The sequence below is a fragment of the Haemophilus sp. THUN1690 genome, from assembly GCF_059704375.1.
Genome location: NZ_AP046582.1, coordinates 1,268,772 through 1,326,442, shown reverse-complemented (window position 1 = coordinate 1,326,442; position 57,671 = coordinate 1,268,772). Strand labels below are relative to the sequence as shown.

General features: G+C 41.4%; 53 protein-coding genes and 1 CRISPR repeat array (2 of these 54 cut by a window edge). Of the genes, 45 read left to right on the top strand and 8 right to left on the bottom strand.

The window, feature by feature from the left end; all coding sequences use genetic code 11:
- The 10 genes from epmB to AC6H22_RS06180 form a co-directional block, all read left to right on the top strand.
- Positions 1-578, top strand: the 3' portion of a protein-coding gene (gene epmB / locus AC6H22_RS06225; protein ID WP_005627047.1) for an EF-P beta-lysylation protein EpmB. It extends 439 nt beyond the left edge of the window; the window shows 578 of its 1,017 coding nt (coding positions 440-1,017); the start codon falls outside the window, past its left edge; its stop codon occupies positions 576-578.
- An 84-nt stretch (positions 579-662) separates the two neighbouring features.
- Positions 663-2,030: an opacity-associated protein OapA gene (gene oapA / locus AC6H22_RS06220; RefSeq protein WP_005627046.1), complete on the top strand. Its 1,368-nt coding sequence runs from the start codon at positions 663-665 to the stop codon at positions 2,028-2,030.
- A 47-nt stretch (positions 2,031-2,077) separates the two neighbouring features.
- Positions 2,078-2,482 (top strand): Opacity-associated protein OapB, encoded by a 405-nt coding sequence (locus AC6H22_RS06215; protein ID WP_118817202.1) that lies wholly within the window; start codon positions 2,078-2,080, stop codon positions 2,480-2,482.
- A gap of 2 nt (positions 2,483-2,484) precedes the next feature.
- Positions 2,485-3,195 carry a DNA repair protein RecO gene (recO, locus tag AC6H22_RS06210; protein ID WP_005627045.1) on the top strand — a complete coding sequence of 237 codons (711 nt, stop codon included), beginning with the start codon at positions 2,485-2,487 and terminating at the stop codon, positions 3,193-3,195.
- Positions 3,195-4,511 carry a 23S rRNA (uracil(1939)-C(5))-methyltransferase RlmD gene (gene rlmD / locus AC6H22_RS06205; protein ID WP_118817201.1) on the top strand — a complete coding sequence of 439 codons (1,317 nt, stop codon included), beginning with the start codon at positions 3,195-3,197 and terminating at the stop codon, positions 4,509-4,511. Before recO ends, rlmD begins: the two co-directional genes overlap by 1 nt.
- Positions 4,512-4,588: 77 nt before the next feature.
- Positions 4,589-6,820: a GTP diphosphokinase gene (gene relA / locus AC6H22_RS06200; RefSeq protein WP_118817200.1), complete on the top strand. Its 2,232-nt coding sequence runs from the start codon at positions 4,589-4,591 to the stop codon at positions 6,818-6,820.
- Between the two features lie 14 nt (positions 6,821-6,834).
- Positions 6,835-7,191 carry a diacylglycerol kinase gene (locus tag AC6H22_RS06195; RefSeq protein WP_118817199.1) on the top strand — a complete coding sequence of 119 codons (357 nt, stop codon included), beginning with the start codon at positions 6,835-6,837 and terminating at the stop codon, positions 7,189-7,191.
- A gap of 82 nt (positions 7,192-7,273) precedes the next feature.
- A complete protein-coding gene (gene mog, locus AC6H22_RS06190) occupies positions 7,274-7,867 on the top strand; it encodes a molybdopterin adenylyltransferase (RefSeq protein ID WP_118817198.1) in 594 nt (197 codons plus the stop codon).
- Position 7,868: 1 nt separating this feature from the next.
- Entirely contained in the window at positions 7,869-8,207 is a 339-nt protein-coding gene (gene glnB, locus AC6H22_RS06185) for a nitrogen regulatory protein P-II (protein ID WP_005627040.1), read from the top strand.
- Positions 8,207-9,253 (top strand): AI-2E family transporter, encoded by a 1,047-nt coding sequence (locus AC6H22_RS06180; protein WP_118817197.1) that lies wholly within the window; start codon positions 8,207-8,209, stop codon positions 9,251-9,253. Before glnB ends, AC6H22_RS06180 begins: the two co-directional genes overlap by 1 nt.
- 38 nt (positions 9,254-9,291) lie before the next feature.
- Here the strand turns inward: AC6H22_RS06180 and priA are convergent, their stop codons facing one another.
- Positions 9,292-11,484: a primosomal protein N' gene (priA, locus tag AC6H22_RS06175; protein ID WP_118817196.1), complete on the bottom strand. Its 2,193-nt coding sequence runs from the start codon at positions 11,482-11,484 to the stop codon at positions 9,292-9,294.
- A gap of 84 nt (positions 11,485-11,568) precedes the next feature.
- Between priA and trmB the strand changes: the two genes are divergently transcribed.
- The 10 genes from trmB (at position 11,569) to ftsN (ending at position 20,216) form a co-directional block, all read left to right on the top strand.
- On the top strand, positions 11,569-12,309 hold the full coding sequence (gene trmB, locus AC6H22_RS06170; protein WP_005627037.1) for a tRNA (guanosine(46)-N7)-methyltransferase TrmB: 741 nt from the start codon (positions 11,569-11,571) through the stop codon (positions 12,307-12,309).
- A gap of 117 nt (positions 12,310-12,426) precedes the next feature.
- Positions 12,427-12,771 (top strand): YggL family protein, encoded by a 345-nt coding sequence (locus AC6H22_RS06165; protein WP_005632159.1) that lies wholly within the window; start codon positions 12,427-12,429, stop codon positions 12,769-12,771.
- Between the two features lie 214 nt (positions 12,772-12,985).
- Positions 12,986-13,516, top strand: a complete 531-nt coding sequence (gene napF, locus AC6H22_RS06160; RefSeq protein ID WP_046952773.1) for a ferredoxin-type protein NapF — start codon at positions 12,986-12,988, stop codon at positions 13,514-13,516.
- Positions 13,509-13,790 carry a chaperone NapD gene (locus AC6H22_RS06155; RefSeq protein ID WP_046952772.1) on the top strand — a complete coding sequence of 94 codons (282 nt, stop codon included), beginning with the start codon at positions 13,509-13,511 and terminating at the stop codon, positions 13,788-13,790. The genes napF and AC6H22_RS06155 overlap by 8 nt, the downstream gene beginning before the upstream one ends.
- A gap of 155 nt (positions 13,791-13,945) precedes the next feature.
- Complete coding sequence (gene napA / locus AC6H22_RS06150) at positions 13,946-16,429, top strand: nitrate reductase catalytic subunit NapA (RefSeq protein WP_118817195.1); 2,484 nt, start codon at positions 13,946-13,948, stop codon at positions 16,427-16,429.
- Between the two features lie 54 nt (positions 16,430-16,483).
- Complete coding sequence (napG, locus tag AC6H22_RS06145; RefSeq protein WP_118817194.1) at positions 16,484-17,323, top strand: ferredoxin-type protein NapG; 840 nt, start codon at positions 16,484-16,486, stop codon at positions 17,321-17,323.
- Complete coding sequence (gene napH, locus AC6H22_RS06140) at positions 17,323-18,186, top strand: quinol dehydrogenase ferredoxin subunit NapH (protein WP_118817193.1); 864 nt, start codon at positions 17,323-17,325, stop codon at positions 18,184-18,186. Before napG ends, napH begins: the two co-directional genes overlap by 1 nt.
- Positions 18,187-18,191: 5 nt before the next feature.
- Complete coding sequence (locus AC6H22_RS06135) at positions 18,192-18,635, top strand: nitrate reductase cytochrome c-type subunit (RefSeq protein WP_005636511.1); 444 nt, start codon at positions 18,192-18,194, stop codon at positions 18,633-18,635.
- Positions 18,636-18,649: 14 nt separating this feature from the next.
- On the top strand, positions 18,650-19,252 hold the full coding sequence (locus AC6H22_RS06130) for a cytochrome c3 family protein (RefSeq protein ID WP_005632140.1): 603 nt from the start codon (positions 18,650-18,652) through the stop codon (positions 19,250-19,252).
- 175 nt (positions 19,253-19,427) lie between these two features.
- On the top strand, positions 19,428-20,216 hold the full coding sequence (ftsN, locus tag AC6H22_RS06125; protein WP_118817192.1) for a cell division protein FtsN: 789 nt from the start codon (positions 19,428-19,430) through the stop codon (positions 20,214-20,216).
- Between the two features lie 113 nt (positions 20,217-20,329).
- On the opposite strand, the gene proB is transcribed toward ftsN, so the two are convergent.
- Positions 20,330-21,433, bottom strand: a complete 1,104-nt coding sequence (gene proB, locus AC6H22_RS06120) for a glutamate 5-kinase (protein ID WP_118817191.1) — start codon at positions 21,431-21,433, stop codon at positions 20,330-20,332.
- Between the two features lie 101 nt (positions 21,434-21,534).
- Here proB and folA point away from each other — a divergent pair, with 101 nt between their 5' ends.
- The 12 genes from folA (at position 21,535) to cas2 (ending at position 36,286) form a co-directional block, all read left to right on the top strand.
- Positions 21,535-22,017, top strand: a complete 483-nt coding sequence (gene folA, locus AC6H22_RS06115) for a type 3 dihydrofolate reductase (RefSeq protein ID WP_118817190.1) — start codon at positions 21,535-21,537, stop codon at positions 22,015-22,017.
- Between the two features lie 182 nt (positions 22,018-22,199).
- On the top strand, positions 22,200-23,372 hold the full coding sequence (locus AC6H22_RS06110) for an EmrA/EmrK family multidrug efflux transporter periplasmic adaptor subunit (protein WP_118817189.1): 1,173 nt from the start codon (positions 22,200-22,202) through the stop codon (positions 23,370-23,372).
- A 9-nt stretch (positions 23,373-23,381) separates the two neighbouring features.
- The gene (locus AC6H22_RS06105) at positions 23,382-24,914 is read left to right on the top strand and encodes a DHA2 family efflux MFS transporter permease subunit (RefSeq protein WP_118817188.1); all 1,533 of its coding nucleotides are present in this window, start codon (positions 23,382-23,384) and stop codon (positions 24,912-24,914) included.
- Positions 24,915-25,039: 125 nt separating this feature from the next.
- Positions 25,040-26,974, top strand: a complete 1,935-nt coding sequence (cas3, locus tag AC6H22_RS06100; protein WP_239994371.1) for a CRISPR-associated helicase Cas3' — start codon at positions 25,040-25,042, stop codon at positions 26,972-26,974.
- Positions 26,971-29,475: a CRISPR-associated helicase Cas3' gene (gene cas3, locus AC6H22_RS06095; protein ID WP_497515515.1), complete on the top strand. Its 2,505-nt coding sequence runs from the start codon at positions 26,971-26,973 to the stop codon at positions 29,473-29,475. Before cas3 (AC6H22_RS06100) ends, cas3 (AC6H22_RS06095) begins: the two co-directional genes overlap by 4 nt.
- Positions 29,476-29,498: 23 nt before the next feature.
- Positions 29,499-30,143, top strand: a complete 645-nt coding sequence (gene cas5c / locus AC6H22_RS06090; RefSeq protein WP_315094314.1) for a type I-C CRISPR-associated protein Cas5c — start codon at positions 29,499-29,501, stop codon at positions 30,141-30,143.
- Complete coding sequence (gene cas8c / locus AC6H22_RS06085) at positions 30,140-31,897, top strand: type I-C CRISPR-associated protein Cas8c/Csd1 (RefSeq protein ID WP_315094316.1); 1,758 nt, start codon at positions 30,140-30,142, stop codon at positions 31,895-31,897. Before cas5c ends, cas8c begins: the two co-directional genes overlap by 4 nt.
- 12 nt (positions 31,898-31,909) lie before the next feature.
- Positions 31,910-32,791 (top strand): type I-C CRISPR-associated protein Cas7/Csd2, encoded by an 882-nt coding sequence (gene cas7c, locus AC6H22_RS06080; RefSeq protein ID WP_315094318.1) that lies wholly within the window; start codon positions 31,910-31,912, stop codon positions 32,789-32,791.
- Positions 32,792-32,793: 2 nt separating this feature from the next.
- Positions 32,794-33,450: a CRISPR-associated protein Cas4 gene (gene cas4 / locus AC6H22_RS06075; protein WP_497515514.1), complete on the top strand. Its 657-nt coding sequence runs from the start codon at positions 32,794-32,796 to the stop codon at positions 33,448-33,450.
- A gap of 34 nt (positions 33,451-33,484) precedes the next feature.
- The gene (locus AC6H22_RS06070) at positions 33,485-34,873 is read left to right on the top strand and encodes an ATP-dependent nuclease (RefSeq protein WP_118817182.1); all 1,389 of its coding nucleotides are present in this window, start codon (positions 33,485-33,487) and stop codon (positions 34,871-34,873) included.
- Between the two features lie 102 nt (positions 34,874-34,975).
- On the top strand, positions 34,976-35,989 hold the full coding sequence (gene cas1c / locus AC6H22_RS06065; RefSeq protein ID WP_118817181.1) for a type I-C CRISPR-associated endonuclease Cas1c: 1,014 nt from the start codon (positions 34,976-34,978) through the stop codon (positions 35,987-35,989).
- A 3-nt stretch (positions 35,990-35,992) separates the two neighbouring features.
- Positions 35,993-36,286 (top strand): CRISPR-associated endonuclease Cas2, encoded by a 294-nt coding sequence (gene cas2 / locus AC6H22_RS06060; protein WP_118817180.1) that lies wholly within the window; start codon positions 35,993-35,995, stop codon positions 36,284-36,286.
- A 191-nt stretch (positions 36,287-36,477) separates the two neighbouring features.
- Positions 36,478-38,893: a CRISPR direct-repeat array (repeat unit 32 nt; unit sequence GCAGCCGCCTTCGTGCGGCTGTGTGTTGAAAC).
- Positions 38,894-39,064: 171 nt separating this feature from the next.
- On the opposite strand, the gene ligA is transcribed toward cas2, so the two are convergent.
- Both ligA and zipA read right to left on the bottom strand, forming a co-directional pair.
- On the bottom strand, positions 39,065-41,083 hold the full coding sequence (ligA, locus tag AC6H22_RS06055) for an NAD-dependent DNA ligase LigA (RefSeq protein ID WP_118817179.1): 2,019 nt from the start codon (positions 41,081-41,083) through the stop codon (positions 39,065-39,067).
- A 110-nt stretch (positions 41,084-41,193) separates the two neighbouring features.
- Positions 41,194-42,180, bottom strand: a complete 987-nt coding sequence (gene zipA, locus AC6H22_RS06050) for a cell division protein ZipA (protein WP_118817178.1) — start codon at positions 42,178-42,180, stop codon at positions 41,194-41,196.
- A gap of 152 nt (positions 42,181-42,332) precedes the next feature.
- Here zipA and cysZ point away from each other — a divergent pair, with 152 nt between their 5' ends.
- Positions 42,333-43,151, top strand: a complete 819-nt coding sequence (cysZ, locus tag AC6H22_RS06045; RefSeq protein WP_118817177.1) for a sulfate transporter CysZ — start codon at positions 42,333-42,335, stop codon at positions 43,149-43,151.
- Between the two features lie 99 nt (positions 43,152-43,250).
- Positions 43,251-44,201 (top strand): cysteine synthase A, encoded by a 951-nt coding sequence (gene cysK / locus AC6H22_RS06040; RefSeq protein WP_118817176.1) that lies wholly within the window; start codon positions 43,251-43,253, stop codon positions 44,199-44,201.
- 100 nt (positions 44,202-44,301) lie between these two features.
- Here cysK and sodA read toward each other — a convergent pair whose 3' ends face one another.
- Positions 44,302-44,949, bottom strand: coding sequence for a superoxide dismutase [Mn] (gene sodA / locus AC6H22_RS06035; protein ID WP_118817175.1), 648 nt, complete (start codon positions 44,947-44,949; stop codon positions 44,302-44,304).
- 264 nt (positions 44,950-45,213) lie between these two features.
- Between sodA and ccmA the strand changes: the two genes are divergently transcribed.
- From ccmA to AC6H22_RS05980, 11 genes are all read left to right on the top strand, one after another.
- Positions 45,214-45,852 carry a cytochrome c biogenesis heme-transporting ATPase CcmA gene (gene ccmA / locus AC6H22_RS06030; protein WP_005637212.1) on the top strand — a complete coding sequence of 213 codons (639 nt, stop codon included), beginning with the start codon at positions 45,214-45,216 and terminating at the stop codon, positions 45,850-45,852.
- 4 nt (positions 45,853-45,856) lie between these two features.
- The gene (ccmB, locus tag AC6H22_RS06025; RefSeq protein ID WP_118800717.1) at positions 45,857-46,522 is read left to right on the top strand and encodes a heme exporter protein CcmB; all 666 of its coding nucleotides are present in this window, start codon (positions 45,857-45,859) and stop codon (positions 46,520-46,522) included.
- 58 nt (positions 46,523-46,580) lie between these two features.
- Positions 46,581-47,321, top strand: a complete 741-nt coding sequence (locus AC6H22_RS06020) for a heme ABC transporter permease (RefSeq protein WP_497515512.1) — start codon at positions 46,581-46,583, stop codon at positions 47,319-47,321.
- Between the two features lie 42 nt (positions 47,322-47,363).
- A complete protein-coding gene (gene ccmD / locus AC6H22_RS06015; RefSeq protein WP_046952747.1) occupies positions 47,364-47,567 on the top strand; it encodes a heme exporter protein CcmD in 204 nt (67 codons plus the stop codon).
- Positions 47,564-48,085 (top strand): cytochrome c maturation protein CcmE, encoded by a 522-nt coding sequence (gene ccmE, locus AC6H22_RS06010; RefSeq protein WP_118817173.1) that lies wholly within the window; start codon positions 47,564-47,566, stop codon positions 48,083-48,085. The genes ccmD and ccmE overlap by 4 nt, the downstream gene beginning before the upstream one ends.
- Complete coding sequence (locus AC6H22_RS06005) at positions 48,082-50,028, top strand: heme lyase CcmF/NrfE family subunit (RefSeq protein WP_118817172.1); 1,947 nt, start codon at positions 48,082-48,084, stop codon at positions 50,026-50,028. Before ccmE ends, AC6H22_RS06005 begins: the two co-directional genes overlap by 4 nt.
- Positions 50,029-50,140: 112 nt before the next feature.
- Positions 50,141-50,686: a DsbE family thiol:disulfide interchange protein gene (locus AC6H22_RS06000; RefSeq protein ID WP_118817171.1), complete on the top strand. Its 546-nt coding sequence runs from the start codon at positions 50,141-50,143 to the stop codon at positions 50,684-50,686.
- The gene (locus AC6H22_RS05995) at positions 50,686-51,147 is read left to right on the top strand and encodes a cytochrome c-type biogenesis protein (protein ID WP_118817170.1); all 462 of its coding nucleotides are present in this window, start codon (positions 50,686-50,688) and stop codon (positions 51,145-51,147) included. Before AC6H22_RS06000 ends, AC6H22_RS05995 begins: the two co-directional genes overlap by 1 nt.
- Positions 51,148-52,065 carry a c-type cytochrome biogenesis protein CcmI gene (gene ccmI, locus AC6H22_RS05990; protein WP_118817169.1) on the top strand — a complete coding sequence of 306 codons (918 nt, stop codon included), beginning with the start codon at positions 51,148-51,150 and terminating at the stop codon, positions 52,063-52,065. It begins immediately after the preceding gene.
- Between the two features lie 114 nt (positions 52,066-52,179).
- Positions 52,180-52,710, top strand: coding sequence for a DUF8095 domain-containing protein (locus AC6H22_RS05985; protein ID WP_118817168.1), 531 nt, complete (start codon positions 52,180-52,182; stop codon positions 52,708-52,710).
- 10 nt (positions 52,711-52,720) lie between these two features.
- Positions 52,721-53,014: a hypothetical protein gene (locus AC6H22_RS05980; protein ID WP_118817167.1), complete on the top strand. Its 294-nt coding sequence runs from the start codon at positions 52,721-52,723 to the stop codon at positions 53,012-53,014.
- A gap of 71 nt (positions 53,015-53,085) precedes the next feature.
- Here the strand turns inward: AC6H22_RS05980 and AC6H22_RS05975 are convergent, their stop codons facing one another.
- From AC6H22_RS05975 to AC6H22_RS05965, 3 genes are all read right to left on the bottom strand, one after another.
- Entirely contained in the window at positions 53,086-54,453 is a 1,368-nt protein-coding gene (locus AC6H22_RS05975) for an L-serine ammonia-lyase (protein ID WP_118817166.1), read from the bottom strand.
- Between the two features lie 35 nt (positions 54,454-54,488).
- The gene (locus AC6H22_RS05970) at positions 54,489-55,727 is read right to left on the bottom strand and encodes an HAAAP family serine/threonine permease (RefSeq protein ID WP_118817165.1); all 1,239 of its coding nucleotides are present in this window, start codon (positions 55,725-55,727) and stop codon (positions 54,489-54,491) included.
- Positions 55,728-55,948: 221 nt separating this feature from the next.
- Positions 55,949-57,671, bottom strand: partial view of a heavy metal translocating P-type ATPase gene (locus tag AC6H22_RS05965; RefSeq protein ID WP_118817164.1) — the 3' portion only. 449 nt of this gene lie beyond the right edge of the window; the window shows 1,723 of its 2,172 coding nt (coding positions 450-2,172); its start codon lies off the right edge, out of view; the stop codon is at positions 55,949-55,951.

Here is a 57,671-nt window from a genome sequence, read left to right as displayed (position 1 = left end):
TGGCATTAGATTACATTGCGGTGCATCCTGAAATTGAAGAAGTGATTTTTTCAGGTGGCGATCCTTTAATGGCGAAAGATCATGAGTTAGCGTGGTTAATAAAACATTTGGAAAACATACCGCACTTACAGCGTTTGCGTATTCATACTCGTTTGCCTGTCGTGATTCCGCAACGGATTACTGATGAATTTTGTACCTTATTAGCAGAAACTCGTTTGCAAACTGTTATGGTGACACACATTAATCACCCAAATGAAATTGACCAAGTTTTTGCTCATGCGATGCAAAAATTAAAAGCCGTGAATGTCACGCTTTTGAATCAATCCGTTTTGCTAAAAGGTGTGAATGATGATGCACAAATTCTAAAAATATTGAGCGATAAACTTTTTCAAACAGGAATTTTGCCTTATTACTTGCATTTGCTAGATAAAGTGCAAGGAGCGAGCCATTTTCTGATTAGTGATATCGAGGCTATGCAAATTTATAAAACTTTGCAATCTCTTACATCTGGCTATCTTGTTCCCAAACTCGCACGAGAAATTGCCGGCGAACCAAATAAAACTTTATACGCGGAATAAGATCCGATAAAATATCGCGTAATTTTTTCGCCGCACTTCCGCGGCTAATTAACATGAATAACAACAAGTATCAGGAGTAATCCAGTGGATTCTATGAATAAAAATCAAAATGAACAATCATCTCAAGATGAATTAGATTTAGGTCTTAATCAAGTTGAACCAATTACACCAAAGAAAGTGGTGCAACCTAGCGAGTCAATTTTTGATAAAGCAAAAGGTTTATTTGCTAAAAAAGATCATGTAGAAACAAATTTTCATGAGCGTAAAGAACCCACTTTTGGGCATACTTCTGCTCAAGAAAGCGCGCCTTTTATTTCTAGCGAAACATTGAGAACAGAACAAGAGCCTGTTATTCAGATTGTATCTGCAGAAGAGACAATATCTGCTGTTGAAGAGGAAATTAAAACTGAAACTATTGCCGAAGAAACTGTTGAGCAAGCGGAAAAACGTACTTTAAGCCAACCAGAAAAATGGAAAGTGTTGCAAGTATTACCAACAAAACATCGCCGTTTATTTATGGCTATTTTGGCGTTGGTCATTTTATTAATTATTTTCTTTGCATTAAAACCAAGTTCTGACACCGTTGAGTCTTTCACTCAATCTAACAGCAATGAAATCCCAGTGCAGTTCCAATCTTTAGATCAAAATCAACCAGTTGAAACCACGATTTTAGATAATCCTCCTGCACAAAATCAGATGGCGGCAGAGCAAGCTAACCAACCTGAAAATGCGCCAAAAGCAGATGAATCGGCTAATAGTGCGACCGCTCAAAATCAACCTGCAGAAAACGTAGCTGAGCCACAAAACATGGTTGCGTCACAAAATATGGCTCAAGCTCCAGTTCAAACCTCAAATACAATGGATTCAGCTTCAGCTAAACCTATGCAAGCAGCTCAACCTGAGCAATCACAAACTCAAGCTCAACAAGCTCAAGTGGAACAGCCAAAAGCGCCAACTGTTGTAGCACCAGTTCCACCGGTGAAAAAAGTAGTAGAACAACAAGTTGCGCATAAAGATATCGCAAAAAAAGAAGTGAAGGTTGCTGAAAAAGCACATGTACCAGCAAAAGCAACTGAACAAACCGTCGCTAAAACAGCAGGAAAAGCACCAATTGTTGAAGCCAAACCGGTTCAAGTTAAAAAAGAAGCTAAAGTTCAAATTGTTGATGCAAAACCTGCAACAAAATCCGCTGCACCAACTACATCGGCGAAAACATTAACTGTGCCTAAAGGCGTTTCTCTTATGCAAGTATTCCGTGACAATCAACTTAATATTTCGGATGTTAATGCAATGAGTAAAGCAGCTGGAACGGGCAATGTTTTAAGTAGCTTTAAACCGGGTGATAAAGTTGCGGTATCCGTAAACAGTCAAGGGCGAGTAAATGAAATGCGTTTATCTAACGGTACGCGATTTGTTCGTCAGTCTGATGGTTCTTATGAATATAAAAAATAATTTTTAGGGCGAGCAATCGCCCATTTTTCTTTTGCAAGTAGGATTCTATGTTTAAAAAAATGTTTCTAATTTTAACCGCACTTTGCTTGAGCGGTTGTGCTCAAAATGGTTTACCAAAGAAGCCAGAGCCGCAAAAGATGCAGGTGGAAAAAGTAGATAAAGCTTTGCAAAAAGGTGAGGCTAAAGTTTATTTGTGTAAAGATGATAAGCAAGTTCGTGTGGTTCATTCCACCCAAAAAAAACGTAAAAAATCATTGCATCACATTACGGTGACTTTCAATTCTATGTCAGAAAAATTGACATTAATGATTTCTGAGCGCGGTAAAAATTACGGCAATATTCGTTGGGCGTGGCAAGAGCGCGATGATTTCAGTGTGCTAAAAACTAATTTAGGTGAAGTTTTAGCAGAACAATGTGTATTACAACCCGTAGAGCGTTTATCCGGTAATTAATTGTGCAAACCGAACTCCAGCGAGGCTTTATTCTTCATCGTCGCCCTTATAGTGAAACGAGTCTTTTAGTCGATTTGTTTACTGAAGAAAGTGGTCGCCTAACCGTGATCGCCAAGGGCGCACGAGCAAAGCGTTCATCTTGGAAGTCGGTTTTGCAACCTTTCACACCTTTATTGTTGCGTTGGACGGGAAAAAGTTCATTGAAAACCCTTACTAAAGCTGAACCCGCCGCAATTACACTTCCTTTACAACAAACCGCACTTTATAGCGGTTTTTATGTGAATGAGTTATTGACTCGTGTCATTGAGCCTGAAACGCCGAATCTTTCGCTGTTTCAACATTATTTAAAATGCTTAACGGGCTTAGCAACAGAAACCAACGTTGAGCCAACTTTACGTCTTTTTGAATTTCAACTTTTACAAATTCTCGGTTACGGCGTGGATTTTCTGCATTGTGCAGGATCTGGCGAGCCAGTGGATTTCTCAATGACATATCGTTATCGTGAGGAAAAAGGTTTCATTGCATCCTTAGTGAAAGATAATCTCACCTTTTATGGAAGAGATTTGTTAGCCTTTGAAGCCCTTGATTTTTCCGATGAGGCGGTACGTCAAGCGGCAAAACGTTTTACTCGTATTGCACTGAAACCTTATCTTGGCGATAAACCGCTAAAAAGCCGAGAATTATTCACTCAAAATATTTTACTTCTAAAATAATGGTTCTTCTTTATACCCCAAAGCAAAAAACAAAAAATGTTCAAACCATTACGGCTGATATTCTTGATTTAGATTATCAAGGTTTAGGCGTAGCGAAAATTAATGGTAAAACTTGGTTTATTGAAAATGCACTTCCGCACGAAAAAGTGGAATGTCGTATTCTGGAGGATAAATGCCAATATGGGCATGCTACGGCAAAAAAATGGCTAATAAAAAGTCCTGAACGTTTAGCACCAAAATGTGTTCATTTTATGCGTTGTGGTGGTTGCCAAGGGCAACATATTCCTATTGAAATGCAGAGAAAAGCGAAAGAATCTGCATTGTTTAAACGATTAAGTAAATTACAGTCAGAGCCGATTTCATTTCAACCTATGATTTGTGGCGATGCTTGGGCATATCGTCGTCGTGTGCGTTTGAGTTTATGGTTTAACCCAAACACAAAACAAATCGACATGGGCTTTCGTCAGAAAAATACCAATGATTTAGTTACCGTTCAATCTTGTGAAGTGGCAGAACCTGCAATTAATTATTTACTGCCTAAATTAACCGCACTTTTAGAACAATTCTCTGCACCAAAACAGCTTGGGCATATTGAACTTGTGGCGGCCGATAATGGCGTCGCAATGTTGTTACGTTATACCAAAAACCTTTCGGAAATTGACCGCACTTTATTGCTTAAATTTGCTGAACAAGAAAAGTTAATGCTGTTTTTACAAAGTGATGAAGGCATTGAACAAAACTATGGCGATGCACCTTATTATCAATTTTCTGATGGCATAAAATTACATTTTGATATTCGTGATTTTATCCAAGTAAATCGTTCATTAAATGAACGCATGGTCAATACAGCCTTGGATTGGCTTGAATTGAACCAACAGGATTGCGTGTTAGATTTATTTTGCGGCATGGGAAATTTTACGCTTCCTCTCGCCAAACGCGTGAAAAGTGCGGTAGGAATTGAAGGCGTTTTTGATATGGTACAAAAAGCGGCGCAAAATGCCGCAAGAAACCAAATCAAGAATATTGAATTTTTCCAAGCGGATCTTGACCAATCCTTTATTGAACAACCTTGGGCTCGTCAGTCGTTCAATAAAATTTTGCTTGATCCTCCACGCAGTGGTGCAGCTTTCGCGTTAAATGCGTTGTGCGAGTTGAAAGCAGAGAAAATTTTATATGTGTCTTGTAATCCCGCAACATTAGTACGTGATGCGGAAATTTTACGTGATTTTGGCTACAAGATTGAAAAAAGTGCGGTGATAGATATGTTCCCTCATACGGGGCATTTGGAATCGATAACGTTATTCACTACAAAATAACTCGGTTATTCGGTACAATATCCACCCAAAATAAAAGCGACAGGAAGTTGCTTGCTCTTCATCAACAAGGGGGTGTTATGGTTGCTGTTCGTGGTTCTCATTTGTTAAATCCGCAGGATTTTGTGATTGAACAATGGTGTGCAGGCTTAAAACTGGCAGAACAAACAGAAAAAAGTTTGATCGATGCGTGGTATTACGCACATGACTTAATGAGCACCCATCCCGATGAAATGAAGAATGCTACCTTGATGCTCCAATCTGGCGTGGAAATGGTAGAAATTTTGCACGAACTTAATATGGATGCGGAAACATTACTGACTGCAATGTTGTTTCCTATCGTTGCAAATAAATTAACCGATTGGGAAAGCCTAAAAGAAAAATTTGGTGCGAAAATCACTAAATTACTTAAAGGTGTGTTGGAGATGGATAACATCCGTCAACTTAATGCTAGTCACTCAGCTAATGCCTTACAAGTAGATAATGTTCGCCGTATGTTGTTGGCGATGGTGGACGATTTCCGCTGTGTAATCATTAAACTTGCCGAACGTATTACTTTCTTGCGTGATGCAGAGCATCGTTGCGCAGAGGAAGACAAAGTCCTTGCTGCCAAAGAATGTTCTAATATTTATGCTCCTCTTGCCAATCGTCTTGGGATTGGTCAGTTGAAATGGGAGTTAGAGGATTACTGCTTCCGTTATCTCCATCCTGAACAATATCGCGCTATTGCTAAATTATTGCAGGAACGTCGTCTTGATCGTGAACATTACATTGCTGATTTCGTAACTGAGTTGAGCGGTTATTTACGTGAAAATATCGAGCAAGTGGAAGTCTATGGTCGTCCGAAACATATTTATAGCATTTGGCGCAAAATGCAGAAAAAGCATCTTGAGTTTAGCGGTTTATATGATGTAAGAGCGGTCAGAATTATCGTGCAAAAATTACAAGATTGTTATACCGCACTAGGGATTGTTCATACTCAATTTAAACACTTACCCAAAGAATTTGACGATTATGTTGCGAACCCGAAACCGAACGGTTATCAATCTATTCATACTGTTGTTTTAGGTAAAGGCGGCAAGCCAATTGAAGTGCAAATTCGAACCCAACAAATGCATGATGATGCAGAGTTAGGTGTGGCGGCTCACTGGAAATATAAAGAAGGCAATACAGGCAGCATGTCTGCTTACGAAGAAAAAATTGCATGGTTGCGCAAATTGTTAGCTTGGCAAGATGATATTACGGATTCTGGCGAGGTGATGGCAGAGTTGCGTAGCCAAGTGTTTGACGATCGTGTATATGTGTTTACGCCAAAAGGAGAAGTGGTGGATTTGCCAACAGGCTCAACACCATTAGATTTTGCTTATGCAATTCATAGTGAAATTGGTCATCGCTGCATCGGAGCAAAAGTAGCTGGACGTATTGTGCCATTCACCTATCAGCTACAAATGGGTGATCAAATCGATATTATTACTCAGAAAAATCCGAACCCGAGCCGTGACTGGCTAAACCCAAATTTAGGATTTACTCACACTGCAAAATCTCGAGCCAAAATTCAAGCGTGGTTTAAAAAACAAGATCGTGATAAAAATATTCCAGCGGGTAAAGAATTACTCGATAATGAATTAGCGCGTTTAAATTTAAATATTAAGCAAGTGGAACCTTATGCGTTACCACGCTATAACTTGAAAAATTTGGACGATCTTTATGCGGGCATTGGCAGCGGAGATATTCGTTTAAATAACTTAATCAATTTCTTGCAAAGTAAATTGATTAAAGTGACTGCTGAAGAGGCTGACCAAGAAATTTTACGCCATGTTGCGAACAAAAGTGCGGTAAATTCTCAGCAGAAATCTGAGAAAAAAAATGGCTATGTGATTGTGGAAGGTGTGGGCAATCTTATGCATCATATTGCACGTTGCTGCCAGCCTATTCCTGGTGATGCGATTGTTGGTTATATCACAATGGGGCGTGGTATTTCTATTCACCGAGCGGATTGTGAACAATTCTTAGATTTGCAAGCGGCCCATCCAGAACGCGTGGTGGAATCAATTTGGGGCGAAAATTACGCAAGTGGTTTCCATATTAATATCCGTATTGTGGCAGGCGATCGCAATGGTTTATTGCGGGATATTACGACGGTTCTGGCAAATGAAAAAATTAGCGTGTTAGGAGTGTCAAGCCGTGCTGATACCAAAAAACAGCTTGCTACCATTGATATGGAAATTGAACTCCATAATGTTGAAAGTTTAAGTAAAATATTGGCTCGATTAGCAAAATTAGATGATGTTATCGAAGCGAAACGTTTATAAAAATAGGAAAATTTATGTATAAAACGACGGGGCTAACCCATTTAATCAATTCCACTAAATATTCATTACAAGGCTTAAAAAGTGCGTTTAAAAATGAAACGGCCTTTCGCCACGAATGTTTTTTAGCCTGCATTTTAATTCCTCTTGCTTTCTTTTTAGGAGAAACAAAAATTGAAATTATCTTGATGATTTCTTCTGTTTTGTTTGTGATGGCGTTAGAACTTTTAAACAGTGCGGTGGAAGCTGTAGTTGATCGCATTGGTACAGAGCGCCATGAACTTTCAGGGCGTGCGAAAGATCAAGGTTCTGCATCTGTATTTATTGCCCTTTGTATTGTCGGTATCGTTTGGGGCGGGATTTTATTCTTCTAGTCCTCCAAAAGTGCGGTAAGTTTTTACCGCATTTTTGATTTATTCAATCACATCAAAATCATTTATAAAAATAAGGAAAAATATGACCGCACTTTTAAAAATTGGTCTGGTGTCTGTTTCAGATCGCGCATCAGCAGGCGTATATCAAGATCAAGGTATTCCAGAATTACAGGCTTGGTTAGAACAAGCGCTTGTCTATCCTTTCCATTTGGAAACAAGATTAATCCCCGATGAGCAGCCAGTTATTGAACAAACATTAAAAGAGCTGGTGGATGAACAAGGTTGCCATTTAGTGCTGACAACCGGTGGGACAGGGCCAGCAAAACGCGATGTAACGCCTGATGCTACTCTTGCAGTCTCTGATCGAGAAATGCCAGGTTTTGGCGAACAAATGCGCCAAGTTAGTTTGCATTTTGTGCCTACCGCAATTTTATCGCGCCAAGTGGGGGTGATTCGTAAGGAAAGCCTGATTTTAAATCTTCCGGGACAGCCTAAAGCGATTAAAGAAACCTTGGAAGGCGTGAAAGATAAAGAGGGAAATGTGCTTGTAAAAGGCATTTTCAGCGCGGTGCCTTATTGTTTGCAACTGATTAACGGCTTATATATTGATACCAAGCCTGAAATCATTGAAAGTTTCCGTCCTAAATCTGCAAGACGTGAAAATCTGGAGAAATAGCATGAAAAAAATCGAAGCAATGATTAAACCGTTTAAATTAGACGATGTGCGCGAAAGTCTTTCAGATATTGGTATTTCAGGTATGACAATCACGGAAGTACGCGGATTTGGTCGCCAAAAAGGTCATACAGAACTTTATCGTGGTGCGGAATATATGGTGGATTTTCTGCCGAAAGTGAAATTGGAAGTGGTAGTTCCCGATGAGCTTGTGGATCAATGTATTGAAGCTATTATTGAAACGGCACAAACAGGCAAAATCGGTGACGGAAAAATTTTTGTTTATAATGTTGAGCGAGCGATCCGCATTCGCACGGGCGAAGAAAACGAGGATGCGATTTAGTGCAAAATAATTTAAATTTACACCGCACTTTGCTTGGCATTGCTTCGGTGATTATTATCTTAGCTGGCGTAAAATTGGCGGCAGAAATCGTGGTGCCATTCTTACTATCGCTATTTATCGCGATAATTTGCTCGCCGATGATTAAGGCAATGACGCAACGCCGAATTCCTCATTGGTTAGCCATTACTTTGCTTTTCGTCTTGATTTCTTTGGTGTTTTTCTTCTTAGTCGGGCTGATTAACAGCACTGCAAGAGAATTTACTCAATCCATTCCACAATATAAAGTTTTGCTTTCACAACGCGTGAGTGATTTAACTGGATTGTTGCAACGTTTCAATCTGCCTTTTACGCTTTCACGTGAAACCATCCAAGAAAATTTTGACCCAAGCATCATTATGAATTTTGTGAGCCGAGTATTGCTGAATTTTTCTGGTGTGGTGAGTAATATGTTTGTTTTGGTATTAGTCGTGATTTTTATGCTTGCTGAAGCACCAACGATGAAACATAAATTTGCTATGGTGATTAGTTCCACCCCTCATGATGCAGCCAAAGAAGAACGCCATATTGATCGCGTTTTACAAGGCGTAATTGGTTATCTCGGCATCAAAAGTATCACCAGCTTACTTACTGGCATTGGTATTTTTATTTTATTGGAAGCCTGTGGGGTTCAATATGCCATTTTGTGGGCAACCTTAAGTTTCTTGCTGAATTATATTCCCAATATTGGTTCTATCATTGCGGCTATTCCGATTATTGTTCAAGCCTTATTACTGAACGGTTTTGGAATTGGCTTTGGCGTGGCAATCGGTGTTATTGCAATCAATATGGTTGTCGGTAACATTATTGAGCCTAAAATGATGGGCGAGCGATTAGGGCTTTCAACCTTAGTGGTGTTCCTTTCATTATTGTTTTGGGGATGGTTACTGGGAACAGTGGGAATGCTGCTGTCTGTTCCTCTGACGATGGCATTAAAAATTGCCTTGGAGTCCAGTCACAATACGGCGAAATATGCCTGTCTATTGGGTGATGTCGAAGATTTCAAATAGATTTTATAGAGAAAGTGCGGTGAAATTCACCGCATTTTTTATGATAAGTCTTGCGGATCAACATCCAAAATTAACCGCACTTGGCTGTTTTTTTCAAGTTCGGCTTGTTGATATTCTCTCAATGCTTTTTGCAACGTCATTCTTGACGGATGTTGCAATAATAACTGCCAGCGATATTGCCCCGCTTTTTTGCTGAACGGCGCAGGCATTGGACCAAGCATTTGTAATCCTGTAATTTGCTTTGATTGAAAAAAATCTGCAATCTGGCTTAAGCAATTTTCTGCAAGATCAGAATGTCGAGCCTGTGCTTTGAATAACGCCTGAAAAGTGAAAGGCGGCAATCCTATTGAATGACGTAATTGTAAGGTTTCTTTTGCAAAAGCTTGGTAGCCATTCGCTAATAACGTGGTAAGCAAAGGGTGATCAGGATAATGTGTTTGTAGCACCACCTCACCTTGTTTATCGGCACGTCCAGCTCGACCAGCAACTTGAATATAAAGTTGAGCTAAACGTTCTTCTGCACGAAAATCCAGTGAAAATAATGCACTATCTACATTCACTAAGGCAACGAGAGTAACATTCGGAAAATGATGTCCTTTCGCCAGCATTTGTGTGCCAATCAAAATTTGGCTTTTGCCTTGTTGAATATCTTCTAAATAACCTTCCAATTTCCCTTTACGCGCAGTGCTATCGCGGTCGATTCGAGCCACAGAATAATTAGGAAATAGCGTTTTCAAGGTTTCTTCTAATTGTTCTGTGCCGAGACCTGTAGTGACTAAATGAGTCGAGCCACAATCACCACATTGTCGAGGAATTGTTTTTTGAGCACCACAATGATGACAACGCAATACATTTTGATGCTGATGATAGGTATAAGGTTTTTCACAATGCGGGCATTGTGCGATCCAACCACATTCATGGCAAAGCAATACGGGCGCAAAGCCACGACGATTTAAGAAAAGCAACACTTGATTGCCTTTTTCGAGGTGAGCTTTCATCCGTTCTAATAAGGGTTTTGAAAGCCCGTTTTGTATGTTTTGATTTTTCAAATCAACAACGAAATGACGAAGTGCGGTAGAATTCCCCGCTCTTTTTGATAAAACTAAATGTTGGTATTTGCCGTTTTGTACATTATTAATACTTTCTAAACTTGGCGTGGCGGAGCCCATTAATACGGCAATATTTAGTTTTTGAGCCAGTACAATCGCCAAGTCTCGCGCGTGATAACGCCAACTGTCTTGCTGTTTGTAAGACGCGTCGTGTTCTTCGTCCAAAATAATTGCACCAAGATTAGAAAATTGCGTGAACAATGCCGATCTCGTGCCAATCACAATGGCACTTTGTCCAGAGCGGGCGCGATCCCATACATAAAGCCGTTGCGTATCGGTTAAATTAGAATGAAGAACATCAATTTCTACGTTGAAACGCGCTTTGAAACGTTGCACCGTTTGTGGTGTTAACCCGATTTCGGGTACAAGCACTAATACTTGCTTACCCGATTTTAAAATTTCTTCAATATACTGCAGATAAATTTCTGTTTTTCCAGAACCAGTCACTCCATCGAGCAGCCATACGTTGAAACCAGAATGAAAGATCAATTGACTAAATGCCAAGGCTTGCTGCTTATTTAAGGTTAAACGATTTTCAGCATTGACAATTGGGTTATCGCCTAAGCTTTGTTGCCAGCTTAGGGGCTTTGTTTGGACAGTAATTTCCTCAATAAACCCTTTGGCTTTTAAGGCTGACCAAATCGCAGAGGAAAAATCATTATTGCCTTTTTCAAGATCGGTTTCAGATAAGCATTGTAGGGCTTCAACTTGCTTTTTCGAGCGTTTTAACAGGCCTTGTTCAAGCGCATTTTTCCCCGCATCCGTAATTCGCCAAAAAGTGCGGTCATTTTTCACCGCACTTTCGCCGTTACGCAATTTCACAGGCAAGGCTTGAAATAACACATCGCCTAATCCCGCTTGATAATAATTTGCTGCCCAATGCAGCCAATCCCAATAAACGGGGGTAAAGAGTGGTGCTAAATCCAATGGTTGAAGAATGGCTTTGAGCTTATCCTCAGGCACGTCCGATTTTGTCGGAAAACCAGCCACAATCGCTACGCGTTTTTGCGTACCAAAAGGCACAAGAACGCGCATGCCGATTTGTAATAAAACATCATCGGGGACGAGATAATCAAATAAGTGAAGAAGCGGCACAGCCAGTGCCACTCGAACAATTTTCATAATCAACCTTGGGAAAAAATTTGCCCTATTATACGAGAAAAACGTGTATAATCGCCGCCAATTTTTTTCACGAATAAGATTTTTATGACACAAACTTTTGCTGATCAAAAACGTAAAACCGTTGAAACCGCAGAATTTACCGAAGATGGCCGCTATAAACGCAAAGTCCGTAGTTTTGTGCTCCGCACAGGTCGTTTGAGCGAATTTCAGAAAAACATGATGAATGATAACTGGGGAACACTTGGTTTAGATTATCAAACGGAACCTTTTGATTTTGCGAAGATTTATGGTAACGATAATCCAGTTGTATTAGAAATTGGCTTTGGAATGGGAAAATCGCTTGTGGATATGGCTTTTGCTAATCCTGACAAAAATTACCTTGGCATTGAAGTTCATACTCCTGGCGTTGGTGCTTGTATTGCTTATGCAGTGGAAAAAGGCGTAACGAATTTACGTGTGATTTGTCATGATGCCACGGAAATTTTACGTGACAGTATCGCAGATGGTGCGCTTGGCGGTTTGCAGCTATTTTTCCCAGATCCTTGGCATAAAGCAAAACATCATAAACGTCGTATTGTTCAACCACACTTTGTGGCACAAGTTGTGCAAAAATTAGCTGAAAATGGTTTTATCCATATGGCGACAGACTGGGAAAATTATGCTGAGCAAATGCTAGAAGTATTAAGTGCAAACACAGATTTAGTGAACACTTCGAAAAATGGTGATTATATTCCAAGACCAGATTTTAGACCTTTAACTAAATTTGAAGCCAGAGGTCACAGACTTGGTCATGGTGTTTGGGATTTATACTTTGTGAAGAAATAAGCCTATTTTGGGCAAATTAACTTTTGGGTGAAGATTGATGTTGGAGAAATCCGATGCCAAATTCACGAATTTAATATAGAATACTGATATGAATACGACCTTAATAGGAGAAATACCATGTCTAAATCTTACAATCAACGTCAACGCAAAAAACTTCACCTTGCTGAATTCCAAGAACTTGGTTTTCTTGTAAATTTCCAGTTTGCAGAAGGTACTGCGATTGAAACTGTAGATGAAATCGTTGATCGTTTTATTAACGAAGTGATTCAACCAAATGGTCTAGCTTACGAAGGTAGCGGGTATTTACATTGGGAAGGTTTAGTTTGCCTAGAAAAAATTGGTAAATGTGATGAAAGCCACCGTGAAACTGTGAAAAAATGGTTAGAAACAAATGGTTTGCAACAAATTGAAGTAAGCGAATTATTTGATATTTGGTGGGAATATCCAGCAAAAGCAGAGTAATTTGATTTAAAAACAGCATGGCATAAATCGCGGTGCTGTTTTATTAAAAATATTAGCGAAATTCACCACGCTTTAGATTTTTTGATCTATCACAAATAAAGCTCAATAATTTAACGATCTACCCATTTTAGGTAGTTTATATTGTAGCTGTTGCGTCGCATAATTCTACACCTTAAAAAAGCATTTGTTTATTTATTCACAAAAGGCACGCTCGATGACCGTTGAAAACTTACCCCGCAGACAGTTTTTACGAGGTAAATTCTTAACGTCTTTACATTCAGAAAATGAGCAAAAACAAGGCTTTGATGGAATTCGCCCACCTTGGGCTATGGAAAATTCTATTTTTGTGGAGCAATGTACTCGCTGTGGCGATTGTCTTTCTGTTTGTGAAACCAATATTTTGGTGAAAGGCGATGGAGGCTTTCCAGAAGTTCGTTTTGATAATGGCGAATGTACTTTTTGTGGAAAATGCGTAGATGTGTGTAAACAACCTATTTTTCATTCTCGTGATGAAAAACCTTGGTTACACAAAATCGAAATTGGCATGGCTTGTTTAAGCCAACATCGCATTGAGTGCCGTTCTTGCCAAGACAGTTGCCCGATGAGAGCAATTAGTTTTCGTCTGCAAATGGGTGGAGTGGCGCAGCCTTTAGTGAATACGGATGTTTGTAACGGCTGTGGGGCTTGTTTACAGGGGTGTCTGGTGAATGCGATTAAAATTAGTTATCTAAAACAAAATGAGTAATACAAATTTATCTCTGGAAAGCGCAAAAGATTGGCATGTTGTTGGGCTAATTGTTCAAGGTAATCCGGAAAAATTTGCGGCAATTCGAACCGCACTTTTAGCGATTGAGCATACTGAAATTCCAACTTTTGATGAAAAATTTGGAAAGATGGTCGTAGTGATGCAATCGCATGATCAACATATTCTGCTAGATAATATGGAAAGCGTGAAAGACATTGATGGTGTTATTAATGTGTCATTGGTGTATCACGAGCAAGACGAGCAGAAGAAATAAATTACTATAACAATACCTTTATTCTCTTGTAAGCAAGGGAAATACTTAAAAGATAAAGGAAAAGTTTTTTCTCTTATCGTAAGGCTAATGCCTTATAGGTGTGTAAAAAAGTTTACATTTAATAATAAATCAGTGTTTAACGTGGGGGAAACGCGATGAGTTTAAGTCGTCGAGACTTTATGAAAGCCAACGCAGCTGTAGCTGCGGCAACGGCTGCGGGGCTAACCATCCCAGTCAAAAATGTGGTTGCGGCTGAATCCGAAATTAAATGGGACAAAGCAGTATGTCGTTTCTGTGGTACCGGTTGTGCAGTATTAGTGGGTACTAAAGATGGACGTGTTGTGGCATCTCAAGGCGATCCAGATGCAGAAGTAAACCGTGGTTTAAACTGTATTAAAGGTTACTTCTTACCGAAAATTATGTACGGTAAAGACCGTGTAACTCAGCCACTTTTACGTATGACAAACGGAAAATTTGATAAGAACGGCGATTTTACGCCTGTTTCTTGGGATTTTGCGTTCAAAACAATGGCTGAAAAATTCAAAGAAGCTTTCAAAAAGAACGGTCAAAATGCAGTAGGTATGTTCAGTTCTGGTCAGTCTACCATTTGGGAAGGCTACGCGAAGAACAAACTTTGGAAAGCAGGTTTCCGTTCTAACAACGTAGACCCGAATGCACGTCACTGTATGGCATCGGCGGCAGTTGCGTTTATGCGTACCTTCGGTATGGATGAACCTATGGGTTGTTATAACGACATTGAACATGCAGATGCTTTCGTTCTTTGGGGCTCAAATATGGCGGAAATGCACCCAATTTTGTGGTCTCGTATTACTGATCGCCGTATTTCTAATCCTGATGTTCGTGTAACTGTACTTTCTACTTACGAGCATCGTAGTTTCGAACTTGCTGATCACGGTTTGGTATTTACACCACAAACCGATTTGGCGATCATGAACTACATCATCAATTATTTAATTCAGAACAATGCTGTAAACCACGATTTTGTGAACAAACACACTAAATTCAAACGTGGTGAAACCAATATTGGTTACGGTTTACGTCCTGAAAATCCATTAGAAAAAGATACTAACCGTAAAACTGCGGGCAAAATGTATGATTCTTCTTTCGAAGAATTAAAACAAATTGTGTCTGAATATACACTTGAAAAAGTATCTGAAATGTCTGGTGTGGATAAGACTCAACTTGAAACTTTAGCAAAACTTTATGCTGATCCAAGCAAAAAAGTGGTGTCTTTCTGGACAATGGGCTTCAACCAACACACTCGTGGTGTGTGGGCAAACCAACTAATTTATAATATCCACTTATTAACTGGGAAAATCTCACTTCCAGGTTGTGGACCATTCTCATTAACAGGTCAACCTTCTGCTTGTGGCACAGCGCGTGAAGTTGGTTCATTCCCTCATCGTTTACCGGCAGACTTAGTGGTAACTAATCCTAAACACCGTGAAACAGCGGAACGTATTTGGAAATTACCAAAAGGTACGGTTTCTGAAAAAGTTGGTTTGGACACAATTGCACAAGATCGTGCAATGAACGATGGTAAAATGAATGTGCTATGGCAAATGTGTAACAACAATATGCAAGCTGGTCCAAACATTAATCAAGATCGTTTACCAGGCTGGCGTAAAGAAGGCAACTTCGTTGTTGTATCCGATCCTTATCCAACTGTATCCGCACTTTCTGCTGACTTAATTCTTCCAACTGCAATGTGGGTAGAAAAAGAAGGTGCTTACGGTAATGCGGAACGTCGTACTCAATTTTGGCGTCAACAAGTAAAAGCGCCAGGTGAATCAAAATCAGACTTATGGCAATTAATGGAGTTTGCAAAATACTTCACGACTGATGAAATGTGGACAGAAGAATTACTTGCACAAATGCCTGAATATAGAGGTAAAACTTTATATGATGTTCTCTTCAAAAATGGTCAAGTAGATAAATTCCCATTAAGCGAACTTGCTGAAGGTCAATTAAACGACGAATCAGAACACTTCGGTTACTATGTACACAAAGGTTTATTCGAAGAATATGCTGAATTTGGTCGCGGTCATGGTCATGACTTGGCTCCATTTGACATGTATCACAAAGCGCGTGGTTTACGCTGGCCAGTTGTCGAAGGTAAAGAAACCTTATGGCGTTATCGTGAAGGCTACGATCCATTCGTTAAAGAAGGTGAAGGTGTGGCATTCTACGGTTATCCAGACAAGAAAGCGATTATTCTTGCAGTGCCTTATGAGCCAGCAGCTGAGTCTCCAGATAAAGAATATGACTTGTGGTTATCTACTGGTCGTGTTCTAGAGCATTGGCATACTGGTACTATGACTCGTCGTGTGCCTGAATTACATCGTGCTATGCCGAACAACCTTGTTTGGATGCACCCATTGGATGCTGAAGCTCGTGGTTTACGCCATGGCGATAAAATTAAGATTTCATCCCGTCGAGGTGAAATGATTTCTTACTTAGATACTCGCGGACGTAATAAACCGCCTCGTGGCTTAGTATTCACCACTTTCTTTGATGCTGGTCAGCTGGCAAATAACTTAACGTTAGATGCGACAGACCCTATCTCAAAAGAAACCGACTTCAAAAAATGTGCGGTAAAAGTGGAAAAGGCTGCGTAAAAATCATGTAAAAACCAACCGCACTTTATTTTACCTTATCAATAAAAGAGGAAGATGAAAGTGCGGTTAAAATCTAAAAAGAAAATGAAGAAACCAGCAGTCAATCCTGAACGTAGAAAATTTCTCAAAGAAGCAACCCGTACTGCGGGTGGTTTAGCTGGCGTTGGGATTTTGTTGGGATTGCAGCAAAATCAAAGCCTTGCTCGTGAAGGTGTGCCATTACGCCCGCCGTTTGCTTTGCAAGATACGAAAGCGTTTTCTGCCGCTTGTATTCGTTGTGGACAATGTGTTCAAGCCTGTCCTTATGATATGCTTCATTTAGCATCTTTATTATCGCCAGTAGAAGCGGGAACACCGTATTTTATTGCGCGTGATAAACCTTGCGAAATGTGCCCTGACATTCCTTGTGCTCATGCTTGTCCAACTGGCGCGCTTGATCGAAATGCGACAAATATTAATGAGTCGCGTATGGGGCTATCAGTACTGTTAGACCACGAAACTTGCTTGAACTGGCAAGGATTACGTTGTGATGTTTGTTATCGGGTTTGTCCATTAATCGATAAAGCGATTACATTGGAAAAACAACATAATCAACGTTCTGATAAGCATGCGTTATTTATTCCAACAGTACATTCTGATGCCTGTACCGGATGTGGGAAATGTGAGCAAGCTTGTGTGTTAGAAGAAGCTGCGATTAAGGTTTTACCAATGGATCTTGCAAAAGGTATGTTAGGTAAACATTATCGTTTGGGCTGGGAAGAAAAAGCGAAAGCTGGCCATTCTCTTGCGCCTAAAGATATGATTTCGTTACCGACTCGCACGCCAGAAGGAACCACTGTAATTCCTGAACCGGCGGAACCCGTGCTTGCACCTATTTTAGGGAGTGGCAAATAATGGCAAATACACCCAAATTTGCAGGTAAAGAGTCGCGAGAAAAATGGGGCTGGTGGTATGCAAACCGCTTTTTGTTTTGGCGTCGACTAAGCCAATTTAGTATTCTTACGATGTTTTTAAGTGGTCCTTATTTTGGCGTGTGGATTTTAAAAGGCAATTATAGTGGAAGCTTATTGCTTGATACTATTCCATTAAGCGACCCTTTAATTACAGCAGAAAGCTTGGCTGCAAGACATTTACCTGATGCTCTCACCTTGATTGGTGCAGCAATTATTGTGTTATTTTACGCAGTGCTTGGTAGTAAAGTATTTTGTGGTTGGGTATGTCCGCTAAATGTTGTGACTGACTGTGCAGCATGGCTACGCCGTAAGTTAGGCATTCGCCAAACGGCGAAAATTTCGCGCGGTTTACGTTATGGTATCCTTGCGCTTATTTTGCTAGGCAGTTGCGTAAGCGGAATGTTGCTTTGGGAGTGGGTTAATCCAGTGGCTGCACTTGGCCGTGCCTTTATATTTGGCTTTGGTGCCACAGGCTGGCTATTGCTTGTTATTTTTCTTTTTGATTTATTGATTGCAGAACATGGTTGGTGTGGACACCTTTGCCCAATTGGTGCTGCTTATGGTGTGATTGGTGCAAAAAGTTTAATCCGTATCAAAGTGATTGATCGTGCAAAATGCGATAATTGTATGGATTGTTACAATGTTTGTCCCGAAGCCCAAGTGTTACGTTCACCTTTACATGGAAAAAAAGACGAAAGCCTACTTGTGCTTTCCAAAGATTGCATCAGCTGCGGACGTTGTATTGACGTTTGCGCTGAAAAAGTTTTTAAATTTTCGACCAGATTCGATCATTCAGGGGAGTGATTAATATGACTAAACAGGTATCTAAAATTTTAGCGGGATTATTTACCGCGCTTTTTGCTGGCTCACTAATGGCATCTGATGCACCAGCAGTGGGAAAAGATTTAACTCAAGCGGCAGAAAATATTGCTCCAGCATTTCATAATGCACCGCGTCAAGGTGAATTACCAGCATTAAACTATGTAAACCAACCTCCAATGGTTCCACATAGTGTTGCAAATTATCAAGTGACAAAAAATGCGAACCAATGTTTAAATTGCCACAGTCCAGAAAATTCTCGTTTGAGTGGTGCAACTCGAATCAGCCCAACTCACTTTATGGATCGTGATGGTAAAGTGGGGTCAAGCTCATCACCACGTCGTTATTTCTGTTTACAATGTCACGTTTCTCAATCAAACGTAGATCCAATTGTTCCAAATGATTTCAAACCGATGAAAGGTTACGGAAACTAATTTAAGAGGTCTATATGTCTGAGAAAAAACCAAATATCTTAAAGCGTTTCTGGCAATGGTTTAGAAAACCAAGCCGTATGGCGATAGGTACAATTATTATCTTATCAGCTATTGGTGGTATTCTTTCTTGGGTTGGTTTTAACTATGGTCTAGAGAAAACTAACACTGAGCAGTTCTGTGCGAGTTGTCATACTCAAGATGCTTATCCAGAATATTTGCATAGCGTGCATTATCAAACTCGTACAGGTGTAGGCGCAAGTTGTCCAGATTGCCATGTGCCGCATGAATTTGGCGCTAAAATGAAACGTAAAATTGTTGCGGCGAAAGAGGTATTTGCTCACTATACTGGAAAAGTGGATACCTTAGAAAAATTCAACGCACATCGTTTAGAAATGGCTGAAAACGAATGGGCTCGAATGAAAGCTAACGATTCTAAAGAATGCCGTAACTGTCATAAAGTAGATCGTATGAACTTTAACGATCAACGTTCTGTGGCTGCACGTATGCATGAAAAAATGAAGACTGAAGGTAAAACTTGTATCGACTGTCACAAAGGTATTGCACACCAACTACCAGATATGAGTGGCGTTGAGTCAGGATTCAAAGACGAGAAATAATTTTCTCAAAATATTGTGAAAAAATACCGCGCTTATCTAATAAGTGCGGTATTTTTATTTTGTGTTTATACAAGATAATCTATTGATGTTAGTCTTTATTTAAAGCCTATTTTTCAGTAAACTTAGCAAGTTTTGTTGAATTATTAAAATATTACTTAAAATTTAGGAATTTATTGTGGCTCACCGAGATTTTGCCGCACGTCGCGGTTCAAATAATAAGAAAAAAACAAAAAAGAATAAGAATATTCTGATTATCCTCGCTTTAGTCATTGTGTTGGCTTTTGGCGTAGGGCTTTATTTGTTGAAAAATAAAAATAGCGAAGCTGTAGTGCAACAGGCTGCGACACAACAAGAAAAAACGCAACCTAAAAGTGTCTTACCTAATCGCCCAGAGGAAGTTTGGAGTTATATCAAAGCATTAGAAACTCGAACTGTTCCTGTTGATAATAAACCTACAAGCGTAGAGCAAAATATGCGCTTAACCGAAGAACAACGCCAAGTTCTAGTGCAAATGGAAAAAGAACAACAAGCTGCGGAGGAAGCTCGTAAATTAGCGGAGCAACAACGTGCGGTAGAAACGGCGAAAGATCAACAAGTTCAAGCTACGCCAAAAATAGAGCAAGAGAAAAAGCCTGAAGCAGTAAAAACAGAAATTGTAAAATCTGAACCGGTTAAAAAACAAGAACTGCCAAAAATTGAGACGGCTAAAAAAATTGAGCAACCTAAAACTGCAGATAATCCGAATGGTGGTAAAAAATTTGGTTTGCAATGTGGCGCTTTCAAAAATAGAGCGCAAGCTGAAAATTTGCAAGGACGTTTATCAATGAGTGGGTTAAATGCACAAGTTCAAGTTAATGGTGAATGGAACCGTGTTCGTGTAGGTGGCTTCGCTAGCCGAGATGCAGCAGTGCAAGCGCAAAGTAAAGCCAAAAGTGTGGCAGATTGCGTTGTGATTGGTATATAATGCTAATCTAACATTGTTGAGTTATCTTGATACGTAAAATCTCAATCATTGAAATAAAAAAATCCCAACTAAAAGTGCGGTGCAATTAGTTGGGATTTTTTTATTAAGGATTATTACAAAATAATCATATCATCACGATGCATTGCCACCGCACCGTATTCATAGCCTAAAACATTTTCAATGTCTGCTGATTTTCGGCCCCTAATTAATTGTAAGGCATCGCTGTTATAGCGTGGCATACCTAGCGCAATGTCTTTACCCGATTGAGTGCGTATTTTGACTACTTCACCACGCGAAAAACGTCCTTCCACGTTAACAATGCCAGCGGGTAATAAGGATTTATTTTGTTCAAGAATGGCGTTTTGGGCCCCTTCATCAACAGTGATGATGCCTGCAGATGGCGCAGCGAAAAGCCATTGTTTGCGACTTTCTAATCGATCAGATTGATGGGCAATAAATTTTGTACCAATATTTTGTTCATAAGCAAGATCAGCGATCACATTTGGGCGATTACCTGGTGCAATAATTGTTTCAATTCCAGAGCGAGTTGCAACATCGGCAGCAATGATTTTTGTCATCATTCCTCCAGTGCCAAGATTAGTCCCACTGCCACCTGCGATTGAGCGAATGTGCTCCGTGATTTGTTCTACAACTGGAATTAATTTTGCTCCAGGATTTTTACGCGGATCACTATCAAATAAACCTTGTTGATCAGTCAATAAATAAAGTTGTTCCGCTTGAACAAGAATAGCGACTAATGCAGATAAATTGTCATTATCGCCAACTTTAATTTCTGCGGTCGCCACCGCATCATTTTCATTAATTACAGGAATTATGTGATTATCTAAAAGTGCGTGTAAAGTATCTCGCGCATTTAAAAAACGTTCACGATCTTCAATATCGGCACGAGTTAATAAAAGTTGTCCGATATGAATATCATAAATAGCAAATAATTTTTCCCAAGCCTGAATTAATTGGCTCTGGCCAACCGCTGCAAGCAGTTGCTTTGATGCAATAGTAGGGGGTAATTGAGGATGATTCAGATAATGGCGACCCGCTGCAATAGCGCCAGAAGTAACGATCACTATACGAAATCCATCATTATGCAATTGCGCAATTTGACGAACGATTTCCATCATGTGCGGTGAATTCAGTTTTGGCGACCCCTGTGTTAGGGTACTTGTACCAAATTTCACTACGATTGTTTTTTTATTCATAGTCGTTTCCAAATTTCTTAAAATTGGCATTAACGTTATCACTAAATCAATGAAAAATCACCTAATATCAGGTATAGTAACAGCAAATTTTAGGGGGATTTATGACATTTAGTTTAATTGTGGCGACGACATTAAATAGCGTGATTGGTAAAGATAACCAAATGCCTTGGCACTTGCCTGCAGATTTAGCGTGGTTTCGTCAGAACACCACTGGCAAACCTGTTATCATGGGACGTAAAACGTTTGAAAGTATTGGTCGCCCGCTACCTAAACGCATTAATATTGTACTTTCTCGTCAGCCCTTTGAACGAGAAGGCGTGGTATGGAAAGATAGCCTTGAAAGTGCGGTCGATTTTGTCAGAGATTTTGATGAAATTATGTTGATTGGTGGGGGAGAGTTATTCAAACAATATTTGCCACAAGCAGATAAGTTATACCTTACTCAAATTCAGGCAGAACTAGATGGTGATACTTTTTTCCCTCAAGTGAATTGGGATGAGTGGGAAATTGAATTTGACGAATATCGTAAGGCGGATGAACAAAATCACTATGATTGTCGATTTTTGATTCTTACACGAAAATAAATCAAATTAATGAGACTATATTTTTAGAGCATTGATTAATCTAGAAAATAAAGAGATGATGATTTCCCTTGAGTTCCCCTTTTTAAAGTTTCATAATGACCCTTCATTTTTATTTTTGATAGTTTTAAAGGTTATCTCAAATATCTCATTTTTAAACATTATCCCAACTTAGGGAAGGCATTATGACGCAAACTGCAACTGAAACCCCATCAACTAAATCTGTATCAAATAAAACTAACCGTAAAAAAGGCTTAAGCATTTTTATTCTTCTCCTGATTATTATTGGTATTGCTTGTGCTTTGTATTGGTTTTTCTTCTTGAAAGATTTTGAAGAAACAGAAGATGCTTATGTGGGTGGAAATCAAGTGATGGTGTCATCACAAGTTGCGGGCAATGTAGCGAAGATTAATGCTGACAATATGGATAAAGTCCATGCAGGTGATATTCTAGTTGAATTGGATGATACGAATGCAAAACTTAGTTTTGAACAGGCCAAAAGCAATCTCGCCAATGCTGTACGTCAGGTAGAACAACTCGGTTTCACTGTGCAACAATTGCAATCAGCTGTGCACGCCAATGAAATTTCTTTAGCTCAAGCACAAGGCAATTTGGCACGCCGAGTTCAACTTGAAAAAATGGGTGCAATTGATAAAGAATCTTTCCAACATGCAAAAGAAGCCGTTGAGCTTTCCAAAGCAAATTTAAATTCTTCTAGAAATCAATTAGCGGCCAATCAGGCTTTATTGAGTAACGTTCCATTACGTCAACAACCGCAAATACAGAATGCAATGAGCTCACTCAAACAGGCTTGGTTGAATTTACAACGTACAAAAATTAGAAGTCCAATTGATGGCTATGTGGCACGTCGTAATGCTCAAGTTGGACAAGCCGTTTCAGTGGGTGGCGCGTTAATGGCGGTGGTATCTAATGAACAAATGTGGCTAGAAGCTAACTTCAAAGAAACCCAATTAACGAATATGCGCATTGGCCAGCCGGTGAAAATTCATTTTGATTTATACGGTAAAAATAAAGAATTTGATGGCGTGATAAATGGTATTGAAATGGGGACTGGCAATGCGTTTTCTCTTTTGCCTTCACAAAATGCTACAGGTAACTGGATTAAAGTGGTGCAACGTGTACCTGTGCGAATTAAATTAGATCCACAACAATTTGCTGAAACCCCATTACGAATTGGTCTTTCTGCAACGGCAAAAGTAAGAATTGCAGATTCATCTGGTCCAATGTTGCGAGAAAAATCAGAACCGAAAACTTTATTTGCTACTGATACACTTAAATATGATGAAAGTGCGGTAGAAGATTTGATTGAATCTATCATTCAGCAAAACAGCCATTAAGGCGGCGTTATGGACAATTCCGCAAAAAAATTCCCGCCTATTCAAGGTGGTGCCCTGATTTTATTAACGCTGGCTTTATCTCTCGCCACCTTTATGCAGGTATTAGATTCTACGATAGCAAATGTGGCGATTCCTACTATTGCGGGCGATCTTGGCGCATCTTTTAGTCAAGGTACGTGGGTAATTACTTCTTTTGGGGTTGCAAATGCGATTTCTATTCCAATAACAGGTTGGTTAGCAAAACGTTTTGGCGAAGTGCGGTTATTTTTAGTCTCAACTTTTTTATTCGTTGTTTCTTCTTGGCTTTGTGGGATTGCAGATAATCTTGAGGCTTTAATTATTTTTCGCGTCATTCAAGGCGCTGTAGCAGGCCCTGTGATTCCTCTTTCGCAAAGTTTATTATTGAATAATTACCCGCCAGAAAAACGTGGAATGGCATTGGCATTTTGGTCAATGACTATTGTGGTTGCGCCTATTTTTGGTCCAATTTTAGGCGGATGGATTAGTGATAATATCCACTGGGGATGGATTTTCTTTATTAATGTTCCGATTGGTTTATTAGTTGTGCTAATCAGCTGGAAGATTTTGGGTAGCCGAGAAAGTGAAATTGTTCATCAACCCATTGATAAAGTCGGTTTAGTTTTACTTGTCTTAGGCGTGGGATGTTTGCAATTAATGCTTGATCAGGGGCGTGAGCAAGATTGGTTTAATTCTAATGAAATCATTATATTAGCTGTTGTTGCTGTTGTTTGTCTGATTGCTTTGGTTATTTGGGAATTGACAGATGATAATCCTGTAGTAGATATTTCGCTTTTCCATTCTCGTAATTTTAGCGTAGGGTGTTTATGCACCAGTTTAGCCTTTTTGATTTATTTAGGTTCTGTGGTATTAATTCCGCTCTTGCTACAACAAGTCTTCCATTACACCGCGACGTGGGCTGGGCTTGCGGCTTCCCCAGTTGGATTATTCCCAATTTTGCTTTCACCGATTATTGGGCGTTTCGGTTATAAGATCGATATGCGAATTTTAGTGACGATAAGTTTTATTGTATATGCAATAACATTTTATTGGCGAGCGGTGACTTTCGAGCCATCAATGACCTTTGCTGATGTGGCTTTACCACAATTAGTGCAAGGTTTGGCCGTGGCCTGTTTCTTTATGCCGCTTACCACAATAACGCTGTCTGGCTTGCCTGCGCATAGAATGGCTTCTGCATCTAGCTTATTTAACTTCTTGAGAACTTTAGCGGGTTCTGTAGGGACATCTTTAACCACATTTATTTGGTATAACCGTGAAGCTGTTCACCATACTCAATTAACAGAACACATTAATCCTTATAACCCAATTTCCCAAAGTTTTTACCATCAAATGAATCAATTTGGTTTAAGTGATGCCCAAACTTCAGCTTACCTCGCTCAACAAATAACATCGCAAGGATTTATTATTGGCGCAAATGAGATATTTTGGTTATCAGCTATGGGATTCTTAGGATTGTTTATTGTGATTTGGTTTGCAAAACCACCTTTTGGCGGGCGGCATTAGTAGCGTATTATTTAAAATATAAATGATTTAATCTCAAAATTTATCAATGTAAACATGGTTGAATTAAAAGAGGATTAGGAGTAGATTAGGCCAAATAATAATCATAAATATAAGGGATTATTTTTATGTTTACTAAGCCTCTCTACTACGCCCATTCCGCGCAAGACGAACTCGGCAATCTCTTACCTTACGAACATTGGCAAACCTTACAAAGCCATTCAGTCAATGTGGGCGAAATGGCGGCGGAGTTTGCTCGGGTATTCGGTGCGCAGGAAATTGCCTGCCAGACGGGACGGCTTCATGACTTAGGGAAATATTCAGAAGCCTTTAATCACCGATTGCATGGTGGCTCATCAGTCGATCATGCCACTGCCGGAGCCAAAATTGCCATCGAGCGTTGGGGAAATGTTATCGGCAAGCTGATGGCGTTTTGCATTGCGGGGCATCATGCCGGGCTGGCAAATGGAAATGGCGAAGGCGATAACCGCCGCACGTTAAAACATCGTTTGGCGTTGCAGTTCGGTGCAGATATTCCCACCCTCGATAACCTATGGCAACAAGAAATCAAGCTCCCTCAAAACCTGTCCGCACCGCCACTCAAAGCCGACGCGCATCATCCTTTTTTCTCCTACGCCTTTTTCACCCGAATGCTCTATTCCTGCTTGGTGGATGCTGATTATCTTGACACCGAAGCCTTTTATTCAAACCTAGAAAACAAAGCCGTCGAGCGCGGCGGTTATCCCGATTTAAACGCCTTACAACACAATTTCAATCAATTTATCAACAATTTCAGACGACGTATCGCCCAAGCCCCAGAGCAAACCAAAGCCGAAAAACGCAATGCCGCCTTAAACCGCCTGCGTAGCGAAATTCTCGATCATGCTGTAGAACAAACGGTACAACCGCAAGGGCTGTTCACGCTCACCGTGCCGACCGGCGGAGGTAAAACCTTCACTTCCATGGCGTTCGCGCTGGAACACGCCAAACAGCATGGCATGCGGCGCGTAATTTACGTCATTCCGTTCACCAGCATCATCGAGCAAAACGCCGCTGAGTTTCGCAAAGCCTTTGGCGAATTGGGTGAACAAGCCGTGTTGGAACACCACAGCACCTTCGACGACGGCAAACTGCAAAATGAGGCCACCAAAGACAAATTGCGCCTCGCCTCGGAAAACTGGGACGCGCCGATTGTCGTGACTACCGCCGTGCAATTCTTCGAATCCCTCTTTGCCGACCGCTCCTCGCGCTGCCGCAAGCTGCACAACATCGCAGGCTCCGTCATCATCCTCGACGAAGCGCAAATGCTGCCGCTCAATCTGTTGCTGCCTATCATGCAAGCCATCAAAGAATTGGCGCAAAACTACCGCTGCAGCGTCGTCATGTGCACCGCCACCCAGCCAGCTGTGCAAGCCGAAAACGGCTTCTATCGCGGCTTTGAAAACGTGCGCGAAATCGCCCCAAAACCGACCGCACTTTTCGACAAACTGCGCCGCACCACCGTGCAACACATCGGCACACAAACCGACGCCGACCTGCTCGCCAAACTTGCCGAACACCCGCAAATGCTCGTCATCGTCAACAACCGCCGCCACGCCCGCAGCCTGTACGACCAAGCCAAACACCTTGAAGGCACATTCCATCTGACCACCTTAATGTGTGCCAAACACCGCAGCCAAAAACTTGATGAGATCCGAGGTCGTCTGAAAAACGGCGAACCCTGCCGCGTCATCGCCACCTCCTTAATTGAAGCCGGCGTTGATGTGGATTTTCTGCTGGTGATGCGCGCCGAAGCAGGCTTAGACAGTGTTGCGCAAGCCGCCGGACGCTGCAACCGCGAAGGCAAAAGGCTACCTGAAAACAGCTTTGTATGGATATTCGCGCCCGAAGAACAATGGAAAGCCCCGTCTGAACTTGCCACCCAAGCCGCCGTTATGCGCCTGACCACCGATGAGTTTTCAGACGACCTCATTCCACAGATTTTCGATTTCTCAACACCTCAAGCTATTTATATGGCTTGTTCGTTAAATTTTGCACGTTTCAAATTTGGAGAATCGATGTGAATTTCGACTATATAGCCCACGCTCGCCAAGACTCATCAGAAAATTGGCATTCTCATTTACTACAAAATCACCTGAAAAAAGTCGCTCAACTCGCCAAGCGTTTTGCAGGGCGTTATGGGGCGTTGTTTGCCGAATATGCGGGGCTTTTACACGATTTGGGGAAATTTCAGGAAGCTTTTCAGAAATATATCCGTAATGCATCCGGCTTTGAAAAAGAGAATGCCCATTTGGAAGATGTTGAATCTACCAAGTTGCGCAAAATTCCGCATTCCACTGCTGGTGCCAAATATGCAGTAGAGCACCTTAATCCATTTTTTGGGCATTTGTTGGTGTATTTGATTGCTGGGCATCATGCAGGGCTGGCAGATTGGTATGATAAAGGCAGTTTAAAAAGCCGTCTGCAACAGGCGGATGACGAGTTGGCTGCGTCTTTGTCGGGTTTGGTGGAAAGTGGTTTATCTGAAGATTTTTTCCCGGTATCAGATAATGATCTGAAGCAGGATTTTTTTGCATTTTGGAAAGATGGGGCAAAACTGGAAGAGTTGCATATTTGGCTGCGTTTTCTCTTTTCCTGCTTGGTGGACGCCGATTTTTTGGATACCGAAGCCTTTATGAACGGCTATGCCGATGCAGATGCCGCGCAGGCTGCCGGATTGCGCCCGAAATTTCCCGGTTTGGATGAGTTGCACCAACGATATGAGCAATATATGGCGCAACTTCATGAGAAATCAGATAAAGATTCATTCTTAAATCAAGAACGCCATGCCATTTTGCAGCAATCTTTTTCTGCCGCAGAAACCGACCGCACTTTGTTTTCTTTAACCGTGCCGACCGGTGGCGGTAAAACTTTGGCGAGCTTAGGGTTTGCTTTGAAGCACGCGCTGAAATTCGACAAAAAGCGCATTATTTATGCCATTCCCTTCACCAGTATTATCGAGCAGAACGCCGATGTTTTCCGGAAAGCATTAGGCGATGATGTGGTTTTGGAACACCACAGCAATTTAGACGTGAAAGAAGATAAGGAAACTGCGAAAACTCGTCTTGCTACGGAAAATTGGGATGCGCCGCTGATTGTTACCACCAACGTGCAACTGTTTGAAAGCCTGTTTGCGGCAAAAACCAGCCGCTGCCGCAAGATTCACAATATTGCCGACAGCGTGGTGATTTTGGATGAAGCCCAGCAGCTTCCGCGCGATTTCCAAAAGCCGATTACCGACATGATGCGGGTGTTGGCGCGGGATTACGGCGTTACCTTTGTGCTGTGCACGGCAACTCAGCCTGAACTTGGTAAAAATATCGACGCATTCGGCCGCACCATTTTGGAAGGACTGCCGGATGTGCGCGAAATTGTGGCAGACAAAATTGCCTTATCGGAAAAACTGCGCCGTGTCCGCATCAAAATGCCGCTGCCAAACGGCGAAATGCAAAGCTGGCAGGAAATTGCCGATGAAATTGCTGTGCGTCCGTGTGTTTTGGCGGTAGTCAATACGAGAAAGCACGCCCGCAAACTCTTTGCTGCCCTGCCTTCTGATGGTATCAAACTGCATTTATCTGCCAATATGTGCGCCACACACCGAAGCGAAGTGATTGCGCTGGTTCGCCGATATTTGGCACTGTATCGAGCAGGCAGCCTGCACAAGCCTTTATGGCTGGTTAGTACGCAGTTGATTGAAGCAGGTGTGGATTTGGATTTTCCTTGTGTTTATCGAGCGATGACAGGGCTGGACAGCATTGCCCAAGCGGCCGGGCGGTGTAACCGTGAAGGCAAACTGCCGCAGTTGGGGGAAGTGGTCGTGTTTCGTGCCGAAGAAGGTGCGCCTAACGGCAGCCTGAAACAGGGGCAGGATATTACCGAAGAGATGTTGAAAGCTGGACTGTTCGACGACCCGCTTTCCCCGTTGGCATTTGCCGAATATTTCCGCCGGTTCAACGGTAAAGGCAATGTGGATAAACACGACATTACAAGACTCTTGACGGCAGAATCATCCAATGAAAATCCGCTGGCAATTAAATTCCGCACCGCTGCCGAACGCTTCCGCCTGATTGATAACCAAGGTGTAGCAATCGTTGTGCCGTTTATCCCGTTGGCTCATTGGGAAAAAGACGGTAGTCCGCAAATCGTCAAAGCAAACGAGCTGGATGATTTTTTCAGACAACAACTGGACGATGTGGGAGTTTCAGAATGGCAGGATGTTTTGGACAAACAACGCTTTCCTCAGCCGGTCGACAATTCCTTCGGGCAAACTGACAGCCCACCGCTGCCTGAGCCGTTTGAAAGTTGGTTCAAATTTTTAGAAAGCGATCCTCTCAAACACAAATGGGTTTACCGCAAGCTGCAACGCTACACGATAACCGTGTACGAACACGAACTGAAAAAGTTGCCTGAACATGCCGTTTTCTCCAGAGCGGGATTGCTGGTGTTAGATAAGGGCTATTACAAAGCCGTGCTTGGTGCAGATTTTGACGATGTGGCTTGGCTACCTGAAAATTCGGTTTTATGAAATGAAAGCAATAAGGAGATGATATGAGTTTTATCCTAGAAATCAGCGGCGATTTGGCATGTTTCACCAGGCCCGAACTTAAGGTGGAGAGGGTAAGCTACCCTGTTATCACGCCGTCTGCCGCCAGAAACATCCTAATGGCGATATTGTGGAAGCCGGCAATCCGCTGGCGAGTCTTGAAGATAGAAATTCTAAAACCGATCCAGTGGACGAATATCCGCCGCAACGAAGTGGGAACTAAGATGAGTGAGCGTAGCGGCTCGCTCTATATTGAAGACAACCGCCAGCAGCGCGCATCCATGCTGCTGAAAGACGTTGCCTACCGCATCCACGCTGATTTTGACATGACCAGCGAAGCGGGCGAGGGCGACAACTACGTCAAATTTGCCGAAATGTTCAAGCGGCGGGCCAAGAAAGGACAATATTTCCACCAACCTTATTTAGGCTGTCGTGAGTTTCCTTGTGATTTCAGGTTGCTGGAAAAAGCCAAAGATGGATTGCCACGCGAAGATATTACCCAAGATTTCGGTTTTATGTTGTACGACATGGATTTCAGCAAATCCGACCCGCGCGATTCCAATAACGCCGAACCCATGTTTTACCAATGCAAAGCGATAAACGGCGTAATTACTGTGCCCCCAGCCAACAGCGAGGAGGTGAAACGATGATTCTGCACGCACTCACCCAATACTACCAACGCAAAGCCGAAAGCGATGGCGGTATTGCCCAGGAAGGGTTTGAAAACAAAGAAATCCCGTTCATTATCGTGATAGACAAACAGGGTAATTTTATTCAGCTAGAAGATACTCGTGAGCTGAAAGGCAAGAAAAAAGTTGGCCGCACTTTTTTGGTGCCGAAAGGTTTGGGCAGGAGCGGTTCAAAATCCTACGAGGTAAGTAATTTATTGTGGGATCACTACGGTTATGTGCTTGCCTATGCTGGAGAAAAAGGGCAAGAGCAGGCGGATAAACAGCATGTCAGCTTTACTGCCAATGTAAACGAATTGAAACAGGCATTGCCAGATGATGCAGGTGTTGCCGCCGTTGCCGCCTTTCTGGCTTCTGCGGAAGAAAAAAGCAAAGTCATGCAGGCCGCAAATTGGGCGGAATGTGCCAAAGTTAAAGGCTGTAATCTCAGCTTCCGCTTAGTGGACGAGGCGGTAGATTTGGTTTGTCAGTCAAAGGCTGTGCAGGAATATGTAAGTCAAGCTAATCAGGTGAAGTCGGACAACGTCCAAAAGGGTATTTGCTTAGTAACGGGCAAACCTGCGCCGATTGCTCGGCTGCATAACGCTATCAAGGGCGTGAACGCCAAACCTGCCCCGTTCACATCGGTAAATCTGTCGGCTTTTGAATCATACGGCAAAGAGCAGGGCTTTATCTTTCCTGTGGGCGAACAAGCCATGTTCGAATACACCACCGCCTTAAACACTCTGCTTGCCGGTGAAAATCGCTTCCGTATCGGCGATGTAACAGCCATCTGTTGGAGTGCGAAACCAACCCCGTTGGAAGAGCATCTTGCTTCGCTGATTAACGGCGGCGGCAAAGACAATCCCGATGCCTATATTGATGCGGTCAAATCACTTTATAAAAGCTTGTACAACGGGAAATACACAGAACCCGACGGCAAAGAAAAATTCTACCTTTTAGGTTTATCACCCAATTCCGCGCGCATTGTCGTCCGCTTTTGGTATGAAACCACTGTTGCCGCCTTATCCGAAAGTATTGCAGCGTGGTATGACGATTTGCAGATGGTGCGTGGCGAAAACTCACCATACCCTGAATATATGCCGTTACCGCGCCTGCTGGGCAATTTGGTGTTGGACGGCAAAATGGAAAACCTGCCATCTGACCTGATTGCCCAAGTAACAGATGCCGCACTCAACAACCGCGTTTTACCCGTCAGCCTGTTGCAGGCTGCTTTGCGGCGCAACAAGGCGGAACAGAAAATTACCTATGGCAGAGCAAGTCTGCTTAAAGCCTATATCAATCGCGCAATCCGCGCGGGTCGTCTGAAAAACATGAAGGAGCTAACTATGAGCTTAGATAGAAACCGTCAAGACATCGGCTATGTGCTGGGGCGGCTGTTTGCCGTACTGGAAAAAACACAGGCCGAAGCCAATCCCGGCTTGAACGCCACCATTGCCGACCGCTATTTCGGTTCGGCAAGCAGCACGCCGATTGCCGTATTCGGCACATTGATGCGCCTGCTGCCGCACCATTTGAACAAGCTGGAATTTGAAGGACGTGCCGTACAACTGCAATGGGAAATCTGCCAGATTTTGGAACATTGTCAGAGATTTCCCAACCATTTGAATTTGGAACAGCAAGGCCTATTTGCCATCGGTTATTACCACGAAACCCAATTCCTGTTTACCAAAGACGCATTGAAAAACCTGTTTAACGAAGAGAAAACCGCATAAGGAGCAAATGCTATGACTATTGAAAAACGCTACGACTTTGTCTTTTTATTTGATGTGCAAGACGGCAACCCTAACGGCGATCCTGATGCAGGCAACCTGCCGCGTATCGACCCGCAAACCGGCGAAGGTTTGGTAACTGATGTCTGCCTGAAACGCAAAGTCCGCAATTTTATCCAAATGACTCAAAATGACGAACATCACGATATCTTTATTCGTGAAAAAATCATTCTTAATGATTTAATTGCTGAAGCCCATCAGCAAGATGAAGTAAAAGACAAACCAAATGGGAGAGAAAAAACCGAAAGTGCGCGTCAATATATGTGCAAACGCTATTACGATATTCGTACTTTTGGTGCGGTTTTAACGACAGGTGAGAATGCGGGACAAGTTAGAGGTCCTGTGCAATTGACTTTTTCCCGCTCCATTGATCCCATAGTAACACTTGAACATACGATTACTCGTTGTGCGCCAGCCAAAGAGGTTGAAAACCCAAATCCTGAAGATAGTGAAGAAGACAAAGCAAAGAAAGAACGGGGGAGAATGGGTCGCAAATTCACCGTCCCCTACGGGCTATACCGCTGCCACGGCTTCATTTCTGCCCATTTCGCCAAACAAACAGGCTTTTCCGAAAACGATTTAGAGCTGTTTTGGCAGGCACTCGTCAATATGTTCGACCACGACCATTCCGCCGCACGCGGGCAAATGAATGCTCGCGGGCTCTATGTGTTTGAACACAGCAGTAATCTGGGTGACGCACCTGCTGATAGCCTCTTCAAACGCATTCAGGTTGGTAAAAAAGATGGAGTGGAAGTGGCAAGGAATTTTGACGACTACCTTGTCAGCGTGGACGATCAAAATCTTGGCGAAACCAAGCTGTTGCGTAAATTAGGCTAAAAATGACCGCACTTTTAACCGAAACCCAAGGGGAAAATCAGGACACGCGCCTGATTCCCCTTTCAGCCCTGCAACACTACGCCTTCTGCCCGCGCCAATGCGCCTTGATTCACAACGAGCAGGCGTGGGTGGAGAACTATTTGACCGCGCAGGGCAAGGCGCTGCATGAGCGGGTGGATTCGGGCGAACCGGAAACACGCAAGGGCGTACGCTTTGAGCGGACGGTGCATGTATCGGCGGAAAAACTTGGCATCAGCGGCGTGTTGGATTTGGTGGAAGTGGAAACAAAGACAGGTCGTCTGAAACCCGTGGAATACAAACGCGGGAAGCCAAAACCCGACCCGATGGACGAAATCCAGCTTTGTGCCCAAGGTTTGTGCTTGGAAGAAATGACGGGGCAAATCGTCTCTGAGGGCGCGCTGTGGTATATGCAAACCCGCCACCGCGTCCCCGTCGTGTTTTCAGACGACCTGCGCGCCCAAACACTCGCCACCATCGCCGCTGTCCGCGAACTCCTAAACAGCGGACAAACCCCGCCGCCCGACTACGGCAAACGCTGCAAAGCCTGCTCGCTGGTGGAGATTTGCCAGCCGGAGTTGTTGGGGAAACGGGATAGGAGTGTGAGGTATGTGGAGGGGTTGTTTGGGGAGTGCGTGTAATTTTATTTTTTATTAAATTTAAAAGGTTTTAGTTATGTACTTAAAAAATATGAAAATTCTAGGTTATAGAGGTTTTCAACAGGAGCAATTAATCAGTTTTGCTATGCCAGATCTGATTAATATTGGTAGTGGATTTACAATTATTACAGGTTCTAATAATGCAGGTAAATCATCAATTATTGAGTGTTTAAAAGCTAGAGAAGGGTTCTATGGAGCTGCACCAAGTTTTCCGAATGGTACAAGGAACTCTTTACATGAAGAAGTAAATATTCAATATAATTTTAACAATGGACATAATGAAATTTTGAAGTCTGTACGAAAAGGATCATCCGAAACAGAATTTACTAATAAAAATACAGCAGTAAAATTTTTTGTTGTGCCGTCAAGAAGAGCTTTTGAACCATATTTTAGTAAGAGCAATACAACTAGAGATAACTACATCTATTCAAATGGATTTCAAGCTAAAAGAAGTTCAATGCTGGATCAGTTCTCTAATAGGCTGTTTTTAATAGAGAAAGATAATGAAATAAAAAATGATTATGATGATATTTTAGAACAGGTCTTGGGATTTAGGCCTGAATGGGCAATTGATCAAAATGAACAATCACAATATTTTTTAAAATTTATTTCCGGTAAACATAGCCATTCAAGTAATGGTATAGGGGAAGGTATCGTTAGTATTTTTGTTATTGTTGATGCACTTTATGACTCTAAACCTGGAGATGTAATTATTATTGATGAACCAGAACTCTCTTTACATCCATCATTGCAAAAACGTCTGTGTAGATTATTTGTTAAATATTCTCAAGACAGACAAATTATTATTTCAACACACTCTCCATATTTTGCAGATATTTTTGCTTTATCGAATGGTGCTGCCTTAGTCAGGGTTATTTCTACTAAAGAAGGAACTAAGATTTTTCAATTGTCTGATGACTCAAGGAGTCTAATTGATAAATTAGCAAATGGTAATTTATATAACCCACATACTTGGGGATTAGATGCTCGTGAATTCTTTTTTCAGGAAGATGGAATCATTCTTGTTGAAGGGCAGGAAGATGTTATTTTATATCCTGAAATTGCTAAGCAATTAGGAAAAGAAATCCAAGGAAGTTTTTTTGGATGGGGTGCTGGTGGAGCTGGAAATATTCCGAATTTATGTAATATTGCAAAGGATCTTGGTTTTAAAAAGGTCGCTGTTATTTTTGATGGTGATAAACAAAAAGAATTTGCTAGTTTAAAAGAAACATTCCCTCATTATAATTTTCAAATTATCCCTGCGGATGACATTCGAACTAAAGAAGCCCGTAAGGCAGTAAATGAAAAACAGGGGATTCTAGATAAAGATAGAACTATCCAAGAAAAATATCGGGAAGACATGAACGTTATATTTGATAACTTAAATGAATATTTTAAAAAATAAATAATTTTGCTGTCTGCTCAGATTGAATATCAGACCTACTATTTTTTAGACAGTCCAACTATTACCCTTACCAAGTGCGATCAAAATCCCAGGAGTTTCCCCATGCGCAAACTGCAAAACACGCTCTACATCACCACCCAAGGCAGCTATCTGCATAAGGAGCGGGAGACTCTTGTGGTGGAGCAGGAGCGCAAGAAGGTGGCGCAGTTGCCAGTGCATTCTATCGGGCATATTTTCTGTTTTGGCAATGTGCTGGTGTCGCCGTTTTTGCTGGGGTTTTGCGGTGAAAATAATGTGAATTTGGCGTTTTTTACCGAAAACGGACGTTTCTTGGGGCGGCTTCAGGGGCGGCAGAGCGGCAATGTGCTGTTGCGGCGGACGCAGTATCGGGTGTCGGAGCAAAATCCTGTGCCGATTGCGCGCAATATCATTGCGGCGAAGATTCAGGCGAGTAAGCGGGTGCTTCAGCGCCAGATTCGCAATTACGGCGAGAATGCGGCGATTCAAGATACGGTCGATTCTTTAAACATTTCGCTGCGGCAGTTGAAGGGCGTGGCGGAGCTGGACGTGGTGCGCGGTATTGAGGGCGATGCGGCGGCGCGTTATTTCGGCGTGTTCGGGCAGCTTTTAAGCGAAAAAAGCGGCTTTACTTTTGACGGGCGCAATCGCCGTCCGCCCAGAGACGGGGTGAATGCGCTGTTGTCGTTTGTGTACAGCATTTTGGGCAAGGACATCAGCGGCGCGCTGCAAGGCGTGGGGCTTGATCCGCAGGTAGGTTTTCTGCACGCCGACCGACCGGGGCGCGACAGTTTGGCGCAGGATATTTTGGAAGAATTCCGAGCGTGGTGGGCGGACAGGTTGGTGTTGTCGCTGATTAACCGCGGGCAAATCAAACCGCAGGATTTTGTTACCGAGACAAGCGGCGCGGTAAGTTTGAAAGCAGAGGCACGTAAGCTGTTATTCCAAGCTTTGCAGGCAAAAAAGCAGGAAAAGATTGTTCATCCGTTTTTGGGTGAGGAAGTAGAAATTGGGCTGCTGCCGTATATTCAGGCAATGCTGCTGGCTCGGCACTTACGCGGGGATTTGGCAGAATATCCGCCGTTTTTGATGAGATAAACTATGTTAATGCTGATTACTTACGACATTTCTTTTGACGATCCAAACGGGCAGGCGCGATTGCGCCGTATCGCAAAACATTGCTTAGATTACGGCGTTCGGGCGCAATATTCGGTCTTTGAATGCGATGTCACGCCTGACCAGTGGGTTATGTTGAAAAACAAACTATTGGAAACCTACGATCCCACATGTGACAGCCTGCGTTTTTACCATTTGGGCAGTAAGTGGCATAATAAAGTGGAGCATCATGGGGCAAAACCGGCAGTGGATATATTTAAAGACGTACTTATCATTTAGTTCGCTAACCTATTGTTCTCATTAAAATCCTGATAGGATAGCGATCTTCGTTTTCTTTAACAATTTGGATGACTTAATCTATTTGTATAACGGCAATACAGCCGTTATACTGACTAAACTCCTTATCATAAAATCAGTTAGCGAAATACAGTGTTTAATACGCTGATTTTTCTTGCTTTTTTAGGTAGGGAGCAGCCGCCTTCGTGCGGCTGTGTGTTGAAACATGTTCAGCAGTGAGTAATTTATAAGTTAATTGCGCAGCCGCCTTCGTGCGGCTGTGTGTTGAAACATCTAAACAAATTAAATCTCCGTTTTTTGAAATTGCAGCCGCCTTCGTGCGGCTGTGTGTTGAAACATAAGAAAGGGGGAAGAAAATGGGTGCCATTTTAGCAGCCGCCTTCGTGCGGCTGTGTGTTGAAACTAAAAGCTTTGTTGAATGGCGAGCGATTGACTCAGCAGCCGCCTTCGTGCGGCTGTGTGTTGAAACTTCGAGTTCGTCTCTTTCGTAAATCACAACCACCGCAGCCGCCTTCGTGCGGCTGTGTGTTGAAACTGTCCATTCGGACACTTGGTAAGATACCGATCGCGCAGCCGCCTTCGTGCGGCTGTGTGTTGAAACAATAAAATTTTCCCTCATGCAGTTAAGGGCGTTTGCAGCCGCCTTCGTGCGGCTGTGTGTTGAAACCAACTTGGCGCACTTTACGGAAACATTCGCAAACGCAGCCGCCTTCGTGCGGCTGTGTGTTGAAACCTAATCACCAGGATAAAAACGCCATAAGAACAAAGCAGCCGCCTTCGTGCGGCTGTGTGTTGAAACAAGAATTTCGGAAAATTTGACCGATCCAGATTGGCAGCCGCCTTCGTGCGGCTGTGTGTTGAAACCAAGAAATGAAGAATATTCACTATGCCCAAAAAGCAGCCGCCTTCGTGCGGCTGTGTGTTGAAACACTGAATAATTATGCAAATAAAAAGCTTTATGTATGCAGCCGCCTTCGTGCGGCTGTGTGTTGAAACTTTCCCGATACTGCCGACACGGATTTTCTTGAAAGCAGCCGCCTTCGTGCGGCTGTGTGTTGAAACCTTAACACGCCAGAGGGTGCGGATTGGGATAGAGGCAGCCGCCTTCGTGCGGCTGTGTGTTGAAACTGCAAAAACTTATTTAAACTTGTCATCTATAAACGCAGCCGCCTTCGTGCGGCTGTGTGTTGAAACCGATACTTTCATTCGGCGAGGCGGTTTAAGTAGATGCAGCCGCCTTCGTGCGGCTGTGTGTTGAAACGCCAGTTTCAGACGCGAAAATAACAGTTGGGGCAAGCAGCCGCCTTCGTGCGGCTGTGTGTTGAAACTTGACAAAATTGGCAAAATTAAGATCTAATGATGGCAGCCGCCTTCGTGCGGCTGTGTGTTGAAACCGTAACGTATCCACAAATGGCACTGGGTTTACGCGCAGCCGCCTTCGTGCGGCTGTGTGTTGAAACTGCAGCAGAATATCACTTACTCCGTACTCTGTATGCAGCCGCCTTCGTGCGGCTGTGTGTTGAAACGATTCCTTCGCTATTTTCAAAGATCGCCTTGTGGAGGCAGCCGCCTTCGTGCGGCTGTGTGTTGAAACTTTAGACACGCTTTTTCACGGAAAATCTCACTCAAGCAGCCGCCTTCGTGCGGCTGTGTGTTGAAACAATTTATCACCGCTCACCATTTTTTTTAATCTGAGCAGCCGCCTTCGTGCGGCTGTGTGTTGAAACATTTAAAAGATTTTCGCAGTATTCGACTTTTTCGGCAGCCGCCTTCGTGCGGCTGTGTGTTGAAACTTTCAATCCTTGGTGCGCCATCAATTACAATGAAAGCAGCCGCCTTCGTGCGGCTGTGTGTTGAAACTTCTCCATTGGCTTGCGCCCACCAGCCTACACTAGCAGCCGCCTTCGTGCGGCTGTGTGTTGAAACTGATTGAAAAAGAATAAGAAAATTAAACAAAAGGGCAGCCGCCTTCGTGCGGCTGTGTGTTGAAACGGTAAATTGTGGGCAATTTATCAATAAAATCAAACGCAGCCGCCTTCGTGCGGCTGTGTGTTGAAACCATTTTTAGATCCTCGTGTTATTTGTTGTTTAGGCAGCCGCCTTCGCGCGGCTGTGTGTTGAAACTTCCGAATTGCATCAGCAGAAGCCCATGGTTTTGCAGCCGCCTTCGCGCGGCTGTGTGTTGAAACTTTTAGATTGATTGTTCACGGCTTTTTGTAATCCGCAGCCACCTTCGGGTGGCTGTGTGTTGAAACAAAGCGTGATCAACTTCAACAAAGAATATGAAAAACGCAGCCACCTTCGGGTGGCTGTGTGTTGAAACCCATTTTTCCGACCCGATCAAAACAAGGGGTCAAAGCAGCCACCTTCGGGTGGCTGTGTGTTGAAACAAACGCATAATCACGTCAGAAATCGCCATTTTTTGCAGCCACCTTCGGGTGGCTGTGTGTTGAAACCACAGGGGCGCCACGTTTTTAAAAGTTTGTGTAAAGCAGCCGCCTCTGCGCGGCTGTGTGTTGAAACACCAAAGGCCAATATTCTCACTGCGAGATTGCCAGCAGCCACCTCTGCGCGGCTGCGTGTTGAAACTGTAATCACAATCAAATTACCGTTATTAATACGGGCAGCTGCGTATTTAAGGAAGGATGAAAGAAGACAAAACGACTATGTCAGTAAATGGATAACTTAACATTTAAATACAAAAGAGCGGTCAAAATATAATGATTTTTGGCCGCTCTTGTTTATATGATTTTAATTCAACTAATTTAAAAGATTAACATGCTCTAAAAATTCTTCTTCTGTTAATACTGTAATATTTAGTTCCTGTGCTTTGGTGAGTTTAGAGCCAGCAGCGTCGCCTGCGATGACAAAGTCCGTTTTACTGGACACAGAACCACTTACTTTTGCGCCTAGCTGTTGTAGTAATGCTTTTGCTTCGTTGCGGCCCATTTGAGTGAGGGTGCCGGTGAGAACGACGGTTTTATCTTTGAATAAGTTTTCACTGGCTTCTTTTACTTCCACAGTTTCCCAATGTACACCTTGTGCGATTAAATCCTCAACAACGGCAACATTATGCGCTTCACGCCAGAATACAAAAATTCTGTTTGCTACAACTTCACCTACATCAGGTACTTGTTGAAGTTGCTCAAGATCAGCGGCTTTAAGCGCATCTAAGGTTTTGAAGTGATTAGCAAGATTCAATGCAGTGGCTTCTCCTACTTCACGTATGCCTAAAGCAAAAATAAAGCGAGCAAGGGTCGTGCTTTTGGCTTTCTCAAGACTATTGAGAGCATTTTCTGCAGATTTGGCGCCCATTCTTTCTAAGCGTGTGAGCGTAGTTAAATCAAGTTTAAATAAGTCCGCTGGTGTATGAATCAGTTCTCGATCGACTAATTGTTCTATTAATTTTCCGCCTACACCATCAATGTCCATTGCTTTACGAGAGACGAAATGTTTTAACGCCTCTTTGCGTTGTGCGGCACAGAATAATCCTCCCGTACAGCGAGCCACCGCTTCGCCTTCAATACGAATAATTTGAGAGTCGCACACAGGGCAATTTGTTGGGAAAATAATTGGTTTAGCATTATCAGGGCGACGTTCATGTAATACGCCGATAATTTGTGGAATCACATCGCCTGCTCGGCGAATGACAACTGTATCGCCAATAGCAATGTTTAAGCGTTCAATTTCATCACCATTGTGTAAGGTGGCATTGCTTACTGTAACACCTGCAACAAATACTGGTTCTAATTTAGCGACTGGTGTAATTGCCCCCGTTCTACCTACTTGGAATTCAACATCATTCAAGACAGTTAATTCTTCTTGGGCTGGGAACTTATAAGCAATTGCCCAACGAGGTGCTTTGGAAATAAATCCTAGTTCATTTTGTAAGGCTATATCATTGATTTTTAATACTGTCCCATCAATGTCATAACCCAGAGAGCTTCGTTTATTTTGAATATCTCGGTAAAAATCTAAAACTTCATTCGTACCATTACATAAACGAATTTCTGGATTCACTGGAATACCGATAGATTTTAGCCATTGCAAACGAGCATAATGAGTGCTTGGTAGTTCAACGCCTTCAGCAATCCCAATGCCATAAGCATTTAATACCAATGGGCGTTTACTTGTAATATTAGGATCAAGTTGACGCAAAGAGCCTGCTGCCGCATTACGAGGGTTAGCAAAAGTTTTTTCACCATGTTCTAGTGCATATTCATTTAAACGCTCAAATCCTGCGTGTGGCATAAAAACTTCGCCCCGCACTTCTAAACGAGCGGGTGGATTGTCTGTTAGAAGTTGTAATGGAATATTACGAATAGTGCGGATATTGGCTGTAATATCTTCGCCTGTGGTGCCATCACCACGAGTGGCTGCTTGGGTAAGAATTCCATTTACATACAAAATACTCACTGCTAAACCATCAAGTTTAGGTTCACAACAGAAGGTAAGCGGTTTAGGTAATACGATTAAACGATCTTCAATGCGTTTTACAAAGGCATAGAATTCTTCATCAGAAAAAGCGTTATCTAAAGAGAGCATGGGAATTTCATGACGAATTTGGCTAAACCCAGAAAGTGGTTTTGCACCAACACGTTGAGTTGGGGAGTCTGAAGTAAGAAATTCAGGATGTGCTAGCTCTAATGCTTTTAGCTGATGAAAGAGGCGATCATATTCGCTATCAGGCACGGTTGGATTATCTAGAACGTGATATTCATATTCATATTGGCGCAAGGTTTTGCGTAGATTGTCTATTTGAGTTTGAATATTTGTCATAAAATTCTCGGGGAAAAATGACCGCACTTTTTGTGTGTTTAGAGTGAAAATAGACAGGCATAAAGCCTGTCTCAATAAAGATAAAAGTGCGGTAAATTTAAGGTATGAATTTACACGCGAGCAAGATATGTTTGCTCTGCATTTTCATCAAAGATTTCTTGTTCTTCAGTAAGCACAATGCCTTGTAAATCTTCGGCTAATGTATGTGCAGCGCGGATCATCATGCGTAAATTAGCGAGATTATTACCTGGTGATGGTAGTTGCATAAAGAATACAATTCCCATTGTTCTGAAATCTACTAAGTTGTAAGCATCAAATGTTCCAGGCTGTTCTAAATTTGCCACGCTAAAGAGAACTGGACTTGCCACACTTAAATCTAAGTGGCGGTGATACATTTCATCCTCACCCAAGATAAAACCTAAGTTTTCAAGGGCTTGTACTAATTTTGCACCGTTGAATTGCTCGCTAGATTTTGGAATAAGATAAAGTTGAATATAGCCAGTTGTTTGTTTGAGTTTAGCTGTCGTTTCTGCTTTTGATTCATTAAAAGATACGTTGTAGTCCATTTGACGTTCTTCGTGAGCTAATTCCGCAAGTTGTGCTCTTAATTCTGGTGATGATGAATTAATTCCATCGAAACTAGTATTTTTGCTTTGTTCTTCAATTTGTTCCAATGTCATATTCGCAACGCTATTTGATGTTGGCATATCATATTGTGGTTGAGTCGGCTTTAACGGCTCAGAACGATGATTTCCCATATCATAAACAGGTTGAACATTTGGAATTGAAATCTTAATGTCATCGACACTTTTTTCACTTTGTCTATAATCAACAGGTTCTTGATTTACTGCTGCATTAGGCATGACTTGATGACGAATTGGTGCATTTGCTTGCGCTGTAGTGACGTGAGACAAATTAGCATTTGTTGGTTGCGTTTCTTCTTGCGTATGGGATCTTTGCACATGAGAAGTGCGGTCAAATTTATTAGCTTTATCAAAATATTTTGATTTCTCACGACGATTTGACCATAATCCGTGCACGATTAAGGCAACAAGTGCCAAAATGCCCACAATAATCAAAATTGTATTTAAATCCATCTTTATTCCTTACGCGTGCTAGTCCAGCGAGAATGCTATTAATGGCGCTAATCCTACCATATTTCAGTAGGTGAAAAAATACTTCAATGCGTGGAATTTTAATGGAAAAGAGCGGTCTGTTTTAGGCGTATTTTTATTGAAAGGAAAGAAAAATGTTGAATCCTAATGAATTAAAATCTGGTTTCCATTATTTTGTAATGGGCTGGCATTACATCACACAAAAAGGTTTACGTCGGTTTGTTATTATTCCAATTTTGCTCAATACCGTTTTGCTCTGTGGTTTATTTTGGCTTTTTATTAGCCAAATCACCAGTGCGATTGATTGGGTGATGAATTTTATTCCAGACTGGCTGAGTTTTCTCAGTGTAATTTTGTTAACCCTGTCAATTTTAACGATTTTATTGCTCTTTTATTTTACCTTCACTACACTTTCTGGCTTTATTGCCGCCCCATTTAATGGCTTGCTAGCGGAAAAAGTAGAAAAAATGCTGACAGGTGAAAATATTAATGATGATAGTCTCGAGGATGTAATGAGGGATGTGCCTCGTATGCTTGGTCGAGAGTGGCAAAAATTACGTTACAGCCTGCCTAAAATTATCGCCTTGTTTTTACTAAGTTTTATTCCTTTGGTTGGGCAAACCATCGTGCCTGTACTTACTTTCTTGTTCACTTGTTGGATGATGGCAATTCAATACTGTGATTATCCTTTTGATAATCACAAGGTCTCTTTTGATATCATGAAAAATGCGCTTGGCAATCAACGTACTCAAAGTTTAACGTTTGGTGGATTAGTAACTTGTTGCACATTTGTGCCTGTGATTAATTTATTAATTATGCCTGTTGCAGTATGTGGTGCGACGGTGATGTGGGTGGAAAATTATCGTAATGGCTTACGTTTTAATATGAATAACCATTCTTCATCTCAAACGGGGCTTGATGTTCGTTCAGAAAATACAGGGGTTGTTAAATAGCTTGCGGTTATAAAATAGATCAAATAACTATTTTTTTAATCAAAAGTGCGGTGCTATAAATAAGCCAACATTAACGAAGTCCAACGAAAGGGAAATATTATGACAATTTATGCAGACAATTCTTATTCTATCGGAAATACGCCACTTGTGCGTTTAAAACACTTTGGCCATAACGGCAATGTGATTGTGAAAATTGAAGGTCGTAACCCAAGCTATAGCGTAAAATGCCGCATTGGAGCGAATATGGTGTGGCAAGCAGAAAAAGATGGCACGCTCACGAAAGGAAAAGAAATTGTAGATGCAACGAGCGGTAACACTGGTATTGCTTTGGCCTATGTTGCGGCAGCTAGAGGTTATAAAATCACACTCACCATGCCAGAAACAATGAGCCTAGAAAGAAAACGTTTATTGCGCGGATTGGGTGTTAATTTAGTGCTTACCGAAGGCGCAAAAGGAATGAAAGGCGCGATTGCGAAAGCGGAAGAAATTGTTGCTTCTGATCCAAGCCGCTATGTCATGCTTAAACAATTTGAAAATCCAGCCAATCCACAAATTCATCGAGAAACAACAGGCCCTGAAATTTGGAAAGATACGGATGGCAAAGTCGATGTTATTGTTGCTGGTGTAGGAACAGGCGGCACGATTACGGGTATTTCTCGCGCGATTAAATTAGATTTTGGTAAACAAATCACTTCTGTTGCGGTTGAGCCAGTGGAATCTCCCGTCATTACTCAAACTTTAGCGGGCGAAGAAGCAAAACCAGGCCCACACAAAATTCAAGGCATTGGCGCAGGTTTTATTCCTAAAAATTTAGATTTATCTATTATTGATCGCGTAGAAACTGTTGATAGCGATACCGCACTTGCCACAGCCCGTCGCCTAATGGCGGAAGAAGGCATTCTTGCAGGTATTTCATCTGGTGCAGCTGTCGCAGCCGCAGATCGTTTAGCTAAATTACCAGAATTTGCTGATAAACTCATTGTCGTTATTTTGCCTTCAGCTTCAGAGCGCTATTTAAGCACAGCATTGTTTGAAGGGATTGAGGGATAAACAAAAAAGAACAAAGTGCGGTGAATTTTCACTGCATTTTTGTATTTGGCATATCTGAAAACAAAAAAGCCTAGCGTTTGCTAGGCTTCTTCAATATTGATTATTTTGCACAGTTGCAGTGTGCTGTTTTTTGTTCAAAACGTTCTGCAACGAAATCCCAGTTTACTACGTTCCAGAATTCTTTAATGTAGTCTGGACGACGGTTTTGGAATTTTAAGTAGTAAGCGTGTTCCCAAACGTCTAAACCTAAAAGTGGGAAACCTTCACAACCTGCCACTTCTTTACCCATTAATGGGGTATCTTGGTTTGCTGTTGATACCACGGCTAATTTACCTTCAGCAGTTAATACTAACCACGCCCAACCTGAACCGAAACGAGTTGCTGATGCTTTTTCAAATTCTGCTTTAAATGCATCTACAGAACCGAAATCACGTTCGATAGCATCTTTTAATGCGCCTTGTAAGGTAGTACCTTTTTTCAAACCTTTCCAGAATAAGCTGTGGTTTGCATGACCGCCTGCGTTATTGCGTAATACGCCGCGTTTTTCTGCAGGGATTTTGTCAAGGTTAGAAACTAATTGACCTGGGCACATTTCCACTAACTCAGCAGGTAAACCTTCTAATGCTGCGTTTGCATTGTTTACATAAGCTTGGTGGTGTTTGCTGTGGTGGATTTCCATTGTTTGCGCATCGAAATGTGGTTCTAATGCATCGTAGGCGTAGCCTAATTCAGGTAGAGTGTAAGCCATAATTTATTCCTTCTATGTAATAAAGACAAATTTCGTTGAGGGTTTTGGTCTATAACCAAAAGTGAGCAAATAATAGCAAAAATTTTGATTTAGATCATTAAATGTTTTTCCTTTTACATTAATAGACGAATTTATTAAACCTTGTTTTAAATCAATAAACCTATCGATCTACACCTAAAGAGTTATCTGTTTCGGGGGCTAAAATCTCGTCAAATATTTCTCTTGTGATAGAATACCGCCACTTTTTATTTTCCCTTTGCAATTATGTTTGAACCACACAAGTTATCTCTGCAAAATTTATCCTGCCAACGTGGTGAGCGCGTACTTTTTCGTGCTTTGACTTGCGATTTTAATAGCGGTGATTTTGTGCAAATTGAAGGGCATAACGGCATAGGTAAAACCAGTTTATTACGTATTCTTGCGGGTTTAGCCCAACCTTTAGAAGGCGAAGTGCGGTGGGATTCTGAAGCAATTTCTAAACAACGTGAACAGTATCATCAGAATTTGCTTTATTTAGGTCATCTTTCGGGCGTAAAACCAGAGTTAACTGCATGGGAAAATTTGCAGTTTTATCAACGAATTAGTCAAGCTGAACAAAATACTGACATTTTGTGGGATTTGCTTGAGAAAGTGGGATTGTTAGGCCGTGAAGATTTGCCTGCCGCACAACTTTCTGCTGGGCAACAAAAGCGTATCGCGTTAGGTCGTTTATGGCTGTCTCAAGCACCCTTATGGATTTTAGATGAGCCCTTTACTGCGATTGATAAAAAAGGCGTGGAAATTCTAACCGCACTTTTTGATGAGCATGCTCAAGGAGGTGGTATCGTATTGTTAACCAGCCACCAAGAAGTGCCAAGTTCTCATCTGCAAAAATTGAATTTAGCGGCTTATAAAGCGGAATAACTTAATGATTTTTTTAGAAATAATTAAACGAGAACTTCAAATTGCGATGCGCAAAAATGCGGAAATTTTAAATCCGCTATGGTTCTTTTTGCTTGTGATTACTTTGTTTCCGCTTGTTATTGGACCGGATCCTAAATTACTTTCTCGTATCGCACCGGGTATTGCATGGGTAGCCGCATTACTTTCAGCATTGCTTTCTTTTGAACGTTTGTTTCGTGATGATTTTATTGATGGTTCTCTTGAACAATTAATGTTAACCGCACAGCCTTTGCCGATGACGGCTCTGGCTAAAGTCGTTGCACATTGGTTGCTCACCGGTTTACCGCTTATTTTGCTATCACCGATTGCTGCTTTATTGCTTTCTCTTGAGGTCAATATTTGGTGGGCATTGGTTTTGACATTGTTACTGGGCACTCCTGTATTGAGTTGTATCGGTGCAATTGGCGTGGCTTTAACGGTGGGATTGCGAAAAGGTGGTGTGTTGTTGAGTTTGCTTGTTGTTCCGTTGTTTATTCCAGTTTTAATTTTTGCATCATCAATATTAGAGGCAGCTGGATTAAATGTACCTTATGGGGGACAATTGGCGATTTTAGGTGCCATGATGGTTGGCGCATTAACGCTTTCGCCTTTTGCCATCGCTGCGGCACTACGAATTAGTTTGGATAATTAATTTCATTCTACCGTATAAAAGTGCGGTGGTTTTTCTCTTTAATTTTTAAGGATTTTTTATGTGGAAGTGGCTACATCCTTATGCAAAACCAGAAACTCAATATCGTATTTGCGGTAAATTGAGTCCGTTATTTGCATTTTTAACGCTTATTTTACTCGGTGTTGGCATTGTATGGGGGTTAGTGTTCGCACCGGCAGATTACCAACAAGGTAATAGTTTCCGAATTATGTATGTGCATGTGCCGACAGCGATTTGGTCAATGGGTGTGTACGGTTCAATGGCGATTGCTGCTGTGGTTGCCCTTGTATGGCAAATTAAGCAAGCCCACCTCGCAATGATTGGAATGGCGCCAATTGGTGCATTGTTTACTTTCTTATCGCTTGTTACAGGCGCAATTTGGGGTAAACCAATGTGGGGCACTTGGTGGGTGTGGGATGCTCGCTTAACTGCAGAATTGATTTTATTCTTTCTTTATCTTGGGATTTTAGCGCTTTATTCTGCTTTTTCAGATCGTAACGTAGGAGCAAAAGCGGCGGGGATTTTATGCATTACAACGGTCGTGATTTTACCGATAATTCATTTTTCTGTGGAATGGTGGAACACGCTACATCAAGGTGCGAGTATCACGAAACTGGAAAAACCATCCATTGCAATTCCAATGTTGGTTCCATTAATTTTGTGTATCTTCGGTTTTTTAACCTTGTATATTTGGCTTACTTTAGTGCGTTATCGCGTGGAATTATTGAAAGAAGATGCGAAACGTCCTTGGGTTAAAGCATTGGCTCAAACACTGAAATAAAGTGCGGTTAGTTTTTTAGCGATTTTTTATAAGGAATATTTTATGTTTTTCCAGACTTGGAGTGATTTTTTTAATATGGGTGGCTACGGTTTTTACGTATGGTTATCCTATGCAGTAAGTTTAGTGGCAGTTATTGCCTTAATTGTTCAAAGTGTAAAACAACGCAAGACAGTGTTACAAAATGTATTGCGTGAACAACAACGCGAAGAACGTTTACAACAAGTAAATAAAGGGAACACACTATGAATCCAAGACGTAAATCCAGATTTAAATTAGTCATTTTTGTTGTGCTTGGCATTGCTATTGCAAGTGGATTGATGCTGTATGCGTTACGTCAAAATATCGACTTGTTTTATACGCCATCTGAAGTGATTCAAGGCAAGGATAATAACCCGAATCAAAAACCTGAAGTGGGGCAGCGTATTCGTGTTGGCGGTATGGTGGTTGAAGGCACGGTAGTGCGTGATCCAAAAAGCTTAAAAGTACGGTTCGATTTAAATGATATTGGCCCTGCGATCACTGTTGAATATGAAGGTATTTTGCCAGATCTTTTCCGTGAAGGACAAGGTATTGTGGCTCAAGGGGTATTAACTCAGCCAACTGTTTTAACCGCGACAGAAGTATTGGCTAAACACGATGAAAATTATGTGCCACCAGAATTAGGTGAAAAAATGCAAAAAGTGCATAAACCAATGGGGATTGGTGAGGCAGATTTAAAAGGCGAAAGCACGCGTGATCGTCAAGAAAAAGAAGGCGCAAAATGATTGCTGAATTAGGAAATTATGCGCTGGCTTTAAGTTTAGCCGTATCGCTTATGTTGGCGATTTTCCCTTTATGGGGGGCAGAAAAGGGCAATGCACAATTAATGGCATTAGCTCGCCCAATGACTTATGGTTTATTTGCAAGTTTAAGCATCGCTTTTGCTGCATTATTTTATTTATTTGCAGTAAATGATTTTAGTGTGCAGTATGTGGTGAATAACTCTAATACGGCTTTACCTATTTATTATCGTTTATCTGCAGTCTGGGGTTCTCACGAAGGTTCTTTATTGCTGTGGATTTGGTTACTCGCTGTTTGGTCATCTGCCGTTGCTTTATTGAGTAAACATTTACCTCAAGAAGCGGTTGCTCGCGTGCTTGGTATTATGGGGATTATTAGCGTAGGTTTTGTGTTGTTCGTCTTGTTTACCTCAAATCCTTTTACGCGTACTTTCCCTGATTTCCCAGTGGATGGAAAAGAACTTAATCCAATGTTGCAAGATGTAGGGTTGATTTTCCATCCGCCATTACTTTATATGGGCTATGTTGGTTTTTCGGTGGCATTTGCGTTTGCGATTGCATCCTTGATGACTGGAAAATTAGATTCAGCTTGGGCGCGTTGGTCGCGTCCTTGGACGCTTGCTGCTTGGGTGTTTTTAACTTTAGGTATCGTACTCGGTTCTTGGTGGGCTTATTATGAGCTTGGCTGGGGGGGCTGGTGGTTCTGGGATCCAGTAGAAAACTCATCGTTTATGCCGTGGCTTGCTGGTACTGCATTAATTCACTCTCTTTCTGTGACAGAAAAACGTGGTTCTTTCAAAGCTTGGACGGTATTACTTGCGATTTTAGCCTTTTCACTTTGTCTGCTCGGCACGTTCTTAGTTCGTTCTGGCATCTTAGTTTCAGTTCACGCATTTGCATCGGATCCAACTCGTGGTTTGTATATTTTGGCTTACCTCGTTGTGGTGATTGGTGGTTCGCTTGCGCTCTATGCGTATAAAGGCAGTCAAATTCGCTCTCGTGATAATGCAGAACGCTATTCACGCGAAAGTATGTTGTTATTAAATAATATCTTCTTAATGACCGCACTTTGCGTTGTATTCTTAGGAACGTTGTTACCACTCGTTCACAAACAACTTGGTTTAGGTTCTATTTCTATTGGTGCGCCATTCTTTGATCAAATGTTCTTAATTATTATGACACCATTTGCATTATTGCTTGGTATTGGACCTTTGGTGAAATGGCGTAGAGACCAATTTTCTGCAATTCGCACGCCTGTTGTTATCAGCGTATTTGTTATGGTGATTGCAGGTTTTGCGTTACCTTATTTCTTGCAAGATAAAATTACCGTGAGTTCGGTACTTGGTTCAATGATGACCGTGATTATCGCGTTACTTGCGCTTTATGAATTGCAACAACGTGCGACACATCGTGAATCATTCTTTGTGGGCGTACGAAAACTATCTCGTTCTCATTGGGGAATGATGTTAGCTCACTTAGGCGTAGCAATGACTGTTTGGGGTATCGCATTTAGCCAAAACTTCAGCGTAGAACGTGATGTTCGAATGAAAGTTGGCGAAAGCGCACAAATTGGTCGTTACGATTTTAAATTCGCCGGAGTGACGGATGCGAATGGTCCAAATTATGTTGGTGGAAAAGCGCAAATTGATATTTCGAAAGATGGGCAACCAGAGGTAAGTTTATTCGCGGAAAAACGTTTTTACACAGTAAGTCGTATGTCTATGACGGAAGCCGCTATTGCTGGTGGTTTAACTCGTGACCTTTATGTGGCTCTCGGTGAAAAACTTGAGGATAATTCTTGGGCGTTACGCTTATATTACAAGCCGTTTATTCGCTGGATTTGGATTGGTGGCTTGTTTATGGCGTTAGGTGGATTATTGTGTATGTTCGATCGACGCTATCGATTTAACGCTTTATTGAAAAAATAATATGACGGCGCACCTTGATTAAGGTGTGCCTTAACTTTTAATTAGCTTGTGTGAATAATACGGGCTTTCAGGAAAGCCAACGTTGGTTTTTATATTTAAAGTGCGGTAAAAAATGAAAAAAAAATTACTCGTTCCTCTTATTCTCTTTTTATCGATAACAATTGCATTTTTAGTGCAATTAAAACGTAATGCGCAAGGTGAAGATATTAAAGCATTAGAGTCTGCTTTGGTTGGAAAGCCTGTGCCGGCAAAAAATTTAACGGAGCTTTTTGAAAATAAAGCTTACACGACTGAATTGTTTCAACAAGGTAAGCCAGTTTTGCTTAATGTGTGGGCTACTTGGTGTCCGACTTGTTATGCCGAACATCAATATTTAAACAAACTTGCCAAAGATGGTGTGAGAATTATCGGTTTAGATTATAAAGATGAATCAGCTAAAGCAATGAAGTGGTTAAAAGATCTTGGCAATCCTTATAAAGTTGTTTTAAAAGATGAAAAAGGTTCTTTCGGTTTGGATTTAGGGGTATATGGTGCGCCAGAAACTTTCATTGTAGATGGAAAAGGCGTGATTCATTATCGCTATGCCGGTGATGTAAACGAGAAAGTTTGGATTCAGACTTTAAAACCAATTTATGACAAACTTTCGGAGCAACAATAATGAAAAAAACATGGCTATTTTTGACCGCACTTTTGTTTAGCTCAGAGGCCTTTTCAGCCATTGATGCGCTCAATTTTACTTCTCCACAGCAAGAGAGTGATTACCACCAATTAACACAATCTTTGCGTTGCCCTCAATGTCAAAATAACAATATTGCGGATTCCAATGCGACTATCGCCGTGGATATGCGTGGCAAAGTATTTGAGCTTTTACAAGAAGGCAAATCGAAAAATGACGTAGTGGATTATATGGTGGCACGCTACGGCAATTTTGTAACCTATGATCCCCCCATGACAGCGAGTACATTAGTGCTATGGATCGCGCCATTATTGCTTGTGTTGTTAGGCGTGGTATTTTTATTAAGACGTAAACCAAAAGCTCAAAGTGCGGTGAAATCCCAAGATGTTTTAACTGATGAAGATAATGCGCGTTTGGCAGAATTATTAAACAAGGATAAATAGATGAATTTTGCATTAATTTTTATATTAACCACTTTAGTTGTGGCGTTAATTTGTTTTTATCCTTTATTGCGTCAATTCAAAGCGAAACATGAGCAAAAACGTGATGATTTAAATAAGGCGTTATATTTCTCGCGCTTGGAAGAAATTGAGCAAGATAATTCCCAAGGTTTAGTTGAAAATGTTGAGCAACTCAAACAAGAGTTACAGAAAACCTTGCTTGATGATGTGCCGAGCAAGGTTCAAGAGAATGTGGATTCTTCAGGCAAATCTTATGGAAAAGTGTGGTTTGTGTCTGGTGTGTTGGCGCTAGGAATTATCGCGGGCTCTTCTTATTTTATGGTGGGCTCTTGGCAAGCTGAATCGATGTTAGCGCAAACTTATGCGAAATTGCCCTATTTCTTTGATCGAATGAAAGATGAAGATAAAAATCCATTTTCTGATGCAGAAATGCAGCAATTTTCTACCGCACTTCGAATTGATTTACAGAAAAATCCAACAGATGCAAAAAAATGGTGGATGCTCGGTCAAATTGGGATGAATTTAGGTGATGCACGTTTGGCATTTGATAGCTATCAAAAGGCTAACAAACTTGAACCAGATAATGTGCAATATAAATTAGGCTATGCTCGTGTATTGATGTTCTCTGAAGACGCGACTGATAAACTTAAAGGTGGTGATTTATTGCGTGAAGTGATTCGTCAAGATCACACTAATGTTGAGGCGTTAAGTCTGCTCGCATTCCGTTATTTTGAAACGGAAGATTATAAAATGGCGGCAGTGACTTGGGCGATGATGCTACGCTTAATGCCGAAAGATGATGAGCGTGTTCCACTAATTGAAAAAAGTATTCGCGCTGCGCGTGATGCTTTAGAAGCTCAAAACGAAGAAAAATCAAAAAGTATTACGCCTGAAAAATAGCCTAGTAGTTTATCCCCCTTTTAGGTATAGTAAGGCAATGTTATTAACTGACAAGTTGTAGTTAGTATTTTATGTGGGAAATATCACTTTAAAAAATGTTAAGGCAAATTTGGAATGAATTATAAAAATTATATTTCTTTTTCTTTATTCTGTTGCATGCTGGTTAGCTTGTTTATACCACGCTTGTCAATTGCTGAAGGTAAATCTAATTCAGTGACTTATGTTGATGAAACAGATAAAAAATCCTTTAGTTCAGATGTCTCTGATAATGATGTTCGACATCTTGCTCAAAGTATTGAATTGAAGGTTTATAAAATTAATGAAATGAGCTCATCAGAGAGTATTTATGAATCTCCAGCAGGAATTTGCCGAGGCTTTAAAATTAAAAGAGGTGTGGATTACACAAATTCAACTCACAATTATCTTTCCCCAAGTAATAGAAGTGAATATTACGGTGGAGTAACTGGAGCGACAATTTATAGTAGAAAGGATCCTTTGAATGTAAGTTATGTTCCTGTTTACTCAATTACAGACAAAAACTTGTCTAAACGCATTCAGTTACAAGAAAATAAGACATTAAAAGAAAAAGCAGTTAATCATGTTTCCGAAGGAAGAGCAGTATTAACTGACGTAATTTGTAAATAGGATGGACTAAATGAGAAAAATAGTTTTTGTTAGTTGTGCAATTTTAGGTTTAGCGGCATGTTCATCTCAGCCAGAACAAACTGGTGGTGTTTATGATATGAAGGCTGTGCAAGAGTATAATGCTCGTGTAACAAGTGGTAATACGGTTACTCAGGCACAGAAAGATAGAGTTGCAAGTCAAGTTGATACTAACTTAAAATTGAATGCGAGTGATAATAAGGTTAGAGCTCGAGTGAGAAGTTCGCTACCTGTTATTCCTGTAGTGCCAAGTGTCGGGTATCATTATAATTACCATCGTTTTTGATAGAAAAACTAAAGCCTTGATTATCAAGGCTTTAGCTTTATATACGATAAATTGAATTGAGATTTTTGTATTTAAGTACAAACAATCTTAACTGCTAGTCCACCTTGAGATGTTTCGCGATATTTGGCATTCATATCTTTACCTGTTTCATACATTGTTTCAATCACTTTATCCAAGGTTACTCTTGGATTAGTGGTGCGGCGTAAAGCCATACGTGATGCATTGATTGCTTTAACTGAAGCAATCGCATTGCGTTCGATACAAGGTACTTGAACTTGACCGCCGACAGGGTCGCAAGTTAATCCTAAGTTATGCTCCATTGCAATCTCAGCTGCGATACATACTTGCAGTGGATTACCACCCAAAATTTCAGCTAGTCCCGCAGCAGCCATTGAACAGGCTACACCCACTTCACCTTGGCAACCCACTTCTGCGCCAGAAATCGAAGCATTCATTTTATAAAGTGAACCAATCATCCCTGCTGCTAATAAATAGCGTTCAATGATTTCAGGTGTTAATGGTGAGATGAACTTCTCATAGTAAGCTAATACAGCTGGAATAATCCCACATGCACCATTAGTTGGAGCTGTGACTACGCGTCCACCTGCTGCATTTTCTTCATTGACTGCAAGCGCAAACATATTGACCCAGTCGATCACACGCATTGGATCGTTGGATAAATTAGTATTTGCTTGCAACATACGATAAAGAGAAGCTGCACGACGTGGCACTCGTAATGGCCCAGGTAAAATCCCTTCAGTATGAATACCATGTTCGATACAAGCTTGCATCGTCTTCCAGACGTTCTCTAGATGAGCGCTGACTGCTTCTTTACCATGCAAGGCGATTTCATTTTCCAACATCACAGTGGAAAGCATTAAGCCGTTATCACTGCAATGTTTTAAAATATCTTCTGCATTTTTGTAAGGATAAGGCACTTGGACTGTGTTTTTTTCTTCTTGACCAAAATGGGCTTCATCGACAATAAAACCACCACCGATCGAATAATAGGTTTGGCGATAAAGCTCTGTGCGATTTTCATCAAGAGCGGTAATTGTCATGCCATTTTCGTGCAATTTTAAAAAAGTGCGGTGGAAAATGAGATTATTTTCAAAATCAAATTTTACTGTCTTTTGACCAACATTAATTGGTAAAAGCGCAGTTTGTTTCACTTTCTCGATGAAACCTGAAATCATATCGATATCCACATTATGTGGTAAATAACCCGCTAACCCCATAATGATAGCGATATCCGTACTGTGGCCTCTCCCTGTCATCGAAAGGGAACCATACACATCCACATGAATTTCAGCTGTTTGTTCAAACTGATTTCGTGCAATTAAGTCATCTATAAATTGTTTGCCAGCCTTCATCGGACCGACAGTATGGGAACTGGATGGCCCAATTCCCACTTTAAACATATCAAATACGCTAATCATAAATTTCTCAAAATTCGCTAAACTTTAAAGGGCGCTTATAATAATCCATAAACAACCGCAGAGATAGCGATTAATCCCATAATCGTTACAAAAACATTGCTGAAACGTCCGCTGTAGCGTTTCATCGCTGGGATTTTGCGAATCGCGTACATTGGCATGATAAACAAAATCATCGCAATGATTGGGCCGCCAAGAGATTCGATTAAGCCTAAGATACTTGGATTAATAATCGCAACGCCCCATAACGTTAATAGGAAGAAAAGTGCAGTCGCGTAATTGAGTTTTTTACGATTTACAGATTCGCCTTTCATTTTCAAATATAAGCCTTCTAAGCCTTCACGTGCGCCCATATAGTGACCAAAGAATGAGCTAGTAATCGCTAAGAATGCAACAAGCGGGCCAAAATAAGAGATATATGGATTATCAAATTTATTCGCTAAGAAAGACAAAATACTGATATTTTGTGCTTTTGCTGCCACTAATTCTTCAGGTGTTAGTGTTAATACACAGCTAAATACGAAGAACATTACGAAGAATAACAAAATCGTTGAGGTGCCTTTTTCTGTATGGCCGATATGGCGTTCTGCACCATCGAAAGTTTTGTATTCACGGAATTGTGAGCAAGTGAAAGATGAAATTGCTGGTGAATGGTTAAATGAGAATACCAATACAGGAATAGTAAGCCACAATGTTGTGACGAAACCGCCTGCTGTTGGGAATTCATGTAACATCGCACCATTCCATTCCGGAATTAAGTAAATAGAAAGTGCGAATAAAATTAATACTAATGGGTAAACAAGCCATTCTGTGATTTTTAACATCACTTTTTCATTAAATAGCATGACGGAAATCAATACTGTAATTAATACAAAAGAGAGAATTGCTCGGTTTGGTGACGCCATGCCAAGTTGATTCACAATGAAAGAATCGACAGTGTTAGTAATACCATTCCCGTAAATTAAAAGAATAGGGAAAATAGCAAAGAAATAAAGTAGGGTGATAAGTTTACCGGCTGTTTTACCAAAGTGTTCTTCAACTACTTCAGTAATATCTCTGCCAGGATTTTTTGATGAAAGTACAAAATAGGCTAAACCACGGTGAGCAAAATAGGTCATTGGTCCGACGATAATTGCCATTAAAACTAACGGCCAAAATCCGCCCATCCCTGCGTTAATCGGTAGGAATAAGACGCCAGCGCCAACCGCCGTACCGAAAAGGTTTAACATCCATGTTGCATCAAATTTGTTCCATTTGAGTTTTTCTGTTGGTTTCATAGTTTGCTCCAAAGCATAAATTACTTAAATTTGTCAATTTGCAGAGCAAAATATGCCCTAACAAAATTTGAGTATTATGTTATGCCGATAAATAGAGAATCTCAAAGAGCAAATTCTAAAATTGTGATCAAGTTAAAATTTTTTTATAAAAAGTGCGGTAATTTTCAGCGACAAAAAATCGGTGCGAGCACGACACCGATTGCCTATAAAAATAAATGAAATTAGATCCGCACTTTTTTCAATCTTAAGGCGTTCATCAATACGGAAATTGAACTCATCGCCATCGCGGCGCCTGCAATCACTGGATTTAGAAAACCTAAAGCGGAAAGGGGTATGCCGAGAATATTGTAAATCAAAGCAAAGAATAGATTTTGTTTGATATTTTTCAAGGTTGCCCTTGCAATAAAAAGCGCATCTACAAGTTGATTCACCGAATGTTGCATAAGTGTTGCAGAAGCCGTTTGTTCAGCAATATCTGAACCTGATTTCATCGCAAAACTGACGTTTGCAGCGGCTAAAGCAGGCGCATCATTTATTCCATCACCTACCATTGCTACAACATGACCTAGAGCTTTCAGCTTTTGAATTTGTTCTGCCTTATCTCTAGGGCTGAGTCCACCAAAGGCTTTGTTAATGCCGAGTTGTTTTGCTATGTAATCCACGACAGATTGTTGATCGCCACTCATAATTACTACATCAATATTTTGCTGTTGTAAGCGTTGAATAGCGTGCAAACTATCGTTTTTTAAGGTATCCGTTAGTGCAAATGCGCCAATAGGTTCATCATTTATAGATACCGCGACAATGCTCGCAATTTGCCAGATATCCTCTAAATTTTTAGGCAAGATTAAACCGCAATAATCTGGTTTACCGACTTTTATTGTTCCCACTTGTTCTAATTCGGCTTGAATGCCTTGACCGACTTCCATCTTTGAAAAAAGTGCGGTTGGAATGTCTAACATTTTTTGTTCTGCTGCTTGCGCAATAGCTTTTGCAATTGGGTGGTTAGCTTGTCGTTCAACTGCAGCTGCAAAACGATACAAATCGTCTTCAGAATACACCGCACTTTGTGGTTGCCATAGTGCCGAAATCTCAAGCTCGCCTTTTGTTAGTGTGCCAGTTTTATCAAGTACAACGGTATCCACGTGGGCGGTTTCCTCCATTGCTGCTGCATCTTTAAACCATACGCCAGCATTGACCGCTTTACCCAAACCAACCATGATGGCTGCTGGTGTAGCTAATCCCAAGGCACAAGGGCAAGCAATCACAAGTACGGCTACTGCGTGAATAAGTGAAGACACACTATCATTAGTTAGAATATAAGTGAACGCAAAAGTAACAAGTGAAATCACTAATACAGCAGGCACAAATACTGATGCAACTTTGTCAGCAAATCGTGCAATGGGTGCTTTTGAGCCCTGCGCATCTGATAATGCATTCATCATATCGCCAAGTAAGGTTTGGCTACCAAGTTGATTTGCCCGATAGATAATAGAACCTTCTGTTACCATTGCCCCCGCTAATACTTTTCCACCTGACTGTTTTTCTTCTGGGCGAGACTCACCCGTTAAATGACTTTCATCACACCATCCATTTCCACTTTCAATTATGCCGTCTGCCGCAATACGCTCGCCTTGATTTGCACGAATGATTTCGCCGATATTTACTTGGTCAAGAGTAATTTCAGTCCATTTGTCATTACGTAGAGCAGTGACTTTTTTCGGTGTCAGTTGCAAAAGCATGCTTAAGCTATTTAGGCTATGCTTTTTAGTGCGATCTTCAAGAAATTTTCCAAGACTGACAAAACCAATCACCATAACAGAAGCTTCAAAGTACACATGTCCCATTGCATGATTGGCGTGGTAAAACAACATGAAAGCAGAATAAAGATAAATGGTGAGCGTTCCTGTACTGACAAGGACATCCATATTGGCAAGTCCACCA

Bases quoted from the DNA above. Each gene is read 5' to 3' on its own strand.
- sodA (WP_118817175.1), bottom strand. From the start codon at position 44,949: ATGGCTTACACTCTACCTGAATTAGGCTACGCCTACGATGCATTAGAA.
- AC6H22_RS05995 (WP_118817170.1), top strand. From the start codon at position 50,686: ATGAAAAAAACATGGCTATTTTTGACCGCACTTTTGTTTAGCTCAGAG.
- AC6H22_RS05985 (WP_118817168.1), top strand. From the start codon at position 52,180: ATGAATTATAAAAATTATATTTCTTTTTCTTTATTCTGTTGCATGCTG.
- proB (WP_118817191.1), bottom strand. From the start codon at position 21,433: ATGAATAAAAAAACAATCGTAGTGAAATTTGGTACAAGTACCCTAACA.
- cas4 (WP_497515514.1), top strand. From the start codon at position 32,794: ATGACCGCACTTTTAACCGAAACCCAAGGGGAAAATCAGGACACGCGC.
- AC6H22_RS06155 (WP_046952772.1), top strand. From the start codon at position 13,509: ATGAGTAATACAAATTTATCTCTGGAAAGCGCAAAAGATTGGCATGTT.
- cas5c (WP_315094314.1), top strand. From the start codon at position 29,499: ATGAGTTTTATCCTAGAAATCAGCGGCGATTTGGCATGTTTCACCAGG.
- folA (WP_118817190.1), top strand. From the start codon at position 21,535: ATGACATTTAGTTTAATTGTGGCGACGACATTAAATAGCGTGATTGGT.
- AC6H22_RS06195 (WP_118817199.1), top strand. From the start codon at position 6,835: ATGTATAAAACGACGGGGCTAACCCATTTAATCAATTCCACTAAATAT.
- napF (WP_046952773.1), top strand. From the start codon at position 12,986: ATGACCGTTGAAAACTTACCCCGCAGACAGTTTTTACGAGGTAAATTC.
- priA (WP_118817196.1), bottom strand. From the start codon at position 11,484: ATGAAAATTGTTCGAGTGGCACTGGCTGTGCCGCTTCTTCACTTATTT.
- AC6H22_RS06070 (WP_118817182.1), top strand. From the start codon at position 33,485: ATGTACTTAAAAAATATGAAAATTCTAGGTTATAGAGGTTTTCAACAG.
- zipA (WP_118817178.1), bottom strand. From the start codon at position 42,180: ATGGATTTAAATACAATTTTGATTATTGTGGGCATTTTGGCACTTGTT.
- mog (WP_118817198.1), top strand. From the start codon at position 7,274: ATGACCGCACTTTTAAAAATTGGTCTGGTGTCTGTTTCAGATCGCGCA.
- napA (WP_118817195.1), top strand. From the start codon at position 13,946: ATGAGTTTAAGTCGTCGAGACTTTATGAAAGCCAACGCAGCTGTAGCT.
- AC6H22_RS06005 (WP_118817172.1), top strand. From the start codon at position 48,082: ATGATTGCTGAATTAGGAAATTATGCGCTGGCTTTAAGTTTAGCCGTA.
- cas7c (WP_315094318.1), top strand. From the start codon at position 31,910: ATGACTATTGAAAAACGCTACGACTTTGTCTTTTTATTTGATGTGCAA.
- AC6H22_RS05970 (WP_118817165.1), bottom strand. From the start codon at position 55,727: ATGAAACCAACAGAAAAACTCAAATGGAACAAATTTGATGCAACATGG.
- cysZ (WP_118817177.1), top strand. From the start codon at position 42,333: ATGTTGAATCCTAATGAATTAAAATCTGGTTTCCATTATTTTGTAATG.
- ccmI (WP_118817169.1), top strand. From the start codon at position 51,148: ATGAATTTTGCATTAATTTTTATATTAACCACTTTAGTTGTGGCGTTA.
- cas3 (WP_239994371.1), top strand. From the start codon at position 25,040: ATGTTTACTAAGCCTCTCTACTACGCCCATTCCGCGCAAGACGAACTC.
- cas8c (WP_315094316.1), top strand. From the start codon at position 30,140: ATGATTCTGCACGCACTCACCCAATACTACCAACGCAAAGCCGAAAGC.
- AC6H22_RS05980 (WP_118817167.1), top strand. From the start codon at position 52,721: ATGAGAAAAATAGTTTTTGTTAGTTGTGCAATTTTAGGTTTAGCGGCA.
- napH (WP_118817193.1), top strand. From the start codon at position 17,323: ATGGCAAATACACCCAAATTTGCAGGTAAAGAGTCGCGAGAAAAATGG.
- AC6H22_RS06020 (WP_497515512.1), top strand. From the start codon at position 46,581: ATGTGGAAGTGGCTACATCCTTATGCAAAACCAGAAACTCAATATCGT.
- cas1c (WP_118817181.1), top strand. From the start codon at position 34,976: ATGCGCAAACTGCAAAACACGCTCTACATCACCACCCAAGGCAGCTAT.
- AC6H22_RS06000 (WP_118817171.1), top strand. From the start codon at position 50,141: ATGAAAAAAAAATTACTCGTTCCTCTTATTCTCTTTTTATCGATAACA.
- ccmE (WP_118817173.1), top strand. From the start codon at position 47,564: ATGAATCCAAGACGTAAATCCAGATTTAAATTAGTCATTTTTGTTGTG.
- AC6H22_RS06110 (WP_118817189.1), top strand. From the start codon at position 22,200: ATGACGCAAACTGCAACTGAAACCCCATCAACTAAATCTGTATCAAAT.
- AC6H22_RS06105 (WP_118817188.1), top strand. From the start codon at position 23,382: ATGGACAATTCCGCAAAAAAATTCCCGCCTATTCAAGGTGGTGCCCTG.
- relA (WP_118817200.1), top strand. From the start codon at position 4,589: ATGGTTGCTGTTCGTGGTTCTCATTTGTTAAATCCGCAGGATTTTGTG.
- rlmD (WP_118817201.1), top strand. From the start codon at position 3,195: ATGGTTCTTCTTTATACCCCAAAGCAAAAAACAAAAAATGTTCAAACC.
- ccmD (WP_046952747.1), top strand. From the start codon at position 47,364: ATGTTTTTCCAGACTTGGAGTGATTTTTTTAATATGGGTGGCTACGGT.
- AC6H22_RS06135 (WP_005636511.1), top strand. From the start codon at position 18,192: ATGACTAAACAGGTATCTAAAATTTTAGCGGGATTATTTACCGCGCTT.
- AC6H22_RS06165 (WP_005632159.1), top strand. From the start codon at position 12,427: ATGTCTAAATCTTACAATCAACGTCAACGCAAAAAACTTCACCTTGCT.
- ccmB (WP_118800717.1), top strand. From the start codon at position 45,857: ATGATTTTTTTAGAAATAATTAAACGAGAACTTCAAATTGCGATGCGC.
- ccmA (WP_005637212.1), top strand. From the start codon at position 45,214: ATGTTTGAACCACACAAGTTATCTCTGCAAAATTTATCCTGCCAACGT.
- AC6H22_RS06130 (WP_005632140.1), top strand. From the start codon at position 18,650: ATGTCTGAGAAAAAACCAAATATCTTAAAGCGTTTCTGGCAATGGTTT.
- glnB (WP_005627040.1), top strand. From the start codon at position 7,869: ATGAAAAAAATCGAAGCAATGATTAAACCGTTTAAATTAGACGATGTG.
- cysK (WP_118817176.1), top strand. From the start codon at position 43,251: ATGACAATTTATGCAGACAATTCTTATTCTATCGGAAATACGCCACTT.
- AC6H22_RS05975 (WP_118817166.1), bottom strand. From the start codon at position 54,453: ATGATTAGCGTATTTGATATGTTTAAAGTGGGAATTGGGCCATCCAGT.
- cas2 (WP_118817180.1), top strand. From the start codon at position 35,993: ATGTTAATGCTGATTACTTACGACATTTCTTTTGACGATCCAAACGGG.
- AC6H22_RS06215 (WP_118817202.1), top strand. From the start codon at position 2,078: ATGTTTAAAAAAATGTTTCTAATTTTAACCGCACTTTGCTTGAGCGGT.
- ligA (WP_118817179.1), bottom strand. From the start codon at position 41,083: ATGACAAATATTCAAACTCAAATAGACAATCTACGCAAAACCTTGCGC.
- trmB (WP_005627037.1), top strand. From the start codon at position 11,569: ATGACACAAACTTTTGCTGATCAAAAACGTAAAACCGTTGAAACCGCA.
- napG (WP_118817194.1), top strand. From the start codon at position 16,484: ATGAAAGTGCGGTTAAAATCTAAAAAGAAAATGAAGAAACCAGCAGTC.